General features: G+C 62.6%; 50 protein-coding genes and 3 pseudogenes (1 of these 53 cut by a window edge). 25 read left to right on the plus strand and 28 right to left on the minus strand.

From position 1 onward, the window contains the following. Window positions 1-350: 350 nt before the first annotated feature. Complete coding sequence (bamE, locus tag FS767_RS07310) at window positions 351-605, plus strand: outer membrane protein assembly factor BamE (protein ID WP_144964710.1); 255 nt, start codon at window positions 351-353, stop codon at window positions 603-605. Further along, window positions 602-1,174 (plus strand): lipocalin family protein, encoded by a 573-nt coding sequence (locus FS767_RS07315; protein ID WP_058604264.1) that lies wholly within the window; start codon window positions 602-604, stop codon window positions 1,172-1,174. The genes bamE and FS767_RS07315 overlap by 4 nt, the downstream gene beginning before the upstream one ends. A gap of 99 nt (window positions 1,175-1,273) precedes the next feature. Here the strand turns inward: FS767_RS07315 and FS767_RS07320 are convergent, their stop codons facing one another. After that, on the minus strand, window positions 1,274-2,638 hold the full coding sequence (locus FS767_RS07320; protein WP_144964711.1) for a formimidoylglutamate deiminase: 1,365 nt from the start codon (window positions 2,636-2,638) through the stop codon (window positions 1,274-1,276). A 185-nt stretch (window positions 2,639-2,823) separates the two neighbouring features. On the opposite strand from FS767_RS07320, the gene hutC reads away from it, so the two are divergent. The 7 genes from hutC (at window position 2,824) to hutG (ending at window position 11,003) form a co-directional block, all read left to right on the plus strand. Continuing rightward, window positions 2,824-3,492 carry a histidine utilization repressor gene (hutC, locus tag FS767_RS07325; protein WP_240928488.1) on the plus strand — a complete coding sequence of 223 codons (669 nt, stop codon included), beginning with the start codon at window positions 2,824-2,826 and terminating at the stop codon, window positions 3,490-3,492. Further along, entirely contained in the window at window positions 3,489-4,058 is a 570-nt protein-coding gene (locus FS767_RS07330) for a HutD family protein (protein ID WP_144964713.1), read from the plus strand. The genes hutC and FS767_RS07330 overlap by 4 nt, the downstream gene beginning before the upstream one ends. A 135-nt stretch (window positions 4,059-4,193) precedes the next feature. Next, window positions 4,194-5,867 carry a urocanate hydratase gene (hutU, locus tag FS767_RS07335; RefSeq protein ID WP_144964714.1) on the plus strand — a complete coding sequence of 558 codons (1,674 nt, stop codon included), beginning with the start codon at window positions 4,194-4,196 and terminating at the stop codon, window positions 5,865-5,867. Between the two features lie 97 nt (window positions 5,868-5,964). Next, on the plus strand, window positions 5,965-7,497 hold the full coding sequence (hutH, locus tag FS767_RS07340) for a histidine ammonia-lyase (RefSeq protein ID WP_144964715.1): 1,533 nt from the start codon (window positions 5,965-5,967) through the stop codon (window positions 7,495-7,497). Between the two features lie 67 nt (window positions 7,498-7,564). Beyond that, entirely contained in the window at window positions 7,565-8,968 is a 1,404-nt protein-coding gene (locus tag FS767_RS07345; protein ID WP_058639863.1) for an amino acid permease, read from the plus strand. A 15-nt stretch (window positions 8,969-8,983) separates the two neighbouring features. Then, window positions 8,984-10,189 (plus strand): imidazolonepropionase, encoded by a 1,206-nt coding sequence (gene hutI / locus FS767_RS07350; protein ID WP_144964716.1) that lies wholly within the window; start codon window positions 8,984-8,986, stop codon window positions 10,187-10,189. Window positions 10,190-10,199: 10 nt separating this feature from the next. Continuing rightward, window positions 10,200-11,003, plus strand: coding sequence for an N-formylglutamate deformylase (gene hutG, locus FS767_RS07355; protein WP_144964803.1), 804 nt, complete (start codon window positions 10,200-10,202; stop codon window positions 11,001-11,003). Between the two features lie 48 nt (window positions 11,004-11,051). Here hutG and FS767_RS07360 read toward each other — a convergent pair whose 3' ends face one another. Then, the gene (locus FS767_RS07360; RefSeq protein ID WP_256674242.1) at window positions 11,052-16,574 is read right to left on the minus strand and encodes a dermonecrotic toxin domain-containing protein; all 5,523 of its coding nucleotides are present in this window, start codon (window positions 16,572-16,574) and stop codon (window positions 11,052-11,054) included. A gap of 181 nt (window positions 16,575-16,755) precedes the next feature. On the opposite strand from FS767_RS07360, the gene pip reads away from it, so the two are divergent. From pip to FS767_RS07395, 7 genes are all read left to right on the plus strand, one after another. Then, window positions 16,756-17,727, plus strand: coding sequence for a prolyl aminopeptidase (pip, locus tag FS767_RS07365; protein ID WP_144964717.1), 972 nt, complete (start codon window positions 16,756-16,758; stop codon window positions 17,725-17,727). Further along, window positions 17,724-18,161 (plus strand): D-aminoacyl-tRNA deacylase, encoded by a 438-nt coding sequence (gene dtd / locus FS767_RS07370; protein WP_144964718.1) that lies wholly within the window; start codon window positions 17,724-17,726, stop codon window positions 18,159-18,161. The genes pip and dtd overlap by 4 nt, the downstream gene beginning before the upstream one ends. A gap of 263 nt (window positions 18,162-18,424) precedes the next feature. Further along, on the plus strand, window positions 18,425-20,146 hold the full coding sequence (locus FS767_RS07375) for a glucan biosynthesis protein G (protein ID WP_218571728.1): 1,722 nt from the start codon (window positions 18,425-18,427) through the stop codon (window positions 20,144-20,146). Continuing rightward, the gene (gene mdoH, locus FS767_RS07380; protein ID WP_144964720.1) at window positions 20,139-22,712 is read left to right on the plus strand and encodes a glucans biosynthesis glucosyltransferase MdoH; all 2,574 of its coding nucleotides are present in this window, start codon (window positions 20,139-20,141) and stop codon (window positions 22,710-22,712) included. The genes FS767_RS07375 and mdoH overlap by 8 nt, the downstream gene beginning before the upstream one ends. Window positions 22,713-22,954: 242 nt before the next feature. Next, a complete protein-coding gene (locus FS767_RS07385; protein WP_144964721.1) occupies window positions 22,955-23,755 on the plus strand; it encodes a transporter substrate-binding domain-containing protein in 801 nt (266 codons plus the stop codon). A 111-nt stretch (window positions 23,756-23,866) separates the two neighbouring features. After that, on the plus strand, window positions 23,867-24,829 hold the full coding sequence (locus tag FS767_RS07390; RefSeq protein ID WP_144964722.1) for an amino acid ABC transporter permease: 963 nt from the start codon (window positions 23,867-23,869) through the stop codon (window positions 24,827-24,829). Beyond that, window positions 24,822-25,556, plus strand: coding sequence for an amino acid ABC transporter ATP-binding protein (locus FS767_RS07395; protein WP_144964805.1), 735 nt, complete (start codon window positions 24,822-24,824; stop codon window positions 25,554-25,556). The genes FS767_RS07390 and FS767_RS07395 overlap by 8 nt, the downstream gene beginning before the upstream one ends. Before the next feature lie 194 nt (window positions 25,557-25,750). Here FS767_RS07395 and FS767_RS07400 read toward each other — a convergent pair whose 3' ends face one another. The 14 genes and pseudogenes from FS767_RS07400 to ubiE all read right to left on the minus strand — a co-directional run bounded on the left by FS767_RS07400 (window position 25,751) and on the right by ubiE (window position 36,911). Beyond that, window positions 25,751-26,548 (minus strand): RHS repeat-associated core domain-containing protein, encoded by a 798-nt coding sequence (locus tag FS767_RS07400; RefSeq protein WP_144964723.1) that lies wholly within the window; start codon window positions 26,546-26,548, stop codon window positions 25,751-25,753. 98 nt (window positions 26,549-26,646) lie between these two features. Further along, window positions 26,647-27,540, minus strand: coding sequence for a methyl-accepting chemotaxis protein (locus FS767_RS23435; RefSeq protein WP_371921577.1), 894 nt, complete (start codon window positions 27,538-27,540; stop codon window positions 26,647-26,649). Between the two features lie 9 nt (window positions 27,541-27,549). Then, window positions 27,550-28,647: pseudogene (locus FS767_RS23440) on the minus strand (methyl-accepting chemotaxis protein); the annotation flags it as partial. 222 nt (window positions 28,648-28,869) lie between these two features. Beyond that, on the minus strand, window positions 28,870-29,742 hold the full coding sequence (locus FS767_RS23445) for a methyl-accepting chemotaxis protein (protein WP_371921578.1): 873 nt from the start codon (window positions 29,740-29,742) through the stop codon (window positions 28,870-28,872). Further along, window positions 29,725-30,786 (minus strand): annotated as a pseudogene (locus tag FS767_RS23450) (methyl-accepting chemotaxis protein); the annotation flags it as partial. The gene FS767_RS23445 and the pseudogene FS767_RS23450, both read right to left, overlap by 18 nt. 98 nt (window positions 30,787-30,884) lie before the next feature. Next, entirely contained in the window at window positions 30,885-31,592 is a 708-nt protein-coding gene (locus FS767_RS07415) for a 16S rRNA (uracil(1498)-N(3))-methyltransferase (RefSeq protein WP_144964726.1), read from the minus strand. Then, window positions 31,589-32,377, minus strand: a complete 789-nt coding sequence (gene tatC / locus FS767_RS07420; RefSeq protein ID WP_144964727.1) for a twin-arginine translocase subunit TatC — start codon at window positions 32,375-32,377, stop codon at window positions 31,589-31,591. Before tatC ends, FS767_RS07415 begins: the two co-directional genes overlap by 4 nt. Continuing rightward, on the minus strand, window positions 32,374-32,763 hold the full coding sequence (tatB, locus tag FS767_RS07425) for a Sec-independent protein translocase protein TatB (RefSeq protein WP_058604282.1): 390 nt from the start codon (window positions 32,761-32,763) through the stop codon (window positions 32,374-32,376). The genes tatC and tatB overlap by 4 nt, the downstream gene beginning before the upstream one ends. A 3-nt stretch (window positions 32,764-32,766) precedes the next feature. Then, window positions 32,767-33,048, minus strand: a complete 282-nt coding sequence (locus tag FS767_RS07430) for a twin-arginine translocase TatA/TatE family subunit (protein WP_023533071.1) — start codon at window positions 33,046-33,048, stop codon at window positions 32,767-32,769. Window positions 33,049-33,102: 54 nt separating this feature from the next. After that, window positions 33,103-33,438, minus strand: a complete 336-nt coding sequence (locus FS767_RS07435) for a phosphoribosyl-ATP diphosphatase (RefSeq protein WP_023532983.1) — start codon at window positions 33,436-33,438, stop codon at window positions 33,103-33,105. Between the two features lies 1 nt (window position 33,439). Beyond that, entirely contained in the window at window positions 33,440-33,832 is a 393-nt protein-coding gene (gene hisI, locus FS767_RS07440) for a phosphoribosyl-AMP cyclohydrolase (protein ID WP_058639873.1), read from the minus strand. 72 nt (window positions 33,833-33,904) lie between these two features. Further along, complete coding sequence (ubiB, locus tag FS767_RS07445) at window positions 33,905-35,521, minus strand: ubiquinone biosynthesis regulatory protein kinase UbiB (RefSeq protein WP_144964728.1); 1,617 nt, start codon at window positions 35,519-35,521, stop codon at window positions 33,905-33,907. Next, the gene (locus tag FS767_RS07450) at window positions 35,518-36,141 is read right to left on the minus strand and encodes an SCP2 domain-containing protein (protein WP_144964729.1); all 624 of its coding nucleotides are present in this window, start codon (window positions 36,139-36,141) and stop codon (window positions 35,518-35,520) included. Before FS767_RS07450 ends, ubiB begins: the two co-directional genes overlap by 4 nt. Continuing rightward, window positions 36,141-36,911 carry a bifunctional demethylmenaquinone methyltransferase/2-methoxy-6-polyprenyl-1,4-benzoquinol methylase UbiE gene (gene ubiE / locus FS767_RS07455; protein ID WP_058604286.1) on the minus strand — a complete coding sequence of 257 codons (771 nt, stop codon included), beginning with the start codon at window positions 36,909-36,911 and terminating at the stop codon, window positions 36,141-36,143. The genes FS767_RS07450 and ubiE overlap by 1 nt, the downstream gene beginning before the upstream one ends. A 124-nt stretch (window positions 36,912-37,035) precedes the next feature. Between ubiE and FS767_RS07460 the strand changes: the two genes are divergently transcribed. Continuing rightward, window positions 37,036-37,311 carry a polyhydroxyalkanoic acid system family protein gene (locus FS767_RS07460; RefSeq protein WP_023533042.1) on the plus strand — a complete coding sequence of 92 codons (276 nt, stop codon included), beginning with the start codon at window positions 37,036-37,038 and terminating at the stop codon, window positions 37,309-37,311. A 54-nt stretch (window positions 37,312-37,365) separates the two neighbouring features. On the opposite strand, the gene phaZ is transcribed toward FS767_RS07460, so the two are convergent. The 5 genes from phaZ to hslV form a co-directional block, all read right to left on the minus strand. Beyond that, window positions 37,366-38,178, minus strand: a complete 813-nt coding sequence (phaZ, locus tag FS767_RS07465; protein ID WP_144964730.1) for a poly(3-hydroxyalkanoate) depolymerase — start codon at window positions 38,176-38,178, stop codon at window positions 37,366-37,368. 62 nt (window positions 38,179-38,240) lie between these two features. Then, complete coding sequence (gene phaC / locus FS767_RS07470; RefSeq protein WP_144964731.1) at window positions 38,241-39,917, minus strand: class II poly(R)-hydroxyalkanoic acid synthase; 1,677 nt, start codon at window positions 39,915-39,917, stop codon at window positions 38,241-38,243. A 258-nt stretch (window positions 39,918-40,175) separates the two neighbouring features. Then, a complete protein-coding gene (locus FS767_RS07475; protein ID WP_144964732.1) occupies window positions 40,176-40,553 on the minus strand; it encodes a gamma-butyrobetaine hydroxylase-like domain-containing protein in 378 nt (125 codons plus the stop codon). Between the two features lie 135 nt (window positions 40,554-40,688). After that, the gene (hslU, locus tag FS767_RS07480) at window positions 40,689-42,032 is read right to left on the minus strand and encodes an ATP-dependent protease ATPase subunit HslU (RefSeq protein WP_023533050.1); all 1,344 of its coding nucleotides are present in this window, start codon (window positions 42,030-42,032) and stop codon (window positions 40,689-40,691) included. Between the two features lie 75 nt (window positions 42,033-42,107). Beyond that, window positions 42,108-42,638, minus strand: a complete 531-nt coding sequence (gene hslV / locus FS767_RS07485; RefSeq protein ID WP_023533032.1) for an ATP-dependent protease subunit HslV — start codon at window positions 42,636-42,638, stop codon at window positions 42,108-42,110. Between the two features lie 497 nt (window positions 42,639-43,135). Here hslV and FS767_RS07490 point away from each other — a divergent pair, with 497 nt between their 5' ends. The 3 genes and pseudogenes from FS767_RS07490 (at window position 43,136) to FS767_RS07500 (ending at window position 44,874) form a co-directional block, all read left to right on the plus strand. Continuing rightward, entirely contained in the window at window positions 43,136-44,005 is an 870-nt protein-coding gene (locus FS767_RS07490; protein WP_178102720.1) for a DMT family transporter, read from the plus strand. A gap of 148 nt (window positions 44,006-44,153) precedes the next feature. Next, window positions 44,154-44,375, plus strand: a complete 222-nt coding sequence (locus tag FS767_RS23455; RefSeq protein WP_371921579.1) for a LysR family transcriptional regulator — start codon at window positions 44,154-44,156, stop codon at window positions 44,373-44,375. Window positions 44,376-44,554: 179 nt separating this feature from the next. Continuing rightward, window positions 44,555-44,874: pseudogene (locus tag FS767_RS07500) on the plus strand (transposase). Window positions 44,875-45,132: 258 nt separating this feature from the next. Here the strand turns inward: FS767_RS07500 and FS767_RS07505 are convergent. From FS767_RS07505 to gshB, 7 genes are all read right to left on the minus strand, one after another. Beyond that, window positions 45,133-46,404, minus strand: coding sequence for a dihydroorotase (locus tag FS767_RS07505; protein ID WP_144964734.1), 1,272 nt, complete (start codon window positions 46,402-46,404; stop codon window positions 45,133-45,135). Beyond that, window positions 46,401-47,405, minus strand: coding sequence for an aspartate carbamoyltransferase catalytic subunit (locus FS767_RS07510; RefSeq protein ID WP_058604064.1), 1,005 nt, complete (start codon window positions 47,403-47,405; stop codon window positions 46,401-46,403). The genes FS767_RS07505 and FS767_RS07510 overlap by 4 nt, the downstream gene beginning before the upstream one ends. A 12-nt stretch (window positions 47,406-47,417) precedes the next feature. Beyond that, window positions 47,418-47,936 carry a bifunctional pyr operon transcriptional regulator/uracil phosphoribosyltransferase PyrR gene (gene pyrR / locus FS767_RS07515; RefSeq protein ID WP_144964735.1) on the minus strand — a complete coding sequence of 173 codons (519 nt, stop codon included), beginning with the start codon at window positions 47,934-47,936 and terminating at the stop codon, window positions 47,418-47,420. A gap of 49 nt (window positions 47,937-47,985) precedes the next feature. Further along, window positions 47,986-48,423: a Holliday junction resolvase RuvX gene (gene ruvX / locus FS767_RS07520; RefSeq protein ID WP_144964736.1), complete on the minus strand. Its 438-nt coding sequence runs from the start codon at window positions 48,421-48,423 to the stop codon at window positions 47,986-47,988. After that, window positions 48,423-48,992 (minus strand): YqgE/AlgH family protein, encoded by a 570-nt coding sequence (locus tag FS767_RS07525; RefSeq protein WP_023532990.1) that lies wholly within the window; start codon window positions 48,990-48,992, stop codon window positions 48,423-48,425. The genes ruvX and FS767_RS07525 overlap by 1 nt, the downstream gene beginning before the upstream one ends. A gap of 46 nt (window positions 48,993-49,038) precedes the next feature. Further along, the gene (locus FS767_RS07530; protein ID WP_027914038.1) at window positions 49,039-49,938 is read right to left on the minus strand and encodes an energy transducer TonB; all 900 of its coding nucleotides are present in this window, start codon (window positions 49,936-49,938) and stop codon (window positions 49,039-49,041) included. A 139-nt stretch (window positions 49,939-50,077) separates the two neighbouring features. Then, window positions 50,078-51,031, minus strand: coding sequence for a glutathione synthase (gene gshB, locus FS767_RS07535; RefSeq protein WP_144964737.1), 954 nt, complete (start codon window positions 51,029-51,031; stop codon window positions 50,078-50,080). Between the two features lie 238 nt (window positions 51,032-51,269). Here gshB and FS767_RS07540 point away from each other — a divergent pair, with 238 nt between their 5' ends. The 5 genes in view from FS767_RS07540 to FS767_RS07560 are tightly spaced (at most 48 nt apart) and all read left to right on the plus strand, a layout consistent with a single transcriptional unit that may run on beyond the window. After that, window positions 51,270-51,671 (plus strand): PleD family two-component system response regulator, encoded by a 402-nt coding sequence (locus FS767_RS07540; protein WP_058604060.1) that lies wholly within the window; start codon window positions 51,270-51,272, stop codon window positions 51,669-51,671. Between the two features lie 48 nt (window positions 51,672-51,719). Next, complete coding sequence (pilH, locus tag FS767_RS07545) at window positions 51,720-52,085, plus strand: twitching motility response regulator PilH (protein WP_058638872.1); 366 nt, start codon at window positions 51,720-51,722, stop codon at window positions 52,083-52,085. After that, window positions 52,082-52,633 carry a chemotaxis protein CheW gene (locus FS767_RS07550; RefSeq protein ID WP_144964738.1) on the plus strand — a complete coding sequence of 184 codons (552 nt, stop codon included), beginning with the start codon at window positions 52,082-52,084 and terminating at the stop codon, window positions 52,631-52,633. Before pilH ends, FS767_RS07550 begins: the two co-directional genes overlap by 4 nt. A gap of 48 nt (window positions 52,634-52,681) precedes the next feature. Further along, complete coding sequence (locus FS767_RS07555; RefSeq protein WP_241493095.1) at window positions 52,682-54,706, plus strand: methyl-accepting chemotaxis protein; 2,025 nt, start codon at window positions 52,682-52,684, stop codon at window positions 54,704-54,706. A gap of 9 nt (window positions 54,707-54,715) precedes the next feature. After that, on the plus strand, window positions 54,716-57,286 hold the 5' portion of the coding sequence (locus FS767_RS07560; protein ID WP_256674243.1) for an Hpt domain-containing protein. The gene runs 2,379 nt beyond the window's last position; the window shows 2,571 of its 4,950 coding nt (coding positions 1-2,571); it begins with the start codon at window positions 54,716-54,718; its stop codon lies off the right edge, out of view.

Below are 57,286 nucleotides of genomic sequence, written 5' to 3' on the forward strand. Positions count from 1 at the left end.
TGCTTCAAGGCTTTCCCTCGATGATCAGTCGAGAACTTTGGCCTGCAAAGAGGCAAAAGTCGAGATACAAGGAGCGGCCTTGCCGGGGCGCCGGACCGGCCGCGATGGGCCGCAAAGCGGCCCCCAACGGTGTCAGCTACTGCCTGATTCCGTCTCGAGGGTTCAGACCCGGCCCAAGCATATAAAACCTCATACAGAACACACCCATCCCCCGGCGGCTCACTCGAATAAGCCGTTTTCCCGATCAGCGGTAGCAGTCATGGGCAGGCCCACCAGGGAACCTGGGAGGCATTTTCCCGTCGAAGGGCACTGCAGGCCACTCGCCTGCTCCCTCGTTCAGGAGTGTCTTCATGTCGTTGCGTTCCCTCGCCCTGTTGTCGCTGTGTGTCGTGCTTGCCGCCTGCAGCAAGATCAATCAGGAAAACTATTCCAAACTCAAGGCCGGCATGAGCAAGGCCGACGTCGAGCAATTGCTCGGCACGCCGACCGAGTGCTCGGGCGCCTTGGGTATGAGCAGTTGCACGTGGGGGGACGAACGTAGCTTCATCAGCGTGCAGTACGCGTCGAACAAAGTCTTGATGTATTCCGGGCAGGGCCTCAAATGAGGGCTGTCGGTCTGCTGTTGGGCCTGTGCCTGACCCTTTTGCTCGGCGGGTGCGCGGGGTCGATGAATGACCCGCTTGCACCGAAGACCGCGGGGCAGGTTGATCTCAAGCGTTACCAGGGCAAGTGGTACGAGCTTGCACGCTTGCCCATGCGCTATCAGGCCGGCTGCGAACAGTCCGAGGCGCATTACAACCTAAGGCCCGACGGGTCGTTCGGTCTGCTGAACCGCTGCCGCACCCTGGGTGACGAGTGGTTGCGTGCCGAGGGCCGCGCCTATATCGAGGCGCCAGGGCATACCGACAGGCTGTGGGTCGAGTTCGACAACTGGTTCACGCGGCTGGTCCCGGGCGTTGCCAGGGGCGAATACTGGATCTTGTATGTGGACGAGCGCTACCGCACCGCGGTCGTCGGCAGCCCGGACCGCAAGTACTTGTGGATTCTGTCACGCACGCCCAGCTTGCCGGCCTGGGAGCGGGAACACTTGCTGGCCAAGGCTCGCCAGCAGGGCTACGACACCAGCCGGTTGATCTGGCGAGCTTCCGACCAGCAGATCGTCAAGATGCACTGAGGGCATTGCAGGCGTGGTGGGCTGAAACGTCAAGCCTACCGGGTCCTCCTGTACCGCCTTAGCTCGAATCGCGGTCGCCATTACGCGGCCTCGATCCCTTCATCCCAAAAGCTGCCGCAGCACCTGAGCGAATGCCACCCGGCTTTGCTCCTCTTGCAGATGATGGCCTTGGCGTACCACCCACTGTCCATTGACCATCACGTCGCGCACCTGCCGATCGCCGCCGGCAAACAGCCACCGATTGAGAATGCCGTCGCCATCGGCTGTGGCGATGTAGGGGTCCTGATCATCAAGCACCAGCCAGTCGGCGCGCTTGCCTACAGCCAGTTCGCCAATGGGCTGGCCCAGCGCCTGTGCCCCCCCTGCCCACGCAGCGTCAAGCAAGGTGCGCCCGACCATGGGTTGATCGTGGCGATGCAAGCGGTTACGCCGTTGGTCGCGCAGGCGTTGGCCGTATTCCAGCCAGCGCAGCTCTTCGACCACGCTTAGCGAGATATGGCTGTCCGAACCAATCCCCAGACGCCCGCCCTGCGCAAGGTAATCCGCAGCCGGGAAAATGCCGTCGCCCAGGTTGGCTTCGGTCGTCAGGCACAATCCCGCCACGGCGCCGCTGCGGGCCATGGCTGTCACTTCGTCGGGCTGGGCGTGGGTGGCGTGTACCAGGCACCAGCGCTCATCCACGGTCACGTGTTCATACAGCCATTGCAGGGGTCGCAGGCCGCTCCAGGCCAGGCAGTCATCGACTTCCCGTTGCTGCTCGGCAATATGAATGTGCACCGGGCATTGATCGTCACTGGCCGCCAACACCTCGGCGATCTGCCCCGGCGTCACGGCCCGCAGCGAGTGAAAGCACAAGCCCAGCCTCTGCGCCGGTTGCGCGGCCAGCAGCGGCGCCAGTCGCGCCTGCAGTTGCAGGTAGTGGTCGGTGGACTGGATGAACCGGCGTTGGCCATCGCTTGGCGTCTGGCCGCCAAAGCCTGCATGGCTATAGAGCACCGGCAGCAGGGTCAGGCCGATACCGCTCTGCGCGGCCGCTGCACTGATCCGGCGAGACAACTCGGTCGGGTCTGCATACGCATTGCCTGCCTGGTCGTGGTGCACGTAATGGAACTCCGCCACCGCGGTATAGCCCGCTTTGAGCATCTCGATGTAGAGCTGGCGGGCGATGACCTGCAACTGCTCAGGTGTGATCTGCCCGACCAGGCGGTACATGAGGTCGCGCCAGGTCCAGAAGCTGTCATTGGGGTCGCCGGCGACTTCGGCAAGCCCGGCCATGGCGCGCTGGAACGCATGGGAATGCACATTCGGCATACCGGGCAGTACGGGGCCCGCCAGATGCTCTGCGCCGTCGGCGCAAGCGTCGGCTTCAACGCGCGTCAGGTACCCGTCCACGCCGACGTCGAAGCGCACATCGCGGGCCCACCCTGAGGGCAACAAGGCACGTTGGGCAAAATAGGCGGGCATTACAGGCTCCTGTTCTTGTTAGGTTGTATATACATATACAGGCGTTTGCCTGCCGGGTAAACTCCGGCAAGCTAACGCTCATTTCTTATGCACAAGGATTCCTGGCCGTGCCGACACCTCCTGTCAACGCGCTGGTTGCCCCCACGGGCGAGGGCCCGGCGCCGCTGTACGCGCGGGTCAAACAGATGATCAAGCAGCACATCGATGACGGCAGCTGGCCGCCGCATCACCGTGTGCCATCGGAAAGCGAACTGGTCAGCCAACTGGGCTTCAGCCGCATGACCATCAATCGCGCCCTGCGCGAGCTCACAGCCGAAGGGCTGTTGGTACGCATGCAGGGTGTCGGCACCTTCGTAGCCGAACCCAAAGGCCGCTCGGCGCTGTTCGAAGTAAACAACATCGCCGATGAAATCGCCGCGCGTGGGCATCGGCATAGTTGTCAGGTCGTGGTGCTTGCCGAGGAAGCGGCAGGTTCCGAGCGAGCGCTGGCCTTGAACATGCGCGAAGGCCAGCGGGTGTTTCATTCGCTGATCGTGCATTTCGAGAACGATACCCCGGTGCAGATCGAGGATCGCTACGTCAACGCGGCCGTGGCGCCCGAATATCTGCTGCAGGACTTCACCCGTCAGACGCCTTATGCCTATCTGTCCCAGGTAGCCCCGCTGACAGAAGGTGAGCATGTGGTCGAGGCGATCCTGGCAGAGCCCGAGGAGTGCCAGCTCCTGCAAATCGAACGCGGCGAGCCATGCCTGCTCATCCGCCGCCGTACCTGGTCCGGGCGCCAGCCGGTCACGGCCGCGCGGCTGATTCACCCCGGTTCGCGCCATCGCCTGGAAGGACGTTTTGGCAAATGAGCCGAGTGCAAGTGTTGCAGGCGCGGGGCTACCCGCGCATGGCCTGGAAGAACGGCGGCGGTTTCACCGAGGAAATCGCCCGTGACCAAGGCCAGGGCCTGGACGGTTTCGGCTGGCGCCTGTCGATTGCCGATATCCAGGCGTCGGGTGCTTTTTCAAGCTTCGCCGGCTACCAGCGGATCATCACCGTGCTGCAGGGCGATGGCATGCGTCTGTTGGTAGGCGGCCAACCCAGCCGGCCGTTGCTGCCCTTCGACGGGTTTGCATTCGACGGGGCAAGCGAGGTCGATTGCCAACTGATCGGCGGGCCGATTCGTGATTTCAACCTCATCTATGCACCGCAGCGCTATCGGGCACGCTTGCAATGGCTTGAAGGTTTCAACCGTGTGCACACCTCGGCTTCGACCGTGCTGCTGTTTGCCGGCAGCCAAGCGGTAGACGTTAAGGCGGGGCAACAGGCCCTGCAATTGAGGCTGCATGACTGCCTGCAACTGGAAGGCAATGACACATTGCTGGCGTTGGACGTACAGGGGCGGTGCTGCCTGATCGAACTCGATCCCCGTTGAGCTGACCCTGGGCTGGCATCGCTTGCAGCGACAAGGTGCGAGAATTTCACTTGTCCATGCTTGTACATACAAGTAAAGATGTGTTTGTATTGCTCCACGACATATCTGCTGCAGCCGACCGCAAAGGACATTCCCGTGACCGACAACAACAAATACCGTGACGTTGAAATCCGTGCCCCGCGTGGCAATACGCTCACTGCCAAAAGCTGGCTGACCGAAGCGCCACTGCGCATGTTGATGAACAACCTCGACCCGCAGGTCGCCGAAAACCCCAAGGAGCTGGTGGTGTACGGTGGTATCGGCCGGGCCGCGCGCAACTGGGACTGCTACGACAAGATCGTCGAAACCCTGACCCGTCTGGAAGACGACGAAACCCTGCTGGTCCAGTCCGGCAAGCCGGTCGGCGTGTTCAAGACCCACAGCAACGCCCCGCGCGTGCTGATTGCCAACTCGAACCTGGTCCCTCACTGGGCCAGCTGGGAGCACTTCAACGAACTCGACGCCAAGGGCCTGGCCATGTTCGGCCAGATGACCGCGGGCAGCTGGATCTACATCGGCAGCCAGGGCATCGTGCAAGGCACTTACGAAACCTTCGTCGAGGCAGGTCGCCAGCACTATGGCGGCAGCCTGAAGGGCAAGTGGGTGCTGACCGCAGGCCTGGGCGGCATGGGTGGGGCCCAGCCATTGGCCGCGACCCTGGCCGGGGCTTGCTCGCTGAACATCGAGTGCCAGCAAAGCCGTATCGATTTCCGCCTGCAAACCCGCTATGTCGATGAGCAGGCCACGGACCTGGACGACGCGCTGGCGCGCATTGCCCGCTACACCGCCGAAGGCAAGGCCATTTCCATTGCCTTGCATGGCAACGCGGCCGAAGTGCTGCCTGAGTTGGTCAGGCGCGGGGTGCGGCCAGACATGGTCACCGACCAGACCAGCGCGCATGACCCGCTCAACGGCTACCTGCCTGCCGGCTGGACCTGGGAGCAGTACCGCGACCGCGCCCAGACCGACCCGGTAGCCGTGGTCAAGGCGGCCAAGCAATCGATGGCCGTGCATGTGCAGGCCATGCTCGATTTTCAGCAGCAGGGCGTCCCCACCTTCGACTACGGCAACAACATCCGCCAGATGGCCAAGGAAGAGGGCGTGGCCAACGCGTTCGATTTCCCAGGTTTCGTGCCAGCTTACATTCGCCCGCTGTTCTGCCGCGGCATCGGCCCCTTCCGCTGGGCAGCGTTGTCGGGCGATGCCGAAGACATCTACAAGACCGATGCCAAGGTCAAGGAACTGATCCCCGATGACGCCCACCTGCACCGCTGGCTGGACATGGCCCGCGAGCGCATCAGCTTCCAGGGCTTGCCGGCCCGCATCTGCTGGGTAGGGCTGGGGCTGCGGGCCAAGCTGGGCCTGGCGTTCAACGAAATGGTGCGCAGTGGCGAGCTGTCGGCACCGATTGTGATCGGACGCGACCACCTCGATTCGGGTTCGGTAGCCAGCCCCAACCGCGAAACCGAGGCCATGCGCGATGGCTCCGACGCGGTCTCCGATTGGCCATTGCTCAATGCGCTGCTCAATACCGCCAGCGGTGCCACCTGGGTATCGCTGCACCATGGCGGCGGTGTCGGCATGGGCTTCTCCCAGCATTCGGGGATGGTCATCGTCTGTGATGGCAGCGATGAGGCAGCGGCCCGTATTGCTCGCGTGCTGGCCAACGATCCAGGCACCGGTGTCATGCGTCACGCCGATGCCGGTTACGCTATCGCCATTGAGTGCGCGCAAGCGCAGGGGCTGGACCTGCCGATGATCACCGGCTGATCACTGTTCTCTGCAATGCCCCCCACAAGGTGATACTCAACAACAAGAAGAGGCGGGCTGGCGCTGCCTGCCATGCCTCGCGAACTGGAGTAGCAACGTGACCGAACTTACCCTCAAGCCCGGCTGCCTGACCCTGGCGCAACTGCGCACTGTGCATGCAGGCCCAGTACGGCTTCAGCTCGACGCCAGCGCCGGCCCGGCCATCGATGCCAGCGTGGCCTGCGTCGAACAGATCATCGCGCAGGACCGTACCGCCTATGGCATCAACACAGGTTTCGGGCTGCTGGCATCGACCCGCATCGCCAGCCACGACCTGGAAAACCTGCAGCGTTCGCTGGTGCTGTCCCATGCTGCCGGGATCGGAGCGCCGCTCGATGACGCTTTGGTCCGCTTGATCATGGTGCTGAAGATCAACAGCCTGAGCCGCGGCTTTTCCGGTATTCGCCGCAAGGTCATCGACGCGCTGATCGCGCTGGTCAACGCCGAGGTCTATCCTCACATCCCGCTCAAAGGCTCGGTCGGCGCTTCCGGTGATCTCGCGCCGCTGGCCCACATGTCCCTGGTACTGCTGGGGGAGGGCAAGGCGCGCTATAAGGGCCAGTGGCTTGCGGCTACCGAGGCCCTGGCCATCGCCGGCCTTGAGCCTTTGACCCTGGCCGCCAAAGAGGGGCTCGCCCTGCTCAATGGCACCCAGGCCTCCACGGCCTATGCCCTGCGCGGGCTATTCCATGGCGAGGACCTGTTCGCCGCCGCGGTCACCTGCGGCGCGCTCAGCGTGGAAGCCGCCCTTGGTTCGCGCTCGCCCTTCGATGCCCGTATCCATGAAGTGCGCGGCCAGCGCGGGCAGGTCGACACCGCGGCCTGCTTCCGGGACCTGCTGGGGGACACCAGCGAGGTATCGCTCTCGCACCAGAACTGCGACAAGGTCCAGGATCCTTACTCGCTGCGCTGCCAACCACAAGTGATGGGCGCCTGCCTCACCCAACTGCGCCAGGCTGCCGAGGTGCTCGGCGTCGAGGCCAATGCTGTGTCGGACAACCCTTTGGTGTTCGCCGCCGAAGGCGACGTGGTTTCAGGGGGTAATTTCCATGCCGAACCGGTGGCGATGGCCGCCGACAACATCGCCTTGGCCATCGCCGAAATGGGCTCGTTGAGCGAGCGCCGCATCTCGCTGATGATGGACAAGCACATGTCCCAGCTGCCGCCTTTCCTGGTGGAGAACGGTGGGGTCAACTCGGGCTTCATGATCGCCCAGGTCACCGCCGCTGCCCTGGCCAGCGAGAACAAGGCCCTGTCGCACCCCCACAGCGTCGACAGTCTGCCGACCTCCGCCAACCAGGAGGACCATGTGTCAATGGCTCCGGCTGCCGGCAAACGTCTATGGGAAATGGCCGAAAATACCCGGGGCGTGCTGGCGATCGAATGGTTGGGCGCCTGCCAGGGCCTGGATCTGCGCAAGGGGCTCAAGACCTCCGCCAAGCTTGAACAAGCACGCCAGGCGTTGCGCCGTGAAGTGCCGCACTACGACCGCGACCGGTTCTTTGCACCGGACATCGAAAAGGCCGTGCACCTGCTGGCCGAAGGCAGCCTGACCGCGCTGTTGCCAGCGGGCGTGCTCCCGAGTCTGTAATGCCCTTGGGGGCCTTTGGTGGCGGCCCCCGGATCTCACGACCACAAAAACAATTCAAGGACGTGACATGCAACCTGCACAAGGTCTAAAGCGCGGGCTGACTGCCCGCCACATTCGTTTCATGGCCCTCGGCTCGGCTATCGGTACCGGTCTGTTCTATGGCTCGGCCTCGGCCATCCAGATGGCCGGCCCGGCGGTATTGCTGGCTTACCTGATTGGCGGCGCTGCGGTATTCATGGTCATGCGGGCATTGGGCGAGATGGCCGTACACAACCCCGTGGCCGGCTCGTTCGGTCACTATGCCAGCACCTACCTGGGCCCCATGGCCGGCTTCATCCTCGGCTGGACCTACGCGTTCGAGATGGTCATCGTCGCCATTGCCGACGTGACGGCGTTCGGTATCTACATGGGCTTCTGGTTCCCGGAGGTAGCCCGCTGGACATGGGTGCTGGGCATCGTCTTGTTCATCGGCGCGCTCAACCTGTGCAACGTCAAGGTGTTCGGCGAGCTGGAATTCTGGCTGTCCTTGCTCAAGGTGGGCGCGATCGTGGCCATGATCCTGGCGGGCCTGGGCATCATGGCGTTCGGCTTCAGCCAGGTAGGTAGCGGGCAGGCCGTGGGCCTGGGCAACCTGTTCGACCATGGTGGTTTCATGCCTAACGGTGTCGCCGGGCTGATCGCCTCGTTCGCAGTGGTGATGTTCGCCTTTGGCGGCATCGAGATCATCGGGGTGACCGCAGGCGAGGCCAAGGATCCGCAACGGGTGATTCCCAAGGCGATCAACGCCGTGCCCCTGCGCATCCTGCTGTTCTATGTGCTCACCCTGTTCGTGCTGATGTGCTTGTACCCCTGGCCGCAGATTGGCAGCCAGGGCAGCCCCTTCGTGCAAATCTTCAGCAACCTGGGGATCGGCTCTGCGGCTGCGGTGCTGAACGTGGTGGTGATCTCCGCGGCCGTTTCGGCCATCAACAGCGATATCTTCGGTGCGGGCCGCATGATGTATGGTCTGGCCCAGCAGGGGCATGCTCCCAAGGGCTTCAGCCGGCTGTCCAGGCATGGCGTGCCGTGGATGACGGTACTGGTCATGGGGGCAGCGCTGCTGGTTGGCGTACTGCTCAATTACCTGATCCCCGAAAACGTGTTTCTGCTGATCGCCTCGATCGCCACCTTCGCCACCGTCTGGGTCTGGCTGATGATCCTCATCACTCAAGTGGCGATGCGGCGCAGCATGAGCCGTGAACAGATGGCCGAGCTCAAGTTCCCGGTACCGTTCTGGCCCTGGGGCCCGGCATTGGCCATTGCCTTCATGGTCTTTGTCTTCGGTGTGCTTGGCTATTTCCCCGACACCCAGGCGGCGTTGCTGGTCGGCATGGTCTGGCTGGTCTTTCTGGTGGCGTCCTACCTGCTGTGGTGCAAGCCGCGTACAGGACAGGGTGCGCCAGTGGCCGAAGCCGCCGAGCTGCATCGCTAGCAAAGGAGAACCTGCATGAAAACCCTCTGGCAGCACTGCCATGTGGCAACCATGGCCGAAGGCCGTTATTCGATCATCGAAGACGCCGCCATCGTGACCGGTGGTGGGCGAATCCTGTGGATCGGCCCACGTGCCGACTGGGCAGTCGAAGGCACCGAACAGGCGGTGGACCTGGGTGGCGCCTGGGTAACCCCCGGGCTGATCGATTGCCACACGCACGCGGTATTCGGCGGCAACCGCAGCGGCGAGTTCGAACAGCGGCTGCAAGGTGTGAGCTATGCCGAGATCGCCGCGCAGGGCGGGGGTATTGCCAGTACCGTGAGGGCCACCCGCGCCGCCAGTGAAGACATGCTGTTCGCCAGCGCCCGGCAGCGCGTCCAGGCGTTGATGCGCGATGGCGTGACCACCCTGGAGATCAAGTCCGGTTACGGCCTGGACCTGGCCAACGAGCGCAAGATGCTGCGTGTAGCCCGGCGTCTGGGTGACGAGCTGGGTATCACGGTTCGGACCACGTGTCTGGCAGCCCACGCCTTGCCGCCGGAATACGCCGAACGCAGCGACGACTACATTGCCCACATCTGCAATGACATGCTCCCGGCATTGGCAGCAGAAGGGCTGGTGGATGCGGTGGATGCCTTCTGCGAACACCTGGCCTTCTCACCCGCACAGGTTGAACGCTTGTTCATCAAGGCGCAGCAATTGGGTTTGCCGGTCAAGCTGCACGCGGAACAATTGTCCTCCTTGCACGGCTCCAGCCTGGCTGCCCGCTACCAGGCACTGTCGGCCGATCACCTGGAATTCATGACCGAAGAAGATGCCATGGCCATGGCAGCGGCTGGCACCGTGGCCGTCTTGCTGCCCGGCGCGTTCTACTTTCTTCGCGAAACCCAGCTTCCGCCAATGGACGCCCTGCGCCGGCACGGCGTGAAAATCGCCCTGGCCAGCGACCTGAACCCGGGCACCTCGCCGGGCCTGTCGCTGCGGCTAATGCTGAACATGGGCTGCACCCTGATGCGCATGACGCCGGAAGAGGCCCTTGCCGGTGTCACCACCCATGCGGCGCATGCGCTGGGCATGGGAAGCAGCCATGGCACCCTTGAGGCGGGCAAGGCCGCGGACTTCGTTGCCTGGCAAATAGAGCGCCCTGCCGACCTGGCCTACTGGCTTGGCGGCGACCTGCCCAAGCGCGTGGTGCGCGGCGGCCATGAACGTGATATCTGAGCGAGGCGAGATGGACAAGGTACTGAGCTTTCACCAGGGTCAAATGCCGCTGTTGATCAGCATTCCCCATGCGGGCCTGAAGCTTACCCCGGCAGTGGCCGATGGCCTGGTCGATCAGGCGCGCAGCCTGCCCGACACAGACTGGCACATTCCCCGTCTGTACGATTTCGCCCAGGCACTGGGCGCCAGCGTACTGACGGCCGAGTATTCGCGTTTCGTCATCGACCTCAACCGCCCGGAGGACGACAAGCCGCTGTATGCAGGGGCCACCACCGGACTCTATCCAGACACGCTCTTTGAAGGTGAACCTTTATTCAAGGAAGGGCTGGCGCCAAGCCCGGCAGAGCGCAAGCGCTACCTCGAGCAGATCTGGCACCCTTATCACAGGACAATCCGGCATGAGCTGACACGCTTGCGTGAGACGTTTGGCTATGCCTTGCTGTGGGACGCCCACTCCATCCGCTCGCACATTCCTCGGCTGTTCGACGGCAAGCTGCCGGACTTCAACCTCGGGACCTTCAACGATGCGAGTTGCGACCCGAGCCTGGCCCAGCGGCTGACGCACGTCTGCCAACAGGCGCAAGGTTACGATCATGTGCTCAATGGGCGCTTCAAGGGCGGGCACATCACCCGTCACTACGGCAACCCAGCCGCTCACGTTCACGCCGTCCAACTGGAGCTTACGCAAAGCACCTACATGCAAGAGCGTGAACCTTTTACCTACCGTGAAGACTTGGCACGCCCAACCCAGGCGGTGCTCGAGCAGCTGCTGGAGGCGCTGCTGGCATGGGGCCAGGCGCATTATCGCAACTGAAGCCAATCGGCCAGGCAGCGCGCGGTGTGCGCGCCGCCTGGTCAATCGTCAGCCTTTGGCGACTTCCTTGAGCGTGAGCTCGCGCAGCAGTGCCTGCTCCTCGAGCTCCCGGTCCACTTGCAAGCCTTGTTGCAAGATCACCTCTTCCTGCAGCGGATGGCTGGCATTGGCCAGTTCCATTACCCGCTGGCGGTACCGGTTCTCAATTTCCTCGAACCGCTCGGCGTATTCACCGCGAAGGCGCTGGGTCCAGTCCTGGTTGGACAGCAGGTAATCGATGAAGGCTTCGCTGTGTTCGCGCTTGCGCACGTGTTCGAGGACGCTCGAAAGCTCATCGGCTGCCAGGTTGGCAGCACTTCGGAAACGCATACGGTCGGCGATGGGCAGCTCGAGTTCCTTGGCCAGCTCGCGGCGGTAGGCCAGGCGTACCGAAACCAGATCCCCCGGTATCGCGCGGTGCTGGGCAAGGCGTTCGAGTTCCTCTACACGGAACAGCTGCAACAGCCTTTGACGCATCTGCTGCAGGCTATCCCCCGCATCGATCACGACGCGTTGATGCATCAGGTACAACTCGATGTTGTTGAACTCTTGAAGCGCGCCGTCATGGCAGGTTTGTGCGCCACTCTCGTCGGGCAGTGCCGCTGCAGCGATGCTTTCCAGCAATGGCCGCTCAGCTGGGTTGCTGACCGCTGCGACCAGCACCAGTCGCACCCGTTCGCAGAACGTGCCTCGCGTGGCGGGCTCCACATAAGGCGCTGCGTTTTGCAAACGGCCCGCCAGGCGCAGCAAGTCACTGCCTGCAAGCGCGTCCCAGCATGCCTGCAAGGATTCATTTTGCAGTGCATTTCCCAGCATCCATGATTCCATCCGCGGGGTATCGTCACCAGACACCGGGAAATGCGGGTGGTCCAGGGAGCCATCGCTGGAACCGTCGGTGAGCAGTAGATCGTTGGGAATGTCCAGTGCGAAGGAGAAGCTGTGGTGGCTGTCCGAAAACGTACGGACCCGCTGGATGGTTGCCGCTGGCAGCGGGTTGTCGAGCAAGGACACGGAAGAAATCGGAATGGCGTTATCCAGATTCGACAGGATATGGTCTGGCAGTTCGTTGATGTTGTTCGAGCTGAGGTCCAGCAATTCGAGCGGCAGCAACTGGTCGCACCAGCTTGGCCAGCCTTGCAGGTCCATGTTGCTCAGCACCAGGGACTGCAGATTCGCCGCGAGGTCAGCAGGGACGTGGTTGATGGTGCCCACCCGGTTGCCCGACAGGTCCAGTGAGGTGAGGTGGGGCAGGCGACCAAAGATCTCGAACATGGGTTGGTCGATTTCCAGGTTCATGTTGCGCAGTTCCAGGTACTCCAGCGCTGGCAAGCGCAGCAAGGCGGTAGGCAGTGTCGATTGCGGCGCTTGATGACCGTCTATGGTCAAGCGCGTGATACCTGGAAAGCGACTGAGCAACTCATCGAGCTGCGCAGTCGTGCCCCGCAGGCGAGTCAAGGCCAGGGCGCGAACACGCTCGCCAAAGAATGGCGGCAGGCGCCTGGGGAAGTGCTCAATCGACACGTCTTCCAGTTGCAGCCTCAGGTATCGATGGCCCTGTTCCTGATGCGTCCAGAAATCGTTGATCGCCGTTTCAATGCGCTGACGCTCGGCCAGGGCGGTTTGTGTCAAAGGGTTGCTGGAACTCGATGCCTGCGCCCAGCCTTCGAGCGCTTCTCGTACCTGCGAGCGCTCGTTGCGCAGGCGCGTGATTCCCTCGATAAGCGACGGCGGTTGGTCCACGCGGATGCCGGAAGTGTCCAGCTGCTCGTTCATGAGCAAACGCTGCACGTGAATCTCGTTGATGGGGTTGCCTTCAAGGTTGATGACCGGCGGCAGGCGAAGTGATTCGGCTTCGTGCAGCAGAAACGATGGCAGCGTGAACAGGTTATTGTCGCGCAGGGACAGCTCACCGATGCGGCTCAAGGCGTCGCTGCCGATGCCCATTGGCCATTGCGACAGTTGCATGCGGTCGAGCCCGAGGTAATCGAGTGTGAGCGCGTGGAAGCTGGGCCGGTTACTCTGCGCCAGGCGGTTTCCGGAGAGGTCCAGATGACGCAGTTGGTTGGCGCCGGTCAGCATGTCCAGGTCACTGGAGGACAAGGCAATGTTCTGGTTGGTCAGTACCAGGCGCTGCAACTGTGGGAGATTCTCCAGAATGGTGGGTATGCTGAATATGAATGCCGAGGGTGTTGCCCGGGGTGTATAAGGACGGTCAATTTCCAATGCCTCGAGTTGCGGCATCTGACGGAGCAGGCGTTGCAGCAAACGCTCGTTCTGCGCCCAGCTGGCCATCGCGCCTGAGGGCAGGTCAAACAAGATCAGGCTGCGCACTCGCTGGTAGAAGAACTCAGGTAAATTCAGCGGAATATCAGCCAGAGAGACCTGTGCCAGGCGTAACACGGACGTGCTCCGGTCGCTTTCGTCCAACGCCGAGTCATACCAGAACTGCACGATAGCCTCGCGCAACGCGTCGTAGTTGCGCGCTGCCTCGTCAGTCGGCGGCGAGATGGCCTCGCTCCAGTCATCGAGCCTGCTTTGCAGTTCGGTGCGCTGCTCGGCCAAGCGTTGCAGATGCTCGAAAATCTGCAGGCGGGTGCGGCCGCCACTGGCCAGCGTATTGATCACTTGATCGGCTGATCGGCCGGTACGCTGCGCCAACTCCAGTGCCTCGACCGCTGCAATGAGTTGCGAGTGAGAGACCGCATGGGCTTGCGGCCCACCGCCGCTCAGCGGATACCCCAGGCGACCATCGGCAAGGCGCATGGGTGAGCGATAGCCGGGGCGCACCGGCCGCATGCCCAGGACCTTGCGCAAGGCTGGGCGAGGCAGCAGCGGGCTTTCCTGCATCAGGTGCTGCAGGGCCGGCGCGTCAGCCGCGCCCAGTTGTGCCATGACGTCTGGCAGCGCCGCGTGCAGCGCGGTAAAGAGGTCCGGATGTGCCGTTACCAGCCGAGATGCCTCGGCTTGATCCTGGACGATGTACCCTGCTCGGGCATGGATGATGGTTACGCGGGGGCTGCCTTGCTCGGGGCCGACTGCCTCGGCTTGAGTGGGCCAGGACCCACCCATTACGATTTGTAGTCTGGTTTCTGCAGGCCATCCGCTGAGTGTTGGCAGGGTATGCAGCACCAGTCGATCGCTGTCCCAGCCCTGAGCCCCTACCAGGAACAACCCCTCGTACGCCCGCGCCAGGCGGACCTGTTGCAGATAAACACGAATTTCCTCACTCAGCCGCAGCGGCACCCGGCCGCTTGCCAGCGCGCCTCGTTCGTTGGCATTCGCGCTGCTTACCAGCTCGTCGGCAATGGCGGCTGGAAGACCGGGGTATGCACGCATGATCGGTTCGGCATCGGGCAGTTGGGCCGATGTCATGCGCCTGTAGGCTCTGGAAAATTCGGTTGATCGGTCTGCCGTGGTGGGCAACTGGCTTATCGACTGGTCGAGTTTGAACCGCTGCAGCGTGTCTTGCAGCAACGCAGGCAACCGCTCGTTCTCCACCAGCGCCCTGCGCACGGCATCTTCGTCCGTGTCACTGATCTGTAGCATTCGTCGCAGCGTCGGCTCATCGAAGTCGACACCCAGGTGCCCCATTCTTTGCAACAGTGTCGAACCTGTCCAGGTAGAGGGGCGGTCCGTGACCAGTATCCACGCGCCAGCGCCGTTGTGGCGTAGCGGTGGCTGATAGCGATGCGCGCCGCGTGGGTGCTGCAGCCGGTATTGACCGGTGTCGGCGTCTGACACGACCTGATACTGGCGGCTCTGCAGTACTAGCCGTTGCCGCCCCTCATGCAGCACGAGGCCCTGCTCATCCGGTGCCATTGCTTGCGGCAGTGGGTCATGAACTTGATAGGGCGTCAGGTCCGGTTTCCACAGACTTACCTGTCCATCAGGCATGTCCACGTCTTCCAGCTCTTCGATGAATGACGGGGTCTCTACAGGAATGCGCGCCTCATCCGGTTCGTCGTCGGGTTCCTCGACGATGGGTTCGTCGCCCCCGGAGACTTCCGGTGTTCCTTTGAGCGCATGGCCAGCAGCTGCCAGCGCAGCCATGACCGCCACGTTCTCGACGACGTCGACCAGGTAGCCGTAAGCCGTGTCGCGCTCGTCTGCCTCCCAGGCTTCGATGCCCTCATACACTTCATGGGCCAGCTGGACGATACCCACCAGGAGCATGGCCTCACCGAGGCCAGGCACGAAGAAGCCGGCGATGTTCAGTGTCAGTAATGCGCGCCCGGCAATGAGTTCGCGGTGAGCCTGGGCTGTACGCCGGTCGACGATCTCGGTCGGGACGGCGTGAAAGAGCACGTCTTGCTCATGACGTTCCACTTTGCGAAAAGCCATGAGCCCCTCAAACGCGTGACTGAAAGGCGTTTGAACGGGGTAGAGCCTGGCATGTGGATCGAGTACGGGTTCATGCAGGCCGCGGGTACTCCAGCCCAGCGGCATCAGACGCGCTTGCAGGCGCTGTCGAAACATCGCCTTGTCGCGCTCGGGCACATGCTTGTCCAGGTAGCCCATGTCGGCCTGGAGCCGATCCCGCAGCGCGTCATGCATGGCCTGCGTATCGGCGAACTCCTTGAGAGGTGTTTGCTCATCGTCGGGCATGTACAGCGCAACGCGGCTATCGGCACCCGATTGCCTCTCGATCACCACTACCCCCGTCAGTACGCAGCCCCAGAGTTGCAGCTCGCTGAGCCTGATCCCTGAAGCGTGAGGGTCCAGCTTTTGATCAAGCGGCACTGCCAGCGCGGCGGTGTAGAACGTCTCGCTGATATCGCCCTTCAAGCGAGCGTAATGCAGGGACTGCCGCCAGGCCGACCCCTCCGCCCGCCCCAGTGTTTGATACACCTCCAAGGCCACCTCGTCGGCACTGCGGTCGGCCGTTGCGGCCGGGTAATAGATCGCGTGAATCAGATCGTGATATTTCCCACCTATGTCCAGCGTTCGACACAGGTCGGCGAAGGCCTCTGCCGGGATGTCCAGCGCATTGGTGATGGGCACGGTGCCCATGAAGCGTCGGTGGTCGAGAATCACCGATTTTTTCAGGAGCCCGTCGGGCGCATCCATGCCCCCTTCAACGGCGGCCGATGCTTCGAAATTATGCAGGGCAGCCTGAAGCAGTGAGCGGGTCGCCCGCTCCACGGCCTGCCGCCCGTCCAGGGCGTCGTGCTCCTCGATCAGGCGCGCGTCCACCAGGTAGCTCTGGTCCACATCGACCTGTAGACCAAAGCGTTCAGCGATGGCTTCGGTCAACGCCTTTCTGGCATAGCTCTCCAGATCTGTAACCTGCTCGAACAGCGCCGCGAGCTGCGCTTGATGCTGACGGTGCTGAGCGTGTTCCATGCTCCAGGCACGTGCGACGGCCGGTTGCTCTGTAATCGCTGACGCCAGCCAGGCAGGTGCCTGCCGCCAGTTGCGCAAGGCTTGATGCGTCTGGGCCGGGCTCTTTTTCAGCCACTGGGGGATGCGCTTGGCGATGGTGGAGTAATGGACACCTTGTGAGGGTAGGGTATCGCTGGTCGGGGTGGGCATTTAGTAGTCCTCTGCACGATGGGGTGAAGGACTCTGTAGGGCTGGGGACGGAGAAGGGAGGTAGATATATCTGCCTGGCAACTGTATCGGGGCAGGCATGGAGTTGGTGTACAAGCATGCTCTGCGCTCAATTCAGGTTTATGATGGCTCACGGCCGAACAACTTTCACACGGAGTGCGCAATGCAGACCCTCTACCCGCAGATCAAACCCTACGCCCGGCACGATCTGGCCGTGGAAGCGCCACACGTGCTGTACGTCGATGAAAGCGGCTCTCCCGAAGGTCTGCCGGTGCTCTTCATTCATGGCGGCCCGGGTGCAGGCTGCGATGCCCAGAGCCGGTGCTATTTCGATCCCACCCTGTACCGCATCATCACCTTCGACCAGCGCGGCTGTGGCCGCTCCACCCCCCACGCTAGCCTGGACAACAACACCACCTGGCACCTGGTGGAGGACATGGAGCGCATCCGTGAACACCTGGGTATCGACAAGTGGGTACTGTTCGGCGGGTCATGGGGCTCCACGCTCGCGCTGGCATACGCCCAGACCCATCCCGAACGCGTGCATGGCCTGATACTGCGCGGGATCTTCCTGTGCAGGCCCCAGGAGATACAGTGGTTCTACCAGGAAGGTGCCAGCCGCCTGTTCCCGGACTACTGGCAGGACTACATTGCGCCCATTCCACCGGAGGAGCGCGGCGATTTGGTCAGCGCGTTCCACAAGCGCCTGACCGGTTCTGACCAGATTGCCCAGATGCACGCGGCCAAGGCATGGTCCACCTGGGAGGGCCGTACGGCCACGCTGCGGCCCAACCCCCTGGTGGTGGATCGCTTCTCCGAGCCGCAACGGGCCTTGTCCATCGCCCGCATCGAATGCCACTACTTCATGAACAACGCCTTCCTCGAGCCGAACCAGCTGGTGCGCGACCTGCCCAGGATCGCCCACCTGCCAGCGGTGATCGTGCACGGGCGCTACGATGTGATCTGCCCACTGGACAACGCTTGGGAGCTGCACCAGGCGTGGCCGAACAGTGAATTGAAGGTGATTCGCGATGCCGGGCATGCCGCCTCCGAGCCGGGCATTACCGATGCTCTGGTGCGCGCAGCCGACCAGATGGCCAGGCGCCTGCTCGACTTGCCACTGGAAGAAGCATGAAGGGCCTGTTGCAACGCGTGCGCAGCGCGCGAGTGGAAGTGCAGGGCCAGGTCATTGGCGCTGTCGATCAAGGCCTGCTGGTGCTGGTGGCTGTGGAGCCGGACGACACCCGCGAGCATGCTGACAAGCTGCTGCACAAGCTGTTGAACTACCGCGTGTTCAGCGATGAGCAGGGCAAGATGAACCTGTCGTTGAAAGAGGTGGGTGGCGGTCTGCTGCTGGTCTCGCAGTTCACATTGGCGGCCGACACCCGCAACGGCATGCGACCCAGCTTTTCCACGGCGGCGCCGCCGGCCCTGGGCGCTGAGTTGTTCGACTACCTGGTAGCGCAAGCCAGAGACCGCCACGCTGACGTTGCCACCGGTCAATTCGGGGCCGACATGCAGGTACACCTGGTCAATGATGGCCCTGTAACACTACTGTTACAAATTTAAGGTTAAAAAAGCCGCTTTCCTGAATGAATAAGCGGTTCTATACCATAAATAGTTGTTGCAGCCTGATGCGTTGTCACGCGACCTGCTGGATAATCGCGCGCTGCATGAGGCCTGCGTTCGCAGGCCCGTTTCACTCTGACTCGAGCATTGTCCGTAGCCGTTTGGGGAATCATTACGCCCTTACGGGGTCCGAACAGTGCTCGCCAACCCGGCATTTGTCGCTGGCCGTTGGTTTCATGATCTGTTTTCGGCGAGGGTTGCTCGTGATTGTTAGTCCCCAAAAAGCATCAAGAATCCCCGGCGTCAGGCTACGCAAGGCGCTGATGGCCAGCATGGCAATCGTTGGCCTGATGAGCGCGGGCCAGCTGTGGGCATTCAATCTTGACGATGTTGCCGCCAAGGCAAAGGATCTGGCCGGCCAGAAGTACGAAGCGCCCAAAAGTAACCTGCCGGCCGTGTTCCGCGACATGAAGTTCGCGGACTACCAGAAGATCCATTTCCTGCAGGAAAAGGCCGAGTGGGCCAACGACAAGACGCCGTTCAAGCTGTCGTTCTACCACCAGGGCATGCATTTCGATACGCCGGTGAAAATCAACGAAGTCACCGCCACCAAGGTCCAGGAAATCAAATACGACCCGAGCCGCTTCGAGTTCGGCGACGTGCCGCATGATGCCGATGCCACCAAGAACCTGGGCTATGCGGGCTTCCGCGTGCTGTACCCGATCAACAAGGCCGACAAGCAGGACGAAATCATGACCCTGCTTGGCGCCAGCTATTTCCGCGTCGTTGGCAAGGGCCATGTCTATGGCCTGTCGGCCCGTGGCTTGGCCATCGACACGGCGCTGCCCTCGGGCGAAGAATTCCCGCGGTTCACCGAGTTCTGGGTCGAAAAGCCGCAGCCGGCCGACAAGCACCTGGTGATCTATGCGCTGCTGGACTCGCCGCGCTCAACCGGTGCCTACAAGCTCACCCTGCGTCCTGGCAACGACACGGTCGTTGACGTGCAGTCGCGCGTGTACCTGCGCGATCACGTCAGCCGCCTGGGCGTAGCGCCGTTGACCAGCATGTACCTGTTCGGCCCGAACCAGCCGTCCAAGGTCCTCAACTACCGGCCAGCGCTGCACGATTCCGAAGGCTTGTCCATCCATGCCGGCAACGGCGAGTGGCTGTGGCGCCCGCTGAACAACCCCAAGCACCTGTCGGTCAGCAACTTCAGCGTCGAGAACCCGCGCGGGTTTGGTCTGATGCAGCGCCAGCGCGCCTTCAGCGACTATGAAGACCTGGACGATAACTACCAGAAGCGTCCAAGTGCCTGGATCGAACCCAAAGGCGACTGGGGCAAGGGTACCGTCGACCTGGTGGAAATCCCGACGGCCGACGAAACCAACGACAACATCGTTGCCTTCTGGAGCCCGGAAAAGCTGCCCGAGCCTGGCGAAGCGGCCGAGTTTGCCTACCGCCTGCACTGGACCATCGACGAGCCCAAGTTCCAGGCGCCTGAGCTGGGCTGGGTCAAGCAGACCCTGCGCTCCACCGGTGACGTCAAGCAGTCCAACCTGATCCGCCAGCCTGATGGCAGCGTGGCGTTCCTGGTCGACTTCGCAGGCCCGGCACTGGCCGCCTTGCCTGAAGACACCCCGGTGCGCAGCCAGATCAGCGTGGGTGATAACGGTGAGGTGGTCGAGAACAACCTGCGCTACAACCCTGAAACCAAGGGCTGGCGCCTGACCCTGCGCCTGAAGGTCAAGGAAGCCAACAAGTCGACTGAAATGCGTGCAGCGCTGGTGCGTGATGTGCCGGTAGAGGCGCCAGCGCCTGCCAAGGACGCCAAGCAGGACAAGGCGTCTGCCAAGCATGGCAAGGCCGAGAAGACCGTCAAGGCCGAACAACCTGCCGCCGACGCGGCGCCCACTGCCGGGGCTGCGGCCACCACCGAAAAGGTGCTGACCGAAACCTGGACCTATCAGTTGCCTGCCGATGAGTAATCCGAGCCCAAGGCCGGTATCGCTTGGCGAATACCTGGCCCACCTTCCACTGAGCGATGAGCAGCGCGCGGAACTTGCCACGTGCACATCGTTCAGCGAACTGCACCAGCGCCTGGCGGCCACCTCGCCCGCCAGCCCAGCCGAGGCCGTGCAGGCCTCGGTGGGCTCGCGCCTGACGGTCGGCACCGCGGGTGAACTGGAAGAGGCCGAAATGCTCGGTGTGGACGGTAACGGGCGCCTGTGCCTGAAGATCGCGCCGCCCATCACGCGTACCAAGGTCGTGCCCGAACCATGGCGTACCAACCTGCTGGTGCGGGCATGGCGGCGCCTGACCGGGCGTACCAACGCACCGCAGCCACCCAAGCGTGAATTGCCGGCGGCTCGCTGGCGCACTGTCGGTTCGATCCGCCGATACATCCTGTTGGCACTGATGATCGGGCAGACCTTGGTCGCTGGCTGGTACATGAAGAGCATCCTGCCCTACCAGGGCTGGTCGTTCGTCGATCTGGACGAAATCTTCGCTCAGCCGATCTGGGATACGGTGGTGCAGGTATGGCCGTATGCTTTGCAGACGTCCATCCTGATTCTCTTCGGGATTCTGTTCTGCTGGGTGTCGGCCGGCTTCTGGACGGCTCTGATGGGCTTCCTCGAGCTGCTGACCGGGCGCGACAAGTACAAGATTTCCGGCAGCAGTGCCGGCAACGAACCTATCGCGCCAGACGCACGGACCGCGCTGGTCATGCCGATCTGCAACGAAGACGTGCCACGGGTGTTCGCAGGCCTGCGTGCAACGTTCGAGTCGGTGGCAGCCAGCGGTAACCTGGACCGCTTCGACTTCTTCGTACTCAGCGATACCAACGACACCGACATTGCCGTTGCCGAGCAGCAGGCATGGCTGGACGTGTGCCGTGAAACCAAGGGGTTCGGCCGTATCTTCTACCGCCGTCGTCGGCGTCGGGTGAAGCGCAAGAGCGGTAACCTCGACGACTTCTGCCGCCGCTGGGGCAGCGAGTACAAGTACATGGTGGTGCTGGACGCCGACAGCGTCATGAGCGGCGAATGCCTGAGCAGCCTGGTGCGCCTGATGGAGGCCAACCCTGATGCCGGCATCATCCAGACCGGGCCCAAGGCGTCGGGCATGGATACCCTGTATGCACGCATGCAGCAGTTCGCCACGCGCGTATACGGCCCATTGTTCACGGCCGGCCTGCATTTCTGGCAGCTGGGCGAGTCGCACTACTGGGGGCACAATGCGATCATCCGCATGAAGCCGTTCATCGAACACTGCGCATTGGCGCCATTGCCAGGCAAGGGTGCGTTCGCTGGGGCCATTCTCTCCCACGACTTCGTCGAAGCCGCGCTCATGCGCCGTGCCGGTTGGGGAGTGTGGATCGCCTATGACTTGCCGGGCAGCTACGAAGAACTGCCGCCCAACCTGCTCGACGAACTCAAGCGCGACCGTCGCTGGTGCCATGGCAACCTGATGAACTTCCGGCTGTTCCTGGTCAAGGGCATGCACCCGGTGCACCGTGCCGTGTTCCTGACGGGTGTCATGTCCTACCTGTCTGCGCCGTTGTGGTTCCTGTTCCTGGTGCTGTCGACCGCGTTGCTGGCGACCAACACCTTGATGGAGCCCCAGTACTTCATCGAGCCGTACCAGCTGTACCCGCTGTGGCCTCAATGGCACCCGGAAAAAGCCGTGGCGTTGTTCTCCACCACCATCGTGCTGCTGTTCCTGCCCAAACTGCTCAGCGTCATCCTGATCTGGGCCAAGGGCGCGGTGGAGTACGGGGGGCGGATCAAGGTCACCTTGTCGATGCTCATGGAAATGCTGTTCTCCATGTTGCTGGCCCCGGTGCGCATGATCTTCCACACCCGCTTCGTGCTGGCCGCGTTTCTGGGCTGGGCCGCCACCTGGAACTCCCCTCAGCGCGACGATGACTCCACACCCTGGAGCGAGGCGGTCAAGCGCCATGGTCCGCAGACCTTGCTGGGCGTGGCATGGGCAGGCCTGGTGGCGTGGCTGAACCCCAGCTTCCTGTGGTGGCTGACGCCGATCGTGGGTTCGTTGATGCTGTCCATCCCGGTCTCGGTCATTTCCAGCCGTACCCGCCTGGGTCTGGCCGCCAAGGACGAGAAGCTGTTCCTGATTCCTGAGGAGTACGCCACGCCGCAGGAGCTGCTGGCCACGGACCAGTACACCCACGAGAACCGCTGGCACGCCCTGCGCGACGGTTTTGTGCGCGCTGTGGTGGACCCGCGGCAGAATGCCCTGGCGTGCGCCATGGCCACTGCCCGGCACGGTCAGGCCGCACCCATCGAGGCCATGCGGGCCGAACGCATCGCCAAAGCCCTGGAAGTCGGCCCCCATGGGCTCGACCTGGGCACGCGCCTGGCATTGCTGAGCGATCCCGTTGCGCTGACCCGCCTGCACGACCAGGTATGGTCGCAGCAGCACGCGGCATGGATCGATGCCTGGCGCGCTTCGATCAAGAGCGACCCGCATTCGCCGTTGTTGCCGCTGCATCCTGAACAGGAAGGCCAACCGGCGCTCGCAGGCTCTTGACCTGCGCCATACGCGGGCCAACCCGTTCCGACCTGCCCTGCAGCCGAGGCTTGCAGGGTCAGACCGGAGCGGGTTGGCCCGCGACGCTTTCGCCCTTCGGGCCGATTTAGGCCAACAAAGTCCCCCACGATGCTATATCGCCAGCGCGCCATGCGTTAGCATCCCTCTCCGATAGCTCACGGCGGCCCGCAAGGCCGTACCAATAAGAAAACGCGCTACTTCTACTTTCAGGGGACTTGGTGATGTTCAAGAAATACCTTTTGCGGCTGCTGGTGGGCATGACCGCCCTGGTGGCGGTGTCCGCTGCCCAGGCCGGGGCCATCGACGAGGCTGTCAAGCGTGGCACGCTGCGTGTGGGCATGGACCCGACCTACATGCCGTTCCAGATGACCAACAAGCGTGGCGAGATCATCGGCTTCGAGGTCGACATCCTCAAGGCCATGGCCAAGTCGATGGGCGTGAAGTTCGAAGCGGTCTCCACCGCTTACGACGGCATCATCCCCGCCCTGCTGACCGACAAGTTCGACATGATCGGCAGCGGCATGACCCTGACCCAGGAGCGCAACCTGCGCCTGAACTTCAGCGAACCCTTCATCGTCGTGGGCCAGACCCTGCTGATCCGCAAGGACCTGGCCGGCGAGATCAAGTCGTACAAGGACCTGAACAACGAGAAGTATCGCCTGACCTCCAAGCTGGGGACCACCGGCGAGATGGTGTCCAAGAAGCTGATCGGCAAAGCCAAGTACCACGGCTATGACAATGAGCAGGAAGCAGTCATGGATGTGGTCAACGGCAAGGCGGACGCCTTCGTCTATGACGCGCCCTACAACGTAGTGGCTGTTGAGAAGGCCGGTGCTGGCAAGCTGCTGTTCCTTGAGGAACCCTTCACCTACGAACCGCTGGCCTTCGGCCTGAAGAAAGGCGACTACGACAGCATCAACTTCATCAACAACTTCCTGCACCAGATCAAGCATGACGGGACCTACGATCGTATTCACGACAAGTGGTTCAAGAACAAGGACTGGCTCAAGGACATGGAATAAAAGGCAACTTCAGGCCGCAAGCTGCAGGCCGCAGCCAGTGACCGACCTTATGGGGTCGGCCATAGGCTGCGGCTTGTGGCTTGCGGCCTGCCGTTTTCCGGAGTATCCAACGTGATCAAACACAAGAAGGCCCAGTGGCCCTGGCATGGGCTGACTGCACTGGTCCTGGTGGGCCTGGCCGTCAGCCTGTACATGGCCACCTCGATGATTTCCTACGAGTGGCGCTGGAACCGCGTCCCTCAGTATTTCGCCTACCAGGCCGAAGACGTACAGCGCGCGACCGACTATGGCACCGTGCAGGAAGTCGTCATCACCGGGGATGAAGCCCGCGTCACCTTGAAGGATGAAAGCGGGGCGCTTCAGGTCCTGGACGTGGCCAAGGACAGCCTGCAACTGAGCCGCGGCGACGATGTGGCCGAAGGGGACCAGATTGGGGTAACCCGGCACTGGGCCGCAGGTCCACTGGCCTGGGGGTTGTGGACCACACTGTGGATTTCGGTGGTGTCCGGTGCGCTGGGGCTGCTGATCGGGCTGGTTGCCGGCCTGTGCCGGTTGTCGACCAACCCGACGCTGCATGACCTGTCGACCGTCTATGTCGAGCTGGTGCGCGGCACGCCGTTGCTGGTTCAGATCTTCATCTTCTACTTCTTCATCGGCACGGTCCTGAACCTGTCGCGGGAGTTTGCCGGTGTCGCCGCCCTGGCGCTGTTCACAGGCGCCTATGTGGCGGAAATCGTGCGTGCCGGCGTGCAGTCCATCGCCAAGGGGCAGAACGAAGCGGCGCGCTCGCTGGGCCTCAATGCCGGGCAGTCGATGCGTCATGTGATTCTGCCCCAGGCGTTCAAGCGTGTACTGCCGCCGTTGGCCGGTCAGTTCATCAGCCTGGTCAAGGACACCTCGCTGGTGTCGGTGATCGCCATTACCGAACTGACGAAAAGCGGACGGGAAGCCATCACCACGTCGTTCTCGACCTTCGAGATCTGGTTCTGCGTGGCAGGCTTGTACCTGCTGATCAACCTGCCGCTGTCGCACATTGCCAGCCGGCTCGAGCGGAGGCTTGCGCAAAGTGATTGAAGTCCGTGACCTGCTCAAGGTATTCGACACCCGTGGCCATGTGGTGCGGGCGGTCGACAACGTCACCACGCACGTGGCAAAAGGCGAAGTAGTCGTGGTCCTCGGCCCTTCGGGCTCTGGCAAGTCGACCTTCCTGCGTTGCCTCAACGGTCTGGAGCACTTCGACGAGGGCCATGTGGCCATCGCCGGCCTGGATCTGGCGCACCCCAAGACCGACATCAATGCCTACCGCCGTGAAGTCGGCATGGTGTTCCAGCATTTCAACCTGTTCCCGCACATGACCGTGCTGGAAAACCTGTGCCTGGCGCAGAAGGTGGTGCGCAAGCGCAGCAAGGCCGATCGCGAAGCCAAGGCCCGGGCTTTGTTGCAAAAGGTGGGGATCGCGGAGAAAGCCAACGAGTATCCGTCGCGGTTGTCGGGCGGTCAGCAGCAACGGGTCGCGATTGCCCGCGCGTTGGCAATGGACCCGAAAGTGATGTTGTTCGACGAGCCCACCTCGGCGCTGGACCCGGAAATGGTAGGGGAGGTGCTGGATGTGATGAAGACCCTGGCCCTGGAGGGCATGACCATGGTCTGCGTCACTCACGAAATGGGCTTTGCCCGTGAAGTGGCCGACCGCGTGCTGTTCTTCGACCATGGCAAGCTGCTGGAAGATGCCTCGCCAAACACGTTCTTCAATGCACCAAAGGACCCGCGCGCGCAGGCGTTCCTGCGTCAGGTGCTGTAACCGCTGAGGGGGCTCTGCACCCCATTTGCGGAACAAGGTCGCTCCTACGACGGACCTGTATCTCTGAACGACCTTGTGCCGCAACGCGGCTCAACAATCCCGTCACCTGAACCGTCCCGCCAGCTCTGCAAACGGATCCCAGCCGTGTGAATGCCACACTTGAACTGGCTGGGCCTTCACGGGTCACAGGAAGATCAGAACAGATATTGGTAAGACGGTCTTACTTTAAATGTAAAATTCTCACTCTGTGATATGGGGGGGCTCTGACGTCGGAGCGGTATTTCTTGGCGTATATTCATGGGGTTGATGGGTTCGAGTTGCTTTAGGCCCGTATCGTTAGCAGGCAAGCCTAATAAGTCCATTTGCCTTACAAATTCAGAATGTAATGTAATTACTCTTTTCTTCAGGGCAAGAATCTCATCGGGTGAGTCCTCTGGAAGGTACTTTAATTCGCGCTTCTGCTCCCGTACTACCTTTCTATAACGGCTATATTCGCGCCAGTCATCATAGCTTTCAGCCATTCCTATACTGCTATGTGTACTGTTGATTTCGGCTATAAGCCTCTCAGTGGGTGATTGGTAGTTAGTGATTTGCCTCCGGGTGTACTGCATTTGATTGTAGGTATCCAGAGCAGCGGCCTTCCGGGCATCATATGCGTTCAAACGCTTAGCGAACTTAGTTTTATTAAAGATTTTAATAAGGGATTGTGGAGGTATCGGATAATGCCCTGACGGGTCATTGTAGTTTGCCGGGTCCCCGCCGCAATACGAATAACTACTAATCACGGTGAAAGGTGAAATATTGTCTGGTGAGGCGAACCGCATAATTGATGGCAGGTAAAGCCTGTAGCCATTGCCTAGTAAATATCCTCTTGAGCTGACGTCGTAAGGTTCTCCGGCGAAAGCGATAGGGACTGACGCACTTGCAGGAGAGAAACCATAGGGCGTATAAGCAGAGGTGAACAGCGTGTTGTGAGAGTTTGCGGTATACATATGCAACCTGCTCTGAGTTGATGTTGATGTTGAGAACCTATCGTGAAATTTAAAGGGGGGGCAACTGGCATTTTTGCCAGTTGCCAGCGCCAGTGTATTTACAAGCTGAAACGCCTGACCATCCCCCTCAGTTGCTGCCCAAGCTGATCCAAATCTCCACTTGAAGCCGCCGTCTGCTCACTGGCTGCACTGGTCTGATCGGACGCATCACGCACATTCAACACGCTGCGATTGATCTGCTCGGCCACTACGCTCTGCTGTTCGCTGGCAGTGGCGATCTGCTGGTTCATACCCTGGATGCTCGAGACCGTCCCGGTGATCTGGCTCAGCGCATCGCCTGCCTTGCGGCTCAATTCCACGCTTTGCTCAGTGAGGTTCTTGCTGCTGTCCAGCAAGCGCGTGACTTCGTCGGTGCCGTTATGCAGGCTGTCGATCAGTTGACCGATTTCTTCCGTGGCGGTGGAGGTGCGTTGGGCCAGGCCGCGCACTTCGTCGGCCACCACCGCGAAGCCTCGCCCGGCTTCACCCGCCCGTGCCGCCTCGATTGCGGCGTTGAGCGCCAGCAGGTTGGTCTGTTCGGAGACAGACTTGATCACGTCCAGAATACTGCCGATGCGCTGACTCTCGCCGGCCAGGTGCTGCATGGCTGCCAGGCAATGGTCCATCTGCCCGGACAACTGTTCGATACGCCCAATGGCTTCGGTCACCACCTGATCGCCCACCTGCGCCTGCTGGTCGGCATTGGTGGCGGCCATCGATGCCTGCTCTGCGTTTTGCGCCACCTCCTGGACCGTGGCGCTCATCTGGTTCATGGCAGTGGCAACCTGGTCGGTTTCCTCTCGCTGCTGGCTGATGCGCACCTTGGTGTCTTCGCTGCTGGAGGCCAGTTGCGACGCGGCTTGCGAGAGTTGCCCGACACCGTGGTCGATGCCGCCGATCAGTTCGCGCAAGCTTATTGTCATTTCACGCATGCTGGCCTGGAGCTTGCCCATCTCGTCGCGGCGCTGCACCGGCTCGACCTGGCTCAGGTCCCCTTTGGAGATACGTGCGGCCACCTCCAGGGTCTGGCGCAGCGGTTGGGTGATCTGCAATGTGATCAGCCACCCGGCGACTACGCCGACCAACAGCGCCAGCAGTGCCACGGTGGTCAACAGCGAGCGGGCGGCCAGTGCTTCCCTGTCGCGTTGTTCGACCTTGCGCTTGCCAAGTTCCAGGCTCACCGAGCGTAACTCGTCGCCGCGGCGCTCCATGGTGTTCTGCAGTTGCTCGGCCTTGACGGCGACTTGGCGGTACTGATCCAAGGTGGCACGGTATCGGGCCAATTCGGTGCCTGGTTGCTCGATCACCGCGCGCGGCAGCCCGAGAGGCGCCAGGCCCTTGACCAGTTGCGCCAGGCTAGTGCCTGCGGCCTCCAAGGCGCTTTCACCGACCTTGGCGAAGTCTTCGACAGGGGAGAATGTGTAGGCCGGTACCAGGCTCTGCTGGTTGGCGCTCTCCACATGCCGGCTCAGGGTGTCCATCATGCCCAGCACGTTGGTCTGCTGCCCATCGGCAGGCATCTTCAACAGGGCCTGGGTTTCAAGTTCATCGATGGCTGCGCTGAGCTTCTGCTCCTGGACGAGCAGGGCCTGGCGCAAGGTGGCGCGGCTAGTGGCCGTGCGCTGCAGCTCAGTGAAGTCATCGCGCAATTGCTGCAGCAGACCCAGCTTTTCGGTGAGCATCTGCCGTGATTCTTCCACACTGCTGCGCTGCTGCAGCGTGGTCAGCATATCGCTCAGCTGTTCGAGTATACGGCCGATCCGCGTCTTGCTCTGCTCATCGTCGAGCACACGGTACGTGATGCGCTCGGCGCGCAGGTCCTTGGTCAGGTCATTGATTTCGCCAATTTCACTCAGTTGCTGCGAACGAACGATGGCGCCGTCCAGGGCGCGCCAGCCACTGATCGTAGTGACCAGCGTGAGCAGCAGCACCACGGCGAAACCAAGGGCCAACTTGGCGGCGACGCTGATGTTGCCGAGCTTGCGGTTAAGGTAACCGAGCATGGGGATTCTCCGTGCAAGTGGAAGGAATGAAGAGCACGCGCAATGCGTGCAAGCCATCCCTGCCCATCGGCGGAGGACCTGTAGGACTTGACCTGAAATCCGCGTAGGAAAATTCGGAGCGAGCGGTCAGATTTTTTTCGGTTACGCAGCCATAACGGCAATGCCCAGTGCGCGCCCGTTCCAGCCACCCGCGCGCGCAGGAAGAGGCTGCGTGGCAGCCTCAGTCTCAATGCGCCGATTGACCGGCATTGTCATTAATCGTGTCGACAGGCCTGCCCGTCAGAGTTTGAAACGCCCCACCAAGCCCTGCAAATGAGTGCCCAGGCGGGCCAGTTCGACGCTGGAGCTGGCAGTCTGTTCGCTGGCCGCCGAGGTCTGGTCTGAAATATCCCGTACGTTGATCACGCTGCGGTTGATCTCTTCGGCCACCGCCGTTTGCTCCTCGGCTGCCGTGGCGATCTGCTGATTCATCGCCTGGATGGACGAGACCGTACGGGTGATGTTTTCCAGCGAGCTGCCTGCACGGCGGGTCAGTTCGACGGTGCTGTCGGTGAGTTGCCGGCTGCTGTCCATCACGCTCGCTGCGCGCTGGGTGCCGCTTTGCAGGCCGGCGATCAGTTCCTCGATCTCCTCGGTGGATTGCTGCGTGCGTTGCGCCAGGCTGCGCACCTCGTCAGCCACCACTGCAAACCCGCGTCCGGCCTCGCCTGCACGGGCCGCTTCGATCGCCGCGTTGAGCGCCAGCAGGTTGGTCTGCTGGGCCACCGACTTGATCACATCCAGCACGCTACCGATCTTGTCGCTTTCACCCTTGAGCTGGCTCATGGCCTCGCTGGAGTTGGCCACCTCGCTGGCCAGACGCTCGATCTGCGCCACCGCTTCGCTGACCACACGATCGCCCTCGCGGGCCTGCTGGTCGGCCATGACGGCTGCCTCCGAGGCCTGCTCGGCGTTACGTGCCACGTCGTGAACGGTCGCCGTCATCTGGTTCATCGCCGTGGCAACCTGGTCAGTCTCGACCTTCTGGTTGGTAACCCCTGCGCTGGTCTGCTCGGTCACCGCCGAGAGCTCTTCGGCAGCACTGGCAATCTGGGTTACGCCATCGCCTATGCCACCAATCAGGTCGCGCAGGCCTTGGGTCATGCGCTGCATGCTGGCCTGCAACTGACCAAGCTCGTCTCGACGCCTCGAAGGCTCATGCAGGGTGAGATCGCCGCTGGCCACCCGTTCAGCCCCACGCAGCGCCTCGCGCAGCGGCAGGATGATCTGGCGGGTGATCACCCAGGCTGCCAGCAGGCCCAGCAAGACGGCCAGGCCCGTGGCCAACCCCAGCAACGCCTTTGCCTGAGCGGCTGCGGTGTCCCGCACCTGGGTCTGCGAAGTGGTCATGGCCTGGCTGGTCTGCATCAAGGTCACGCCTTGGTCGGCCATCTGCTGCAACGCCTGGGCGCTGGCGCTCTGCGCTTCGCCGAACTGCATCACGGCGTCGCGGTAGCCGCCCATGGCGGTGCTGGCGTCGGTCAGGCCGGCGGCGAATTCGGCAGGCAGCTTGGCGGGCAGCCCTCGCAACTCGTCCAGCGCCTGGTCGATGGCCTTGAGTGCCGTCTGCTGATAGTCGGCGTTGCCGCTGTAGGTATAACCTCGCACCTGGAATCGCGCTTGCTGGAGCAGGCTGTTGACGGTGACGGCATATTGGTACTGGGTGATATCGCCCGCTTGAAGCAGGCGCTGCTGGACCCGGCCCACCAGTTCAACGGCTTTGTCCGCGCTGTCCCCCAGCACGCCACGGCTGGCCTCGCGCCGCAAGTTCGACTGTTTGAGCTGCGCGAAGGCTTGCTGATAGGCCGCTACCGCATCGCGCTGCTGTTCGAGGCGCTGGTGATCGGCGGGTTCGTCGATCTGGCCCAGCATCAGCTGAACCTGACGGTCCAGGGTGCCAAGCGCCTTCTCCATCTCGCCGATCGAGGCTTCGTCGCGCTGGCGTTCATAATGCTGACGGGCAATGCGCAGCTCCTGGGCGTACTGCTGGATGACCGAGATGTTGCCCAGCTTGTCACCCCTGGCTGTGATGCTGTTCATGCCGTGCCACCCGGTCAGGGTGATGATCAGCGTCAGCAGCAACACCAGGCCGAAGCCCAGCGCCAGCTTGCGGGTCACACTCACGTTGCCCAAAAGCTGGGTTAACCATCGATTCATAGAAACTCCCTGGCGGCTTGGCAGCACGATTTAGTTGTTGTTGCCAATGCCATCGGCCAGGGAAACGGAAACTTGATGGGTAAAAGCTGACCGGTTCGTCAGAATATACGTGAGAGCAAGGCCGTGACAGCCGTTTCCACCCGCAGGATGCGTGCACCGAGCTGCACCGGGGCCAAACCCGCTTTACCCAGCAGATCCACCTCGTAGGGGATCCACCCGCCTTCCGGGCCAATGGCCAGGGTGACTGCCTGTTCTACCGCGCGAGGGCAGGCGGGATAGTCGCCTGGGTGACCGACCAGCCCAAGGGTGCCTTCGGCAATGGCAGGCAGACGGTCCTCGACGAAGGGTTTGAAGCGTTTTTCGATGATGACTTCCGGCAGCACCGTGTCACGTGCCTGTTCCAGCCCCAGGATCAGGTTTTCACGGATGACGTCGGGCTGAAGGAAGGGGGTTTGCCAGAAGCTCTTTTCCACCTTGTAGCTGTTGAGCAGGATCAGGCGCGGCACCCCAAGGGTGGTGACGGTCTGGAACAGCCTGCGCAGCATCTTGGGCCGTGGCACCGCCAGCACCAGGGTCAACGGCAGCTTGGCCGGTGGCGCCTGATCGAAGCTGACGTGAAGCTCGGCTTCATGGCGCTCCAGGCGCTGCACGGTCGCCAGGCCCATCAGGCCGTTGATGCGGCCAACGCGCAACGTGTCACCGACGGCGACCCCGTGCACATCCTGCATATGGACGAAACGCCGATCAGCCAATACAACCCGGTCAGCCGCGATGAAATCGGCCTCCTCCAGCAGCAGCAGGTTCACGGCTGCGTCGCGGGTGGTTGGTCTTGATGATCATCGGCAGGCTGTTCGTCACTGCCGCGCTTGCGAATCAGGCTGCCGCACAGCACGCCGACCTCGAACAGTAGCCACATGGGGACGGCCAACAGGGTCTGGGAGAAGATGTCCGGGGGTGTCAGTACCATGCCGACAACGAAGCAGCCAATGATCACGTAAGGGCGGATCTTCTTCAGGTACTTCACATCGACCACGCCGATCCAGACCAGCAACACCACGGCCACCGGAATCTCGAAGGCTACGCCGAAGGCGAAGAACAACGTCATCACGAAGTCCAGGTAGCTGGCGATGTCGGTCATCATCGATACGCCCTCAGGCGTTGCGCTGGCGAAGAAGCCGAAGACCAACGGGAAGACCAGAAAATAGGCAAAGGCCATGCCGGCATAGAACAGCACGATGCTCGACATCAGCAGGGGTATGGCGATGCGCTTTTCATGACGGTACAGGCCTGGTGCGATGAAGCCCCAGATCTGCTGCAGGATGAAGGGGATCGCCAGGAACAGCGAAACGATCATGGTCAGCTTGAACGGCGTCAGGAAGGGCGAGGCCACGTCAGTGGCGATCATGGTCGCATTGGCGGGCAGATGATCACGCAGCGGCGCAGAGACCAGGGTGTAGATCTGCTGGGCGAAGGAAAACAGCCCGGCAAAGATCAGGAAGATGACGGCAACGCAACGCAGCAGGCGGGTGCGCAGTTCGGTCAGGTGCGAAACCAGCGGCATGGGCTGGTCGTGTTCCGGATTCTCGCTCATGGGGCTCGTGGCGGCTCGGGCGCTACAGGGGTAGGGTGCGCAGTGGCTGGGGCGGTTACATCGGTTTCAGCTGGCGTGGTTGGCAGGCCAGCGGGGGGCTGTACGGTGGCCGTGGTCACCGGAGGCTGGGCAGGCGGCGCATTGGGGTTGAGGATGCGCTTGGCCTGCTCTTCCATGTGCATGATGTGCTCGTTGTGCAGCTGGCGGCGGATGTCATCGGCGCCGATTTCGCGCTCGACTTCCATCTTGATGCTGTTGAAGCTGCGTTTGAGCCGGCCGATCCACAAGCCCGCCGTGCGGGCGGCGCCCGGCAGGCGCTCGGGGCCGAGCACCAGCAGAGCGACGAGGCCGACGAGCAGCAGCTCGCCGAAACTGATGCCGAACATAAGTCAGTCTTTCCGCTGCGGCTCTTGGACCGGTTGGGCCTGGCCTTCGATGGTGTGGCCCTGGCTGGCCTGGGCAGTGGTCTGCACCGGTTGCACAGGGGGTACGGGCTGGGCCGGAGGAGGGGTAGGTTCAGCCGGCTTGGTTTCTTCTTCGTTCATGGCCTTGCGAAAGCCCTTGATCGATTCGCCCAGGTCGCTGCCGAGGTTCTTCAGCTTCTTGGTGCCGAACACCAGCACCACCACGACCAGCAGGACGATCCAGTGTTTCCAGTCAAAGATACCCATTTCGTACTCCCGAAAATTGTGTGAAGGTCACCGGGCGTCAGCCCTGAACATACATCAGGCCGAAGGCTGGCGGGCGGCTTTTTCGTCATGGCCCGACAACCCGAAGCGCCGGTCTAGCTCGTCGAGCACGGCTTGCGGGTGCTGACCCAGGGCGCTGAGCATCACCAAGCTGTGAAACCACAGGTCGGCCGTTTCATAGATGACGTCGCTGCAGTCCTTGCTGAGCGCAGCATCCTTGGCGGCAATGATGGTTTCGACCGACTCTTCGCCGAGCTTTTCCAGAATCTTGTTGAGGCCCTTGTGGTACAGGCTGGCCACATAGGAGCTGTCCGGCGCTGCTTGCTTGCGTTCTTCGAGCACGGCGGCCAGCCGGTTGAGGGTGTCGCTCATTTCAGTGTCCTGCGTCGTAGATGGCGTGCGGGTCTTTCAGGACCGGGTCGACGGTGGCCCACTGGCCGTCCGCGTATACGCGGTAGAAGCAGCTTTCCCGGCCGGTATGGCAGGCGATGTGGCCCACCTGCTCGACCATGAGGATGATCACGTCGGCGTCGCAGTCCAGGCGCATTTCGTGAAGCTTTTGCACATGGCCCGACTCCTCGCCCTTGCGCCACAGTTTGCCACGCGAGCGCGACCAGTAGATGGCGCGTTGCTCAGCAGCGGTCAACGCCAGTGCTTCACGGTTCATCCACGCCATCATCAGCACGCGTCCGGTCTTGTGGTCCTGGGCGATGGCCGGCACAAGGCCATCGCTGTTCCACTTGATCTCGTCCAGCCAGTCTTTCATCGTCGACTCCAAAACGGGCCCGTCTGCGTCGCGGGCCTTTTGCGCTAGTGTGCCAGCCACGGGCGCGGCTGGCTATTGGCGCACGATCAGGTAAAGGCCTGCGGCCAGCATCAACCAGGCCGGCCACGCCGTGGCTGCCGCCAGGCTACCGGCCTGCAGGGCGACACCGCCCAGGATCACGCCCCCGCCCAGCAAGCCGGCACCGAGCAGGCGCAGGGCCCAATGGTCGCCATTTCGGCGCTCTGGCATCTTGGGGTCGTGCAGGTGAGGTTGCGACAGTCGTTCGAGCAAGTCCCGGGTCATGTTGGCCAGGTGCGGCAACTGCTCAGCCTGGCTGTGCAGGTTGCCCAGCAAGGCCTTGGGGCTCATGCGCTGGCGCATCCAGCGCTCAAGATAAGGCTTGGCCGTGCTCCACAGGTCCAGTTCAGGGTACAGCTGACGCCCCAGGCCTTCGATGTTGAGCAGGGTCTTCTGCAGCAGCACCAGTTGTGGTTGCACTTCCATGTTGAAGCGGCGCGCGGTCTGGAACAGGCGCATCAGCACCTGGCCGAAGGAAATATCCTTGAGGGGTTTTTCGAAGATCGGCTCGCACACGGTGCGGATGGCCGCTTCGAACTCATTGACCTTGGTGTTGGCCGGTACCCAGCCCGAGTCGATGTGCAGCTGGGCGACGCGGCGATAGTCGCGCTTGAAGAAGGCAATCAGGTTGCGCGCGAGGTAATCCTGGTCTTCATCGGTGAGGCTGCCGACGATGCCGCAGTCGATGGCGATGTACTTGGGGCTCCACGGCTTGACCGTGCTCACGAAGATGTTGCCCGGGTGCATGTCGGCATGGAAGAAGCTGTCACGAAACACCTGCATGAAGAACACTTCGACGCCGCGCTCGGCCAGCATCTTCATGTCGGTGCGCTGATCGGCGAGGGTGGCCATGTCGGTCACCGGCACGCCGTAGATACGCTCCATCACCAGCACTTTGGGCCGGCACCAGTCCCAATAGACCTGGGGCACGTACATGAGCTCGGAATCCTCGAAATTGCGCCGCAGCTGGCTGGCGTTGGCCGCCTCGCGAAGCAGGTCGAGTTCGTCGTAGATGGTTTTCTCGTAATCGCCGACAACCTCCACCGGGTGCAGGCGACGTGCATCGGCAGAAAGGCGCTCGGCACCCTTGGCGATCAGGAACAGCCAGGCAATGTCGGCAGCGATGATTGGCTTGAGCCCCGGCCGTACCACCTTGACCACCACTTCTTCACCGCTCTTCAGGCGCGCGGCGTGCACTTGCGCCACCGATGCGGACGCCAGGGGCTCCACGTCGAAGCGGCTGAATACCTCACTCACCTTGGCCCCAAGCTGGGCTTCGATCAGCGCCACGGCTTTTTGCGGGTCGAACGGCGGCACGCGGTCCTGCAGGAGCATCAGCTCGTCGGCAATGTCGGTGGGCAGCAAGTCGCGCCGGGTAGACAACAGCTGGCCGAACTTGATGAAGATAGGCCCCAGGTCCTGCAGCGCCATGCGCAACCGCGCGCCGCGGCTCAGCTCGGAGGCGCGACGCGGTAGCCAGCGCCACGGCAACAGCAGCCGCAGGCTCATCAACCACCAGGGCAGAGGGTAGTCGAACAGCAGGTCATCGAGCCGGTAGCGGATGACGACGCGCTGGATGCGGAAAAGGCGGCGGAAGGCGAGCAGCTTCATGCGTTATCGCTGGAATCAAGGGATCGGGAAAGGCGCAGGATGCGCGCCTCGAGGCGTTCTGTATCGACCTTCATGGCATCGAGTTCGCTGAAGGCGGCCTCGGCTTCGCGTTTGCCTACCAGCGTACGCGATTCTTCCGCCAGATACTCGGACAGGCTCTGGCTCAGGCGTGCCAGGCCTTGACGGGTCCACCGGGTGCGCAGGCGGATGTGCCCTGCGATCAGGGCCGTGGGCACAGGGCCCAGCCACTTCTGCAGCTCATGCTCCCAGTCCAGCTCCAGGTCCTGGAGAATGCCGAACAGATCGAGCAAGGCCGCGGTATCGCCGTGCAACGCCACATGTGGGCTGTGCAGGACTGCCGTCTTGTCTCGCGACAACGCCAGGTGCGCCAGGCTTGCCGCCGGCGCGCTCAACCGGCAGTCGACCTCGCCTTCCCAGGCACTGGCCAGCATCAGGCCCTGCTCGTCAGGCAGGATGAAGACCTGCATGGCCGGTTGGCGGCAGTCGATCTCGATGACCTTGCCTTCCAGCGCTGCTAGCCTTGGCAATGCCGTGCTGTCCATGCGCAGGACGCGTTTCAGGCCATGTTCGGCGCTGGCGAGCAGACCGGCCATGAGCATCAGGGCTTGATCCCCCGGTGCACGGCCACGATGCCGCTGGTCATGTTGTGGTAGGTCACCCGGTCGAACCCGGCCTGCACCATCATGGCCTTGAGGGTTTCCTGGTCAGGGTGCATGCGGATCGATTCGGCCAGGTAGCGGTAGCTCTCGGAATCGTTGGTGATCAGCTTGCCGGCCAGGGGCATGAAGGCGAACGAGTAGGCGTCGTAGGCCTTGGACATCAGCTTGTTGGTCGGCTTGGAGAACTCCAGCACCAGCAGGCGGCCACCCGGCTTGAGCACGCGCAGCATGGAGCGAATGGCATCTTCCTTGTGGGTGACGTTGCGCAGGCCGAAGGCGATGGTCACACAGTCGAAATGGTTGTCCGGAAACGGCAGCTTTTCAGCGTCGGCCTGGACGAACTCGATGTTGCCGGCCACGCCACGGTCCAGTAGGCGGTCGCGGCCGACCTTGAGCATGGACTCGTTGATGTCGGCCAGCACCACGTGCCCGGTCGGGCCCACCAGGCGCGAGAACTTGGCTGCCAGGTCGCCCGTGCCGCCGGCGATGTCCAGCACACGGTTGCCGCTGCGAACGCCCGACAGCTCGATGGTGAAGCGCTTCCACAGGCGGTGCATGCCGCCGGAGAGCACGTCGTTCATCAGGTCGTATTTGGCCGCCACCGAGTGGAACACTTCGGCGACCTTGCGCGCCTTCTGGCTTTCAGGCACGTCCTGGTAGCCAAAATGGGTCGTGGGTTCGGCGTGGTCGCCTTTGCGCTGGTCGTTCATATCGCTTCACCGAAATTAATTGACGCCATTCTAGGGCGAACGAGCGGATTTGTCTTGGCGGGGTGTGCCGCCAGGCGGGGGCGGGCATAATGCCGATTATGTCTACATGTTCAGGAACACCCGCATGACCCAGATCAGCGTCGAACGCAAACACACCCTCGGGCGCGACGCCGCCCGTGCCAAGGCCCAAGCGCTGGTGGACCGTCTCAGCCGCGAGTATGACCTCAAGGCCTCGTGGGATGGCGACCGCGTCGATGTGGCACGCAGCGGCGCAAACGGCAGCGTGCACATCGGCCAGGACAGCATCCGTGTCGATCTCAAGCTCGGCATGATGATGTCGATGATGAGCGGCACCATCAAGGGCGAAATCGAGCGGGCGCTGGACAAGGCACTTGCCTGAATCTGGACACCGGCCGTTCGGCCCGGTTCGCCCGGTGATCGCGAACCGGGCGTTTCAGGTGGGCTCGGCAAGAAATTTCATGATGACCGGTGCGATGGCGTGCGGCCGGGTGATCAGAAACAGATGACCATCATCGATGATGTGCAACTGGGCATTGGGGATACGCCAGGCCAGCAGACGCATGTTCACCAATGGAATCAACGGATCGTCATCCCCGGCCAGTACCAGGGTGGGCTGGCGGAGCTTGTGCAGCCAATGGATGCTGGTCCAGCCAAGTGCCGCGAACAGTTGCCAGTAATAACCCAGTTTGCCAGCCGAGCGTGCCGTGGCCGCGTGCTTTAGCGCCAGGTGCGGATCCCGGCGAAACCCGCCGCCATATACCAGCGGCGCGATGCGCATGACATGGGAGGGGTCTACGTACCGGCGGGGGCTGGCCATGCTCCACAGCACCTTGGGCTTGCCGGGCACCATCACCGCGCCTGCCGCCGTGGCAGCCAGGATGAGTTTACGGCAGCGCTGGGGGTAGTCATAGGCGAATTGCTGAGCCAGCCCACCCCCCCACGACACACCGATGACATTGACCTGGCCGTAATTCAGCGTATCGAGCAGCCGAGCGGCGAGCCGGGCCAGCCCTGAAAACCGATAAGGCCGCTGCGGCGTGGATGAACCGCCCACACCTGGGGCGTCGAAGGCGATGACCTGCAAGTCGGGGTCCAGTGCTTCGATGAACGGAAATATCAGCTCGAAGTTGGCCCCGATGCCGTTGAAGATCAGCAAGGGCGCCAAGGTCGACTGACCTGGACGCACGACGGTACGGATGGACAGGCCATCGAGCTCGACCGTTTTGAACACGTAAGGTGACGGCATGCGCATGGCTCCTGGAGCAGGTAAACGCCTTGGCACCGCGCAGGTGGCCACGGCGCAGGGGTTCAACGCTGGTGCACGTAGCTGCCTGGCGCAGCTTCGGCTGCAGGATGGCTGCGGCACCCCAAGTGGCCCGGTGCCTCGATCAATGCCCCGGCTCGGTCGGCCAGCCAGCCCTGCCAGTGCAGCCACCATGAATCGACGTGCCTGACAGCTTCCTGTTGCCAGGCAAGCGGATCGTCATGCTGGCCATCCCCAGCCTGAAAGCGCGCCTTCGGGTTGCCGGGCGGATTGATGATGCTCTGGATGTGCCCGCTGTTGGACAGCACGAACTCGACCTTGCCCCCGAACAGTCGCGCCGAGCGATAGCAGGCCTGCCAAGGCGTAATATGGTCGGCATTGCCCGCCACACTGAAGAGGTCGCACTTGACCTGCTTGAGGTCGATGGCGGTACCGCAGACAGTGAGGCCACCGGGACGGGTGAGCGGATTGCGCCTGTACATCTCGATCAGATCGGCATGGAATGCGGCGGGCAGGCGCGTGGTGTCGTTGTTCCAGTACAGGATGTCGAACGCTGGCGGCTCATTGCCGAGCAGGTAATTGTTGACCCAGTAGTTCCAGATCAGGTCGTTGGGACGCATCCAGGCAAACAGCCGGGCCAGATCGCTGCCCTCGAGTACCCCCGCCTGCTGGGATTGACGCTTGGCCGCATCCAGCGCCTGGTCGTCGACGAACAATGCCAGCGCATTGTCGAGCGTGGCGTCCAGCACGCTGACCAGCAGGGTCAAGGCATTGACCTTGGTTTCATTGCGCGCCGCAAGATGACCCAGCCACGCGGTGCAGGTAATCCCTCCTGAGCATGCACCGAGCATGTTCAGGGTCGCACTGCCGGTGATACTCAGCACGGCGTCCACCGCCTCGCCAAGTGCCTGCACATAGGTAGACAAGTCCCAGTCACGCTGCGCCCTGGTCGGGTTGCGCCAACTGACCATGAAGGTTTGGTGCCGGGCGTCCAGACAGAAGCGCATCAGGCTTTTTTCCGGGCACAGATCAAAGATGTAGAACTTGTTGATCTGCGGTGGCACCACCAGCAGTGGCCGCTCGTGCACCTGCTCGGTGAGGGGGCTGTACTGGATCAATTCCAGCACCTCGTTACGGTACACGACCGCGCCGCTGGTGCTGCCCAGGTCCTTGCCCACTTCGAAAGCATCCATGTTCACCTGGCGAGGCATGCCGCCGTTGTGGACCACGTCCCTGGCCAGGTTCGACAGACCATCGAGCACGCTCTTGCCGCCGGTCTCGAAGAAGCGCTTGAGCGCGGCAGGATTGGACAGGTTATTGGTAGGCGCCAGCGCCTCGGTCATGAGCTGGATGACGAACTGCCCGCGGCTGATGTCCTCAGGGGGCAGGTCACTGCTGCTGATCCAGGCCTGCAGTTCATTACGCCATGCCAGGTAGCTTTGCAGGTAACGTCGGTAAAGCGGGTTCTGTGACCAGGTCGGGTCGTTGAAGCGGCGATCATCGCTGGCAGGGGCAAGGCTCGATTTGCCCAGCATCACATTTTTCAGTTCGAGCCCGAAGGCAAGCGCGTGCTTGGCACTGTGCAGGGGCTGACGCACAGCCTGGCGCAGCACGGTCTGGGCCGTGCCCAACAGGTCCTTGCGTCGAACGCCGACCATCGGGTTCAGGCCCGTGGCGCGTTGCGAGCTCTGCTGCTGATCTTCATTGTTGTTGTTACTCATCCGCGACGCTCCGTTGTCTGAGACGAGTACCGGCTGGCGAGGGTGCACCGACGTGTCCCCGATACCGCTACTCGGGTAATCCGTGACCGCGTCCTGCAGTGCTACGGACGATCAGGCGCCTGCAGCGCCATGCTGGTAAATGGCCACCTCTACTGGTTACCCGAGTTTCAGGCGCGAAGCAACCTGGCGCTGTCGTAAGCTCCTTATCATTGTCAGTTGGGCCGGCATGTCGGACGAGAGCGCGTGCGAGTGGAGCGGCTAAAGCATCAGCTTGACCACGGACTCCGAAGGGTCACGGGTCTTGCCGGCCTTGTGCAGCGCCTCGACGTATTCGGCCCACAAGGCATCCTGCCGCAGGCACAGCTGCTCCAGGTATTCCCAGGTGAACAGGCCGCTGTCATGGCCATCATCGAAGGTGAGTTTCAGGGCGTATTGACCCGCCGGTTCCAGCCCGACGAGGCCGACGTTGACCTTGCCAAACTGCAAAATGGGGTTGCCGTGCCCCTGGACTTCGGCGGAGGGGGAGTGCACGCGCAGGAATTCGGCGGGCAGGTGGTAGACCTCATCGGGCCCGTAGGTAAGGCGCAGGGTCTTGGAGGCTTTGTGCAGGTTGATGGCGGTAGGCATGCGAGCCATGGGCGTGATCTCTGTTTGAGTTACACACCGCACGCTACCCGCTGCAAGAAGCGCTCGCCAGCTTCTTGCGCAAAAAACCTGTGTCGCCAGGCTGCAAGCGCCGCACGGGCTCGCTTGCAGCCTGGCGCAGGCCCGTTACAGGATGTAGCGGGACAGGTCTTCGTTCTGGGCCAACTCGCCCAGGTGGCTGTTCACGTAAGCTGCGTCGATCTGGATCGGCGCTTCGTCATGGGCACTGGCCAGGTCGCCAGCGCTGAACGACACCTCTTCAAGCAGGCGTTCGAGCAACGTGTGCAGGCGACGGGCACCGATGTTCTCGGTTTTCTCATTGACCTGGTAGGCGATCTCGGCCAAACGCTTGATGCCATCCTCGACGAACTCGATGTTGAGCCCTTCGGTCTTGAGCAGTGCCTGGTACTGTTCGGTCAGCGAGGCATGCGGCTCGCGCAGGATGCGCTGGAAATCTTCCGGCGTCAGGGCCTTGAGCTCCACACGGATCGGCAGGCGACCTTGCAGTTCAGGCACCAGGTCGCTCGGCTTGCTCAAGTGGAACGCCCCGGAGGCGATGAACAGGATGTGGTCGGTCTTGACCATGCCCAGCTTGGTATTGACCGTGCAGCCTTCGATCAGCGGCAGCAGATCGCGCTGTACACCCTCACGGGAGACATCGGCACCGCCGACATTGCCGCGTTTGGCGACCTTGTCGATCTCGTCGATGAACACGATGCCGTGCTGCTCGACCGCTTCCAGCGCCTTGGCCTTGAGCTCTTCTTCATTGACCAGGCGACCGGCCTCCTCGTCGCGCACCATTTTCAGCGCTTCGCGAACCTTCAGCTTGCGCGACTTGCGCTTGCCCTTGCCCATGTTGGCGAACAGGCTCTGCAACTGATTGGTCATTTCTTCCATGCCAGGGGGCGCGGCGATTTCGACGCCCACGGCATCGGCCACCTCGATTTCGATTTCCTTGTCGTCCAGCTGGCCTTCGCGCAGGCGCTTGCGGAACAGCTGGCGGGTGTTGGAATCGGAACTGGTCTGGGCGGCTTCCTCGCTGAAGCTGCTGGCCCGTGCCGGTGGCAGCAGGGCATCGAGGATGCGCTCTTCGGCGGCATCTTCGGCGCGGTGGCGCACGCGGATGATTTCCTGCTCACGCAGCATCTTCAAGGCCGCGTCGGCCAGGTCGCGGATGATGGATTCCACATCGCGGCCCACATAGCCCACTTCAGTGAACTTGGTGGCTTCGACCTTGAGGAACGGGGCATTGGCCAGCTTGGCCAGGCGCCGGGCGATCTCGGTCTTGCCCACGCCGGTGGGGCCGATCATCAGGATGTTCTTGGGCGTCACTTCGGCGCGCAGCTCGGCAGGGAGCTGCATGCGCCGCCAGCGGTTGCGCAGGGCGATGGCTACGGCGCGCTTGGCGTCGTCCTGGCCGATGATGTGGCGGTTGAGTTCGTGGACGATCTCGCGGGGGGTCATGGACATGATCAATAGGGTCCTGATACGAATGATTCAGCGTGGAAAAGCCCCGTCACCGGGACGGGGCGCCAAGGCAGCTGATCACTCGGCCAGGTCCTGCTCCTCGATGGTCAGGTTGTGGTTGGTGAACACGCAGATGTCACCGGCGATGTTCAGCGCGGTCTCGGCGATTTCGCGGGCCGAGAGGTCGGTCTTGTTCAGCAGTGCACGGGCTGCGGCCTGGGCGTAGGCGCCGCCGGAACCCATGGCGATCAGGCCGTCTTCAGGCTCGACCACGTCACCGTTGCCGGTGATGATCAGCGAAGCATCCTTGTTGGCCACGGCCAGCATGGCTTCGAGGCGGCTGAGGGAACGGTCGGTACGCCATTCCTTGGCCAGTTCCACGGCCGCGCGAATCAGGTGGCCCTGGTGTTTCTCCAGTTGGCCTTCGAAGCGTTCGAACAGGGTGAAGGCATCGGCAGTGGCGCCGGCAAAGCCCGCGATGACCTGACCGTGGTACAGACGACGCACTTTCTTGGCGTTGCCTTTCATCACGGTGTTGCCGAGGGATACCTGGCCGTCGCCGCCCATGACGACTTTGCCATTGCGGCGGACTGAAACGATGGTGGTCAAGGGAGAGTCTCCACGCAGCGGGGCGAAAATGCCTATTGCCAACTCATATGGGGGTGCAGGGCGGGATTTCAACCGTGGGGGATGAACGGTTTGAGGAAGCGGCGGGGTTTGGGATCAGTGGCGGGGTATTGCTCAGGTTCAGGGGAAACACCACGAGGGGGTAGGCAGCAGCCCAGGGATTTTGGCTCGCAGCGCGTACCGTTGTGTATCAATGCAAGAGATATGGATTGAAACCAATTGATTCCATTGAGGTTGGAGTGTTGATGAGTACGAAAGAACTCGTGGAATTAGTATTGCTTGGTGTAGGACTTCAGGTGGGAGTGTTGTCTGAAAGTTCCTACGGTATTAACTAATCAGTTAATTTTGTTCTTGATTAAGTGTTCTGGCAGGAATGCCGTTGTGGATAAAGCGCCGTCGCGTAGAGGCGTTTGATTTTTGGCGTGAGTCCGATTATCGTCTGGAACAGCCTAGAAGCACTCATAATAAGGAAGGCTGCTTTGGACGTATTAATGGGGTTGTTAGCGGCGGTATGTTGGGGGGCGACGGACTTTTTGGTTGGCGTTAACGCTCGAGCAGTTGGAGTAAAACGGGCGGTATTTTTCGGGCAGTTTTTAGGGCTCTTATTAATTGGAACGATTGTTGTAGTTTCAGCCAGTCAGTGGGAGAAGCTCATTTCTGCACCCTGGCGCGCCATAGCGATGGGGGTAGTTGCTTCTTTGTGTACTGTGGTAGGAGCGCTTGCGCTGTCGAAATCTTTTGCTATCGGCAAAACTGCAGTCGTAGCACCTTTGGTCACCTCATACGGCGTTTTCACCACACTGTTGGCGTGGCTGAGCGGTGATGCCTTATCAGTCTGGCAGGTGAGTGGTATTTTCGTTTGCTTCTTTGGGGTTTTACTGGCCAGTCGCAGTGATCATGGAGGTGATTTCGAACGCAAGACCACCAGCACGACCTCAGTTGGGTTCGCTTTGCTGGCGGCCATTCTTTACGGCATGAGCTTCTGGATCCAGGGCAAGTTTACCTTGCCAGCTCTAGGGCCGGTGAACATGCTGGCGCTGGGCTATGCAGTGGGGGCCATATTCCTTATTCCTGAGGCTTTCAGGTTGCTGCGGCACCGCGCAACGATCAGGTTCAAGACCTTTGGCTCACTATGTGGCGCCAGCCTGTTCAACCTTGGGGGATTCTCCGCTTTTTCCTGGGGGGCACTCAGTGGTTCGGTTTCTGTTGTTACGGTGATCAGCACCCTGTCGGGCGGGATTGCCGCGGTTCTGGGGTATTTCTTTTACCGCGAGCGGCTGTCGGTCATTCAGCTTGGCGGGATCAGTCTAGTGTTATTAGGGGCTGTGCTTCTGCATCTTTATGGTTGAATTTTTTCGACGATGCAAACGATCGCGGCGATTTGTGGAGCCCAATGCCAAGGGTTTATGTCTTCGTTGTTGGTCTGTAGATATGAGTGGTCATAATAATGGACTATCGAGGTTGCCTTCTGAAAAGCCATGTGGAATGTTGCCCTGTATGGCGGCTTTTGCAGTGGTCGTAGAAACGGGGAGTTTTGTTCATGCGTCGACACGTCTAGGTTTGACCGCGTCGGCCGTCAGCAAGCAAGTGCCCAAGCTTGAGAGCTCCCTTTCGATTCGATTGTTGGAACGCTGTGCGCGTAGGTTGAAGGTTAATGCTGAAGGCGCGCAAATACTCACACTGTTAAGATTTTCTGGAATCTTCGGCCAATGTATTTAGATTGAAGGAAAGCTTTCTCGAAAGCCCCCTACGGCTTATTCGTATTGCGGTGCCCGCTCAGTGTATGAAAGTTGCTATTAACTAACCCAGGGTCTCTAAAGCAAAATCCGGATATAGACTTTGCAATTTGGGACAAGCGGCGGGCGCTGGCCAAGGCGCTCAAGCCGATCTACTAGGCCATCAACGCCGAAGCAGCTGAGCAGGCGCTCGATGAGTTTGAAAGCGGGCCTTGGGCCAAGCAATATCCAACGGTCGTTGCGGCCTGGAAACGCGCCTGGGTTCGCGTGATTATCTTCTTTGTCTTCCCGCCTGCCATCCGAAAGTAATCTACACCATCAATGCCATCGAAAGCATCAATGCCCAGCTGCGCAAGGTTATCAAGACCTGGGGTCATTTCCCAAACGATGAAGCAGCCGCCAAGCTGATCTGGCTGGGGCTGAGAAACATCACGGCGAACTGGGGCTCGGCGGCGCATGATTGGAAAAGTGCGATGAATTAATTCGCGATTTTGTACGGGGATCGATTCATCAGGCCATTTGGTGATAATCAGGGGTTGCTTGATGGCAAGCCGCTACCGGCCCGGACACAACAAAACTGACACTCCCGACTCTGGTTTCGCAGCCCGCAGGTTGGGGCCGCTGCGCGGCCCATCGCGGCATAAGGCCGCTTCCCACACCGGAATCGGCCCCAACGCTACAAGCGGCAAAGCCGAAGCGCCCAAACCCCTACACAATCCTCCGCCGCCGGCCCACCAGGCTCAAGCCTCGTGACAGATACGCCCATCGACCAACGTATAGCGCACGGCACCCGGCAGGCAGTGCCCGATGAACGGGCAGTTGTCGCCACGGGAGTACCAATGCTCACCGGCCACGGTCGAGGCCTGCGGATCGAACACCACCAAGTCAGCCGCAGCCCCTACCTGCAGCTGGCCAGCCGGCAGCCGCATGGCACCAGCGGGACCACAGGTCAGGCGCGCCAGCAAGGTCGGCAGGTCGAGCAAGCCATCCTCCACCAGCGTCATGGCCAATGGCAGCAACACGTCCACGCTGCTGATACCAGGCTCCGTGGCGCCGAAGGGGGCCAGCTTGGCATCGCGCTCATGAGGTTGGTGATGGCTGGAGATCGCCTGGATCACGCCGGTTTTCACCGCCTCGCGCAGGCCATCGCGATCGGCAGCGCTACGCAGTGGCGGTTGCACGTGGTACAGGCTGGAAAATTCACGCAGCGATTCGTCGGTCAGGATCAACTGGTACAACGCGACATCGGCAGTGACCGGCAAACCAAGGCTTTGCGCCTGGGCGATCAGCCGCGCGCCACGGGCGCTGGTGATCTGGGTGAAGTGGGCGCGGACGCCGGTCTGCTCCACTAGCAGCAGGTTGCGCGCCAACGCCACGGTTTCAGCAGTTTCGGGAATGCCGGGCAAACCCAGGAAGCTGGCCATGGCACCTTCATGGGCAAGGCCGCCTTGGGCCAGGTCGCGGTCCTGGGAGTGGAACACCACCGTCAGGTCGAACGTGGCGGCGTATTCCAGCGCACGGGCCAAGGTGCGGTTGTTGGGAATTTCCTTCAGGCCATTGCCGAACGCGACGCAGCCGGTGTCACGCAGGCCTACCAGCTCGGCCAACTGTTCCCCCTCCAGGCCCTTGGTCAGCGCGCCGATCGGGTAAACCTTGCTGTTGCCCGCCTCGCGGGCGCGGTCCAGGATCAGCTCGGCCACCGCCGAGGTGTCCAGGGCCGGGCGGGTCTGCGGCGGGCAGCACAGGCTGGTCACGCCACCGGCCACGGCCGCGCGGGTCTCGCTGGCGATGGTGCCTTTGCGGCTATAGCCGGGCTCGCGCAGCGACACGCCCAGGTCCACCAGGCCAGGGGCGACGACCAGCCCATCGGCCTGAAGGGTGCGGTTGGCGGTAAAGCCAACGGGCGCGGCGCCCATGGCGGCAATGCGGCCGCCCTCCAGGTGCAGGTCGGTGACCTGGTCAAGGCCGCTTTGAGGGTCGATGACCCGGGCGCCAAGAATGCTGATGCTCACTGGGCGATCTCCTGGTCGAGTTGACGTTGTACGTTTTGCCCGCTCATGGCCATGGACAGCACGGCCATGCGCACGGCGATCCCGTAGGTGACCTGGTTCAGGATCACCGAATGCTTGCCATCGGCCACGGCAGATTCGATTTCCACTCCACGATTGATCGGACCGGGGTGCATGACGATGGCGTCCGGCTTGGCCCCTGCCAGGCGGGCAGTGGTCAGGCCGAACAGGCGGTAGAACTCGCCTTCGCTGGGCAGCAGGCCACCGGCCATGCGCTCACGCTGCAGGCGCAGCATGATCACCACGTCGACATCCTTGAGGCCTTCGGCCAGGTCGGTGTAGACCTTCACGCCATACTGCTCGATGCCGATCGGGATCAGGGTTTTCGGGCCGATCACGCGAATGTCCGGGCAGCCCAGCGCCTTGAGCGCGAGCATGTCCGAACGCGCCACGCGCGAATGAAGGATATCCCCGACGATGGCAACCGAGAGGTTCTCGAAGCCGCCCTTGTGCCGGCGAATGGTGAGCATGTCGAGCATGCCCTGGGTCGGGTGCGCATGGCGGCCGTCACCGCCGTTGATCACGGCCACCTCCGGGCACACGTGCTCGGCAATGAAGTGCGCCGCGCCTGAATCCGAGTGGCGCACCACGAACATATCGGCCGCCATGGCTTCAAGGTTGCGCAGGGTATCGAACAGCGTCTCGCCTTTGCTGGTCGAGGAGGTCGACACATTCAGGCTGATCACGTCGGCGGACAGGCGCTGGGCGGCCAGCTCGAACGTGGTCCGGGTGCGGGTGGAGTTCTCGAAGAAGACGTTGCACACCGTCTTGCCACGCAGCAAGGGCACTTTCTTCACGGCGCGGGCGCCGACTTCCAGGAAGGAATCGGCAGTGTCGAGGATTTCGGTCAGCAGTTCGCGGGGCAAACCGTCAAGCGAAAGGAAATGGCGCAGCTGGCCCTGATCATTGAGCTGCAGCGGGCGCTTGGCGTCGATTGGCGTCATCGCGGGGGACTCTTAAAGGGCGGTAGCGGGGGCGAGGTCCTGGCGCTCGAGGGCGAGCGGTGCGGGTCCGGTCAATTTTACCCGTTCATGGGCCGCCAGTGACAAGGTGGCGCCGAGCACATTCGGGCGGATGGGCAACTCGCCTGCATCCAGGTCCAGCAGGCAGACCAGGGTGACGCTGGCCGGGCGGCCATAGTCGAACAGTTCGTTGAGGGCGGCGCGAATGGTGCGACCGCTCATCAGCACGTCGTCCACCAGCACCAGGTGCTGGCCTTCGATCTCAAATGGCAGCTCCGAGGGGCGCACCTGCGGGTGCAGGCCATTCTGGCTGAAGTCGTCTCGATAGAACGACACGTCAAGCGTACCCATGGCACTGGTGTCGTCCATGGCCTGTTGCAACGCCTGGGCCACCCACACGCCTCCGGTGCGAATGCCGATGTAGCGTGGCTCGGCGATGGCACGGCGGGCCAGATGGGCGCGAAGGTCGACAGCCATCTGCCGGATCAGCGCGGCAGGATCAGGTAGGCTCATTGCAGGTTCCTCGGAAGGGTGCGCCGGATGCATCCGGTCGCGAAGATGATCAGGTATTGGCCTCCAGCCAGCCTTGCAGCAGCAGGGCGGCGGCGATGGCGTCGACCGGGTTGTCCCGGTACGTGCCGCGCTGGCCGCCACGGGCCATGCGCTCGCCCTTGGCCTCGAACGTGGTCAGGCGTTCGTCATGGGTATGCACCGGCAGGTTGAAGCGCCCATTGAGGCGGCGGGCGAATTTTTCGGCGCGGGCGCTCATTTCGCTGGGGGTACCGTCCATGTTCAGCGGCAGGCCGACGACGATGGCGTCAGGCTTCCATTCAACGATCAGGCGCTCGACCTGGGCCCAGTCCGGCACGCCATTCTGGGCGCGCAACGTACAGAGTTCACGGGCTTGGCCGGTGACCGCCTGGCCGACGGCTACGCCGATCTGCTTGGTGCCATAGTCGAAACCCAGCAACAGTCGGGGTGCGGCAAGCGCGTCGGCCATCAGGCGTGGCCCGCCTGGCTGGTCAGCAGATGCAGGTTGATGCCAAGGCTCGCGGCCGCCGCTTCCAGGCGCAGCTCGCTGGTCATGGCAAACAGGATATCCGGGTCGAACGCACAGTTGAGCCAGGCGTTATCGGCCAGTTCGGCCTCGAGCTGGCCCGCTTCCCAGCCGGCATAACCCAAGGTGATCAGGCTCTTTTCCGGGCCCACGCCCTCGGCGATGGCGAACAGCACGTCCTGGGACGTGGAAAGCGAGAGGCCCTGCAGTTCCACCGTGGCCTGGTAGCTGCACTCGCTGGTATGCAGCACGAAGCCGCGGTCGGTCTGCACCGGGCCGCCTTGGTAGATAGGCACCTGCAGCGTGCTGGCCGGCGGGGTTTCGTCCGGGCGCAGTTGCTCGAGGATGTCGGCCAGGTTCAGTTCCTGCGGCTTGTTCACCACAAGCCCCATCGCGCCATGAGCATTGTGCTCGACGATGTACGTGAGGGTCTGGGCGAAGTTCGGGTCGGCCATGTGCGGCATGGCGATCAGGAACTGGTGCTTGAGGTAGCTCGGCGTGAGGTTCTTCATGGGGGATAGTGTGGCGCCACCCGGCCACCGCTGCAAGCGTGCCGGCTCAGTTGCTGGACAACCGATCACCCCTGGCGAAGCGCCAGGTACGGATGATTTCCAGCCGGTCGTACTCGGCCAGGTCACCGGTGAACGGCGCGAACGGTGCGGCCAGGCGCACGATGCGCTGGGCAGCCTGGTCCAGCACGGGCTGGCCGGACGATTCAAGCACCAGCACTTCGTAGAGTGACCCGTCGCGGTTGATCGAGACCATCATGCGCAGGTTGCCGTAGATCTGCTGCCGGCGTGCCTCGTCCGGGTAGTTCAGGTTGCCCACGCGTTCGACTTTCTTGCGCCATTCCTCTTTGTACCAGGCGCCCTTGTCGCGCATGGTCGAGGCCGCATTCAGGCGATGGATACGCGGGCGCTTGGCATATTGCTGCTGCTCATTGGCAAGCTCTGCCTCAAGGCTGGCGATCTGGCTGGACAGCTGCGAGCTGTCGAACTCGCGCACGGGCGTGCTCGGCTTGGGCTGGGGCTTGCTTTCCCGGGGCTTGGGCTCGACCTTTTGCGCCTTCGGAGCCTTGGTCGCGACCGCCGACTTCTGCGGGGGCGGCGGTACCTCGGGCCTGGCGGCAGGTGGCGGGGTGATCTTGTTGATCTTGGTGTCCTGGAAAGGCGCAAGCTCGGTGGTCTTGGGCACGGCCTTCTTGTCCAGGGTGCCGCTGCCTTGCTGGTTGTCTTGCGCCTGGAAGTCGGCCTTTTCCGGCGGCTTTTCGCTTTTGAACGTGGCCAGGGTGATGTCCATGGTGCGGCTGATCTGCGCCGGCTTGACCACGGTAAAGCCCACCCCGAGGATCAACGCCAGGTGCACCAGCGCCGCCAGAAACAGCGTGAAGCCCAGCCTGTCCACCGGGCGAACGCGGGGCGGCAACAGGTCGGCGGGGATGTCAGCGGGCAGCGTCATCAGGTATCCAGGGGCATCGTCGAGCTACAAACGGCACGCAACAGGCAGCAGAGGCACGGGGCGGCCGTACCGGTCTTGCAGCCTGTCGCTTGCGGGTGAGCATGATACCCCACGCCAGTCCGTTACCGAATGTCCGTGGTCAACGGGCCTTGAGCTGGCGATCAATGGCATCCATCAGCTGGCCGCCGATGTCGGTGCCGTAGGCGGCGTCGATTTCGCGGATGCAGGTGGGGCTGGTCACGTTGATTTCGGTGAGGTAGTCGCCAATCACGTCCAGACCGACGAACAGCAGGCCCTTCTCGCGCAATGTCGGGCCGACCTGCGCCGCGATCCAGCGGTCGCGCTCGCTCAGGGGGCGTGCTTCGCCACGACCGCCGGCTGCCAGGTTGCCACGGGTTTCGCCGCTGGCCGGAATACGGGCCAGGCAGTAGTCGATCGGCTCGCCGTCGATCATCAGGATACGCTTGTCGCCGTCCTTGATCGCCGGCAGGTAGGCCTGGGCCATGATCTGCTGAGTACCCAGCAGGGTCAGGGTTTCGAGGATCACCGACAGGTTCGGGTCGCCCGCCCGGTGACGGAAGATCGACGTGCCGCCCATGCCATCCAGGGGCTTGAGGATCACATCGCCATGCTCGGCGGCAAACGCGCGGATGATGTCCGGGCGACGGCTGACCAGGGTGGGTGGCGTACATTGCGGGAACAGCGTGGCGAACAGCTTTTCGTTGCAGTCACGCAGGCTCTGGGGGCGGTTGACCACCAGCACGCCTTCGCTTTCGGCTTGTTCGAGCAGGTAGGTGCTGTAGACGAATTCCAGGTCGAAGGGTGGGTCCTTGCGCATCAGGATCACGTCCAGTTCGGCCAGGGCGCTGTCCTGCTCCTCGCCCAGCTCGTACCAGCGGGCCGGGTCTGCGTACACCGTCAACGGGCGCATGCGCGCACGTGCCTTGCCTTGACCTTGATACAGGTCGCGCTGCTCCATGTAGAACAGGCTCCAGCCGCGTGCCTGGGCAGCCAGCAGCATGGCCAGCGAACTGTCCTTCTTGTAGGAGATGGACGCGATAGGGTCCATGACAATGCCGAGGCGAACGCTCATGGGGTGGTTCCTCTTGGCGGCGTGGCCGCGATGGATCGAAAGAAAAGTGGCTCAGGGTGGCGCCGCCAACGCCGCCGGTCAAGGGGCGCGGCAGATGGAATGGCTACCCGGACTGTGCTAAAAATGCAGCTTCAAGCCTTCGGCTACACGCCTCAAGCGAAAAGCGGCCACGGGCCCATTGGGCTTTCCTGTAGCGTGGCGCTTGCAACGTGCAGCTCAATTCCCCGGGTAGGCGTCTATGGAACAACCCCTGAAAGTGATGGTGATCGACGATTCACGCACCATTCGCCGCACGGCGCAGATGCTGCTCGGTGAGGTGGGCTGCGAGGTCATCACTGCCAGCGATGGCTTCGATGCCCTGGCCAAGATCGTCGATCACAACCCGGCCGTGATCTTCGTCGATGTCTTGATGCCGCGTCTGGACGGCTACCAGACGTGCGCGGTGATCAAGCAGAACAGCACCTTCAAGGACGTCCCGGTGATTCTGTTGTCGTCGCGCGACGGTCTGTTCGACAAGGCCCGTGGGCGTGTGGTCGGTTCTGATCAGTTTCTGACCAAACCGTTTACCAAGGAAGAACTGATCGAGGCGATACAGGCCCATGTACCTGGGTTTGCCACCGCTCAACAAACAGCACCCTGACCGCGCCCTGCCATGGCACGGTCTTTCGAATCCTGATGGGGAACCCGTATGGCCCGCGTTCTGATTGTCGACGACTCGCCGACAGAGATGTATCGATTGACCCAATGGCTGGAAAACCACGGGCACGAGGTACTCAAGGCCAACAACGGCGCCGATGGCGTGGCCCTTGCCCGGCAGGAGAAGCCCGATGCAGTGCTCATGGATATCGTGATGCCAGGCATGAACGGCTTCCAGGCCACTCGCCAGCTCAGCAAGGACCCGGAGACCAAGGGCATTCCGGTCATCGTGGTGACCACCAAGGATCAGGAAACCGACCGCATCTGGGCGACGCGCCAGGGCGCACGTGACTTCCTGACCAAACCTGTGGAAGAAGACGCGCTGGTGCACAAGCTCCAAGAGGTGCTGGGGGCTTGACCACACGCCCGCAGGGAGCGTCGCTGACCGCCTTCGAACTGTTGCTGGATATCGATCGCCGCTGCCGCCTGCTGGTAGCCGACCAACCGGCTTCGGGTGACAGGTTGCAGCAGTGGAGCGGCATCGGTTTTCGTGTGGCCGGGCAATGGTTCGTCGCCCCCATGGGCGAGGTGGCCGAAGTGCTGCGTGAACCCCGCAGTAGTCGAGTACCCGGTGTGCAACCCTGGGTATGCGGGGTGGCCAATCTGCGTGGCCGGTTGCTGCCCGTGATGGACCTGGGCCGTTTCCTCGGCCTGGGCAGTGCTGTGCCTGGCAAGCAGCGGCGCGTCCTGGTGCTTGATCACGAGGCGCTTTTCGTTGGCCTGCTGGTGGACGAAGTGGTAGGCCTGCAGCACTTTGCAATCGACAGCCTGCAACCTGCGCTGCCGGTGACCGATGCTGCCGGGGCCTTCGTTCAGGGGCGCTTTGAACGCGACCACGACTACTGGGCGATTTTCAGCCCCTTTGCCCTGGCCCAGGCACCGGGCTTTCTCGATGTGGCGTTATAGGACCTTGCAAACGTGAACCAGCCTGCTCCCCCCGTCACCGCCACTACCGTGAGCCCCCGCACCCGCAGCATTGCGCAGATCACCGTGCTGTTCCTGATCCTGATCCTCTCGATCATTCTGCTGTTCGCCAATTTCGCCTACCTCAACACCCAGTCCAACTACGACAAGCAGTACATCGGCCATGCCGGCGAGCTGCGCGTGTTGTCCCAGCGCATCGCCAAGAACGCCACTGAAGCGGCTGCCGGCAAGGGCGTAGCCTTCAGGCTGCTGTCCGATGCACGCAACGACTTCGAGCGTCGCTGGGGCTACCTGCGCGAAGGCGACAAGGCCACCGGGCTGCCCGCGGCGCCAGCCTCGGTGCGCGAAGAGATGGAAGCGGTGCGCGATGACTGGGAGAGCCTGCGCAAGAGCACCGACACCATCCTGGCCAGCGAACAGACCGTGCTGTCCTTGCATCAGGTGGCGGCCACCCTGGCCGAAACCGTCCCGCAGTTGCAGGTCGAATACGAAAAGGTGGTCGAAATCCTGCTGCAAAGTGGCGCCCCGGCCAGCCAGGTTGCCGTGGCACAGCGCCAGCTGCTGCTGGCCGAACGTATCCTGGGGTCGGTCAACACCGTACTGGCCGGCGATGCGGCGGCGGCGCAGGCCGCCGATGCCTTCGGCCGCGATGCTGGCCGCTTCGGCCAGGTGCTCGAGGGCATGCTCAAGGGCGATGCTGCCATTGGCGTGACCCGTGTCGAAGACGCCGATGCCAGGGCGCGGCTGGCGGAAATCGCCGAGCTGTTCCAGTTCGTGGCCGGCTCGGTCGATGAAATTCTCGAGACCTCGCCGGAGCTGTTCCGGGTGCGGGAGGCGGCCGGCAGCATCTTCAGCCTGTCGCAGACCTTGCTCGAGGAAGCCTCGCACCTGGCCAACGGCTTCGAAAACCTGGCCAGCGGGCGCACGCTCGATACCGTTGGGGGGTATGCACTGGGCTTGTTGGCACTGGCCTCGATCATCCTCATCGGCCTGGTCATGGTGCGCACCACCAACCGTCAGTTGCGTGAGACCGCCGAAAAGAACGAACGCAACCAGCAGGCGATCATGCGCCTGCTCGATGAAATCGAAGAATTGGCAGATGGCGACCTGACGGTGACCGTCTCGGTGACCGAAGACTTCACCGGCGCCATCGCCGACTCCATCAACTACTCCGTCGACCAATTGCGCGACCTGGTCGCCACCATCAACCACAGCGCGGTGCAGGTCGCCTCGGCGGTGCAGGACACGCAGAACACGGCCCGCCAGTTGGCCAAGGCGTCCGAGCAGCAGGCCGAACAGATCAGCGAAGCCTCCGAGGCAGTCGGGGACATGGTCGAGTCGATCGACCGTGTTTCGGCCCATGCCTACGAATCGGCCAAGGTCGCCGAGCGGTCCGTGGCCATTGCCAACAAGGGCAATGAGGTGGTGCACAACACCATCGACGGCATGAACAACATTCGCGAGCAGATCCAGGACACCGCCAAGCGCATCAAGCGCCTGGGCGAATCGTCCCAGGAAATCGGCGATATCGTCAGCCTGATCGACGACATCGCCGACCAGACCAACATCCTGGCCTTGAACGCCGCTATCCAGGCCTCCCTGGCGGGTGAGGCAGGGCGCGGGTTCGCCGTGGTCGCGGACGAAGTGCAGCGCCTGGCCGAGCGCTCGTCCTCGGCTACACGGCAGATCGAAGCCCTTGTGCGGACCATTCAGGCCGACACCAACGAAGCGGTCATCTCCATGGAGCAGACCACGGCCGAAGTCGTGCGAGGCGCCAGGCTGGCCCAGGACGCCGGCGTGGCGCTGGCCGAGATCGAAGGCGTTTCCCAGAACCTTGCCGACCTTATCCACAGCATTTCCGATGCGGCCCAGCTGCAAACCTCCTCGGCGGGGCAGATCTCACACACCATGGCCGTCATCCAGCAGATCACCGCCCAGACGTCCGCAGGTTCCGGCGCCACCGCCGACAGTATTCGTCACCTGGCGCGCATGGCCAGCGAGATGCGCCGCTCGGTTTCCGGATTCACCCTGCCGGCACCTGCCGAGCCCCATTGAGAAATGCCCATGTCCACGCCCATGCCCGGCTCCATTGCTGGCCCTGCCCGCCACGATACCGTGGGCTTGGCCTGGACCAAGGCTGCCCTGCTCGATTGCCTGGGGCAGGGGCGCCAGGCGCTGGAACGCTTTGCCGGCGAGCCTGAAGACCTGTCGCTACTCACCTTCGTGGCGGACAACCTGCACCAGGTACACGGTTGCCTGGTGATGCTTGAGTTGCCTGGAGCCACGCGCCTTGCCCAGGAGCTGGAAATGCTCGTGACCGACCTGGCCAGCGGTAAGGTCACCCCGCGAGGCGACTGCCTGGGCGCGCTGTTCAGGGGCCTGGAGCTGTTGCCTTCGTACCTGGAACGTCTGCGCGGCGCTCGCCATGACCTGCCACTGGTGATGTTGCCGCTCCTCAACCAGCTGCGTGCTTGCCGAGGCGCGGAACCGGTGGTTCATGGCCGCCTGCTCGGCAGTGCAGGCCAGCGTCTGGCAGGTGCCGAGGACCTGGCGAACCTTGACGTGTCGCTGGGCAACTGGCGCGAGCAGTTGCAGGCCGGGGAGGGCCGCGATGCGCTAAGGTCGGTGGTGGCGGCATTGTGTGACGACCTCATGCGCATCAAGGACCGCCTGGACCAGTTCGTGCGCAGCGACCGGCAGCACAATGAACAACTCGAAGTGTTGCTCGCTCCCCTGCGCCACGTGGCCGATACCCTGGCTGTGCTGGGTTTCCAGCAGCCGCGTCGGGTCATCATCGATCAAGTGATGACGCTGCAAGGGCTGGCCCAGGGCGATCGGGCCGTGGATGACGCGGTGTTGATGGATGTGGCGGGCGCATTGCTGTATGTGGAGGCCACGCTCAACGGCATGGTCGGGCCGCTCGAAGAAGGGGGAGAGGCAGGCCTGCCGGGCGCCGATGTCGCCGAGATTCGCCTGGTCGTGCTGCGAGAGTCGCTGAACGTGTTGCAGCAAGCCAAGGACCTGTTGGGCGATTGCCTGGAGTCGGGTTGGCCCCGTCAACACCTGCAGGCCTTGCCAGGTTTGCTCCAGCAGGTGCGCGGCGCCTTGGCCATGCTGATGCTGCCGGCAGCTGCCGAGGTGTTCGCGCGCTGCACGGCGTTTGTCCAAGGCTGGGTACAACAGGCGCAGGCCGACCCCTTCTCCGAGGAACTGACGCTGCTGGCCGAAGCCTTGAGCGCTGGCGAATGCTACCTGCAATGGCGCGTGGCCGACCCGCTGGCCGACGCCCAGCGCTTCATCGTCATGGCCCGCGAGCGCCTGGGGGCGTTGGGCGTCCACTGTTCCACCGCACAAGAGCATGCCGACCTGGAGGACGGGGACGGCCTTCAGGACGAGTTGCGTGGCGTATTCATCGAAGAAGCCCAAACACTGCTTCAGGACATTGAGCGGCACTGGCTGAACTGGCGTGCCGACCACCAGCAGCAGGACGCGCTGATCGACGTGCACCGGGCGTTGCATACGCTCAAGGGCGCAGCCCGCCTGGTGCATGCCCAGGCGTTGGCAGAGCTGGCTTGGGCCGCCGAGCACCTGCTCAACCGCGTGCTTGCCGGCCGCAACGTGGTTGGCGCAGACGGGCAGATAGCGCTTGAGCAAGCGTTCGCGCAACTGCCCGAGGTGCTCGCTGACTTCGCCGCAGGGCACCTGCCGCACGTGAGCGCAGTACAGCAATTGGTGGGCCGCCTGCATGCCCTTGCCGAGCGCGATTTGCCAGCCGCGGCCAACGCGCAGGGGCTCGACCCGCAGTTGCTGGACATCTTCCGTTCCGAGGCGCAAGGCCACCTGGCCAGCCTCGATACGTTCCTGGCACATGCCCAGCACGGCGTCCCTGTGGACGACGCCCTGCAGCGGGCCTTGCACACCCTCAAGGGCAGTGCGGCCATGGCCGGGGTCTTGCCCATGGCCGAACTTGCCACCGTATTCGATCGGCTGGCGCGTGAGTACAAGGCGCACGACCTGCTGCTCGACGAAACGGAGTTGCGCTGGCTCACGGCCGCCGCGTCGATGTTCGGGCAGGGCCTGGCGCAGTTATCCACCACCCCGTTCGACCCCCTGCCCGGCGCGGCCCAGTTGATCGAGCAGGTTGAGTTGGCCTTGGATACGCGTATTGCCGCCCTGGGTGGCGATGCGCATGCCTCGACCGGCAACGCTCGCGACCCGCAACAGGTCGCAACGTTCCTGTCACAGGCCATGGACCGCCTGCTGGATGCCGAGACGTTGCTGGCCGACTGGCAGCGGCACCCGGCCCAACGGGGGGCCTTGGACACGCTGCTCGATGACATGACTGAACTTGCCCATGCCGCCCATTCAGCCGATCTGTGGCAGGTCGATGAGGTGTGCGAAGCCTTGCTGGACCTGTACGGTGCTGTGGAGGAGGGCAGTCTGCCTGCCGATGGGCAGTTCTTCACCCATGCCCAGCACGCCCACGAAGCGCTGCTGGACATGCTCGACGAGCTGGCTGCTGGCCAGGACGTCGCCCCGCGTACGGCGCTGGTGACCCGTCTGCGCGACCTGCAGGGGCAAGGGCTTGCTCCCGATGCCACCGGGCGCGTGGGCCTCGACAGTGTCATACCGCTG

Origin of the sequence: Pseudomonas sp. DE0010 (assembly GCF_007680745.1) — a bacterium.
GTDB classification, from domain to species: domain Bacteria; phylum Pseudomonadota; class Gammaproteobacteria; order Pseudomonadales; family Pseudomonadaceae; genus Aquipseudomonas; species Aquipseudomonas parafulva_B.

Bases quoted from the DNA above. Each gene is read 5' to 3' on its own strand.
- bamE (WP_144964710.1), top strand. From the start codon at position 351: ATGTCGTTGCGTTCCCTCGCCCTGTTGTCGCTGTGTGTCGTGCTTGCC.
- FS767_RS07315 (WP_058604264.1), top strand. From the start codon at position 602: ATGAGGGCTGTCGGTCTGCTGTTGGGCCTGTGCCTGACCCTTTTGCTC.
- FS767_RS07320 (WP_144964711.1), bottom strand. From the start codon at position 2,638: ATGCCCGCCTATTTTGCCCAACGTGCCTTGTTGCCCTCAGGGTGGGCC.
- hutC (WP_240928488.1), top strand. From the start codon at position 2,824: ATGATCAAGCAGCACATCGATGACGGCAGCTGGCCGCCGCATCACCGT.
- FS767_RS07330 (WP_144964713.1), top strand. From the start codon at position 3,489: ATGAGCCGAGTGCAAGTGTTGCAGGCGCGGGGCTACCCGCGCATGGCC.
- FS767_RS07345 (WP_058639863.1), top strand. From the start codon at position 7,565: ATGCAACCTGCACAAGGTCTAAAGCGCGGGCTGACTGCCCGCCACATT.
- hutI (WP_144964716.1), top strand. From the start codon at position 8,984: ATGAAAACCCTCTGGCAGCACTGCCATGTGGCAACCATGGCCGAAGGC.
- hutG (WP_144964803.1), top strand. From the start codon at position 10,200: ATGGACAAGGTACTGAGCTTTCACCAGGGTCAAATGCCGCTGTTGATC.
- FS767_RS07360 (WP_256674242.1), bottom strand. From the start codon at position 16,574: ATGCCCACCCCGACCAGCGATACCCTACCCTCACAAGGTGTCCATTAC.
- pip (WP_144964717.1), top strand. From the start codon at position 16,756: ATGCAGACCCTCTACCCGCAGATCAAACCCTACGCCCGGCACGATCTG.
- dtd (WP_144964718.1), top strand. From the start codon at position 17,724: ATGAAGGGCCTGTTGCAACGCGTGCGCAGCGCGCGAGTGGAAGTGCAG.
- mdoH (WP_144964720.1), top strand. From the start codon at position 20,139: ATGAGTAATCCGAGCCCAAGGCCGGTATCGCTTGGCGAATACCTGGCC.
- FS767_RS07385 (WP_144964721.1), top strand. From the start codon at position 22,955: ATGTTCAAGAAATACCTTTTGCGGCTGCTGGTGGGCATGACCGCCCTG.
- FS767_RS07400 (WP_144964723.1), bottom strand. From the start codon at position 26,548: ATGTATACCGCAAACTCTCACAACACGCTGTTCACCTCTGCTTATACG.
- FS767_RS23435 (WP_371921577.1), bottom strand. From the start codon at position 27,540: ATGGGCAAGCTCCAGGCCAGCATGCGTGAAATGACAATAAGCTTGCGC.
- FS767_RS23445 (WP_371921578.1), bottom strand. From the start codon at position 29,742: ATGCAGCGCATGACCCAAGGCCTGCGCGACCTGATTGGTGGCATAGGC.
- tatC (WP_144964727.1), bottom strand. From the start codon at position 32,377: ATGAGCGAGAATCCGGAACACGACCAGCCCATGCCGCTGGTTTCGCAC.
- tatB (WP_058604282.1), bottom strand. From the start codon at position 32,763: ATGTTCGGCATCAGTTTCGGCGAGCTGCTGCTCGTCGGCCTCGTCGCT.
- FS767_RS07430 (WP_023533071.1), bottom strand. From the start codon at position 33,048: ATGGGTATCTTTGACTGGAAACACTGGATCGTCCTGCTGGTCGTGGTG.
- FS767_RS07435 (WP_023532983.1), bottom strand. From the start codon at position 33,438: ATGAGCGACACCCTCAACCGGCTGGCCGCCGTGCTCGAAGAACGCAAG.
- hisI (WP_058639873.1), bottom strand. From the start codon at position 33,832: ATGAAAGACTGGCTGGACGAGATCAAGTGGAACAGCGATGGCCTTGTG.
- ubiB (WP_144964728.1), bottom strand. From the start codon at position 35,521: ATGAAGCTGCTCGCCTTCCGCCGCCTTTTCCGCATCCAGCGCGTCGTC.
- FS767_RS07450 (WP_144964729.1), bottom strand. From the start codon at position 36,141: ATGCTCATGGCCGGTCTGCTCGCCAGCGCCGAACATGGCCTGAAACGC.
- ubiE (WP_058604286.1), bottom strand. From the start codon at position 36,911: ATGAACGACCAGCGCAAAGGCGACCACGCCGAACCCACGACCCATTTT.
- FS767_RS07460 (WP_023533042.1), top strand. From the start codon at position 37,036: ATGACCCAGATCAGCGTCGAACGCAAACACACCCTCGGGCGCGACGCC.
- phaZ (WP_144964730.1), bottom strand. From the start codon at position 38,178: ATGCCGTCACCTTACGTGTTCAAAACGGTCGAGCTCGATGGCCTGTCC.
- phaC (WP_144964731.1), bottom strand. From the start codon at position 39,917: ATGAGTAACAACAACAATGAAGATCAGCAGCAGAGCTCGCAACGCGCC.
- FS767_RS07475 (WP_144964732.1), bottom strand. From the start codon at position 40,553: ATGGCTCGCATGCCTACCGCCATCAACCTGCACAAAGCCTCCAAGACC.
- hslU (WP_023533050.1), bottom strand. From the start codon at position 42,032: ATGTCCATGACCCCCCGCGAGATCGTCCACGAACTCAACCGCCACATC.
- FS767_RS23455 (WP_371921579.1), top strand. From the start codon at position 44,154: ATGGCGGCTTTTGCAGTGGTCGTAGAAACGGGGAGTTTTGTTCATGCG.
- FS767_RS07510 (WP_058604064.1), bottom strand. From the start codon at position 47,405: ATGACGCCAATCGACGCCAAGCGCCCGCTGCAGCTCAATGATCAGGGC.
- pyrR (WP_144964735.1), bottom strand. From the start codon at position 47,936: ATGAGCCTACCTGATCCTGCCGCGCTGATCCGGCAGATGGCTGTCGAC.
- ruvX (WP_144964736.1), bottom strand. From the start codon at position 48,423: ATGGCCGACGCGCTTGCCGCACCCCGACTGTTGCTGGGTTTCGACTAT.
- FS767_RS07525 (WP_023532990.1), bottom strand. From the start codon at position 48,992: ATGAAGAACCTCACGCCGAGCTACCTCAAGCACCAGTTCCTGATCGCC.
- FS767_RS07530 (WP_027914038.1), bottom strand. From the start codon at position 49,938: ATGACGCTGCCCGCTGACATCCCCGCCGACCTGTTGCCGCCCCGCGTT.
- gshB (WP_144964737.1), bottom strand. From the start codon at position 51,031: ATGAGCGTTCGCCTCGGCATTGTCATGGACCCTATCGCGTCCATCTCC.
- FS767_RS07540 (WP_058604060.1), top strand. From the start codon at position 51,270: ATGGAACAACCCCTGAAAGTGATGGTGATCGACGATTCACGCACCATT.
- pilH (WP_058638872.1), top strand. From the start codon at position 51,720: ATGGCCCGCGTTCTGATTGTCGACGACTCGCCGACAGAGATGTATCGA.